Raw genomic sequence first — 57,474 nt, 5'->3', positions numbered from 1 at the left:
CCGCGCCGCTCTTGACCTCGGTGAGGAAGGAGACGAGGGCGCGGCGGTCGTACGACTCCGGAAAGCCCTTGCGGTGCATGATGCCGCGGCGCTCGAGCTCGGCGTTGGGGTAGAGGAACCCGTCGGTTGTGACCAGCTCCACCCGCGGGGTTCCGGGCCAGCGCGCCATGAGCTCCCGGAGCAGGCGGGCGATGGTGGACTTTCCGACGGCGACGGAGCCCGCCACCGCCACGACGAACGGCGTCGTCGTGTCGCTGTCCCCGAGGAACGCGCTCTCTTCTGCGCCGAGCCGCTTGGTGTTCTCGGCGTACAGCGACAGCAGGCGGCTGAGGGGCAGGTACACCTCGCGCACCTCGTCGAGGTCGAGCCGGTCGCCGATGCCGCGCAGCTGCACGACCTCGGTCTCGGTGAGCGGGTTCGCCATGCCGCGTGCCAACCGCGCCCAATCGGCGCGGTCGATCTCCCGGTAGAGCTCGCGGGCGAGGGGCTCGGGGTCGGTTGCGGCCGCGCCGGCGGCAGGGGTCTCGGCCATCGCGCCCCATCGTATCGGTGCGCCGCCCCGGGGTCGGTGCAGGCCGCGCGCGGGCACAACGTCGCCATGTCGCGCCGGAATGCGGTTCTGGGCGCCCCGGGGCCTGCCGGCGGCGCGGATCGCCGACGTTGCGCACACCCGCCCGCGGGAACAGCCCGGCGTGGCCGCCGCGGGCGTGTGCCGCCGCGGGCGTCTGCCGCCGTGGCATCCGCCCCGCTACGCTGACCCCGTGCGCCTGGGAGTCCTCGACATCGGTTCGAACACCGTCCACCTGCTGATCGCCGACGTGATCCCCGGCGGCAGGCCTCACGCGACGACCAGCCAGCGCACGGTGCTGCGGCTGATGCGCTATCTCGAGCCCGACGGCTCGATCAGCGACGAGGGCGTGGCCGCTCTGGTGGCGGCCGTGACCGAGGCCCGCGAGACGGTGGCGCGCGAGAACGTCGCGGAGCTGCTCGCGACGGCGACGAGCGCGGTGCGCGAGGCGAAGAACGGCAAGGCGGTCATCGCGCGTCTCGAAGAGGCGCTCGGGCAGGAGCTGCAGGTGCTCGGCGGCGAGACCGAGGCGCGGTTCACGTTCCTCGCGGTGCGGCGGTGGTTCGGCTGGTCGGCCGGCCAGATCCTGCTGTTCGACATCGGGGGCGGGTCACTCGAGCTGGCGGCGGGGGCAGACGAGCTTCCGGATGCCGCGGCATCCGTTCCGCTCGGGGCCGGGCGCATGACGGTGAAGTACCTGCCCAACGACCCGCCCGGCGACGACGAGGTCGAGCGGCTGCGCAAGCATGCGCGCAAGACGCTGGCGCCGGTCGCGGAGATGTTCTCGGGAATGCCGCGCCCCGATCACGTGGTCGGGTCGTCGAAGGCCATCCGGTCGCTGGCGAAGCTCGCGGGGTACCCGGTGCCGGGGTGGTCGGGGATCGAGCGCATGGTGCTGCCGCGCGCGGCGCTGAAGGCGTGGATCCCGCGCATGGCGCGGATGCCGGCCGAGGCGCGCGAGGCGCTGCCCGGGATCACGGCGGACCGGTCGTTCCAGATCGTCGCGGCGGCGGTGGTGATGCACCAGGCGATGAAGGCGCTCGACGTCGAGGAGCTCGAGGTGAGCCCCTGGGCCCTGCGCGAAGGCGTGCTGCTGCGCTACATCGAGTCGCTGTCCTGGAGCGCCCCCGGCTCCTGACGCTCGCGAGTACTCACTCGGCAGCCGGGGAGGGCGGAGAGGACCGCCCCCCAGTGGCGCGGCCCTCTCGCGGTCCCGGCCGCTCGTGCACGAGCGCGGACCAAGACGGCGGCGAAGAAGTGGCGACGTCGCGTGGGGGGATGCAACGTCAGCGCGGCTCCGCTGCCGTGCTCCCCCTGTTCTATCGCATCCGCGATGTCGCGCTCAAGCCGACGCGCGCCATATGACGCCGCCGCGCGTCAGACGGGAAGCGCGAGCCGGTCCCGCACGACATCGGCGAGGCCTTCGGCCACGGATGCGGCGCTGTCGGCCGTCTCGGCCTCCACCATCACCCGCACCAGCTGCTCGGTGCCCGAAGGCCGCAGCAGCACGCGGCCCGAGAGCCCCAGCGATGCCGCCGCCTTCGCGACTGCCGTCTGCACACCCTCGTCGTCGTTCACCCGTGTGCGGTCGACGCCGGTGACGTTGATGAGCACCTGCGGGTACACCGTCATCACCGATGCCAGCTCGGCCAGGGTGCGCCCGGTGCGTGCCACCTCGGCGGCCAGGTGCAGCCCCGTCAGCAGGCCATCGCCGGTCGTGGCGAACTCGCTCATGATGACGTGGCCGGACTGCTCGCCGCCGAGCGAGAACCCGCCCGCCGCCATGCGCTCCAGCACGTACCGGTCACCGACGCCGGTCTGCTCGACGCGGATGCCGTGGTCGGTCATCGCCCGGTGCAGGCCGAGGTTGCTCATCACGGTCGCGACGAGCGTGTCGTCCTTCAGACGCCCGCGGCGCTGCATCGACAGCGCGAGGATCGCCATGATCTGGTCACCGTCGACGATGTTGCCTGCGGCGTCGACGGCGAGGCAGCGATCGGCGTCGCCATCGTGCGCGATGCCGAGGTCGGCCCCCACGCGCACCACTTCACCGGCGAGCACGTCCAGGTGCGTCGAGCCGACACCCTCGTTGATGTTGATGCCGTCGGGGTCCGCACCGATCACGGTGACGCGCGCACCGGCATCGCGGAAGGTCTCGGGCGACACACCGGATGCCGCGCCGTGGGCGCAGTCCAGCACGACGTGCAGGCCATCGAGGCGATACGGAAGCGAGCCGAGCAGGTGCACGACGTAGCGATCCTCGGCGTCGGCGAAGCGGCTGATGCGCCCGACGGCGCCGCCGGTGGGCTGCAGCTTCGGGCCGCCCATGGCCCCCTCGATGCGCGCTTCCACCTCGTCGGGCAGCTTCGAGCCGCCCCGGGCGAAGATCTTGATGCCGTTGTCGGGCGCGGGGTTGTGCGACGCCGAGACCATGACGCCGAAGTCGGCGTCGCGGTCGGCGACGAGGAATGCCGCCGCCGGGGTCGGCAGCACGCCGGCGTCGAGCACGTCGACACCGGACGAGGCCAGGCCCGCCGAGACGGCGGCCGACAGGAATTCGCCCGAAATCCGGGGATCGCGGGCGACGACGGCGGTGAGCCGCTTGCCCGCCTTGCGCCGAGCTGCCGCGATACGCCCCTGGCCCAGGACGACAGCAGTCGCCTGGGCCAGGGAGAGCGCGAGGTCGGCGGTGAGGGAGCCGTTGGCCAGCCCCCGCACACCATCCGTACCGAACAGCGCCATGTGCGTTCGGATCAGCGCTTCGAGTACTGAGGCGCCTTGCGGGCCTTCTTGAGACCGGCCTTCTTGCGCTCCTTGACGCGAGCGTCGCGCGAGAGGAAGCCGGCCTTCTTCAGGGTCGGACGGTTGTTCTCTTCGTCGATCTGGTTCAGCGACCGAGCGATGCCGAGGCGCAGGGCGCCGGCCTGACCCGAAGGGCCACCGCCGGAGATGCGCGCGATGACGTCGTAGCCACCGGCGAGGTTCAGCACCGTGAACGGGTCGTTGATCAGCTGCTGGTGCAGCTTGTTGGGGAAGTAGTCCTCGAGCGTCCGGCCGTTGACCGTGATGGTGCCCGAGCCGGGGATCAGTCGCACGCGGGCAATGGCCTGCTTGCGACGGCCGACCGCTGCGCCGGGAACCGACAGCACGGGGCGCGGGGCGCTGGCCTGGGCCTCTTCGGCGGGCGTCTCAGTGGAGTAGTTCTGCGGGGTCTCTTCGATGTTCGCCATCAGTTTTTGTCCTTAAATCTGAGGGGGCGCTTACTGGGCGACCTGGTCGAGGGTGTACGTCTTGGGCTGCTGCGCCGAGTGCGGGTGCTCGGCACCGCGGTAGACCTTCAGCTTCGACAGCTGCTGGCGACCGATGCTGTTCTTGGGCAGCATGCCGCGCACTGCCTTCTCGACGGCGCGCTCGGGGTTCTTCTCGAGCAGCTCCTCGTAGGAGACCGACTTGAGGCCGCCCGGGTAGCCCGAGTGGCGGTAGGCCCGCTTCTTCTGCAGCTTCTGACCGGTCAGCGCCACCTTGTCGGCGTTGACGATGATCACGAAGTCGCCGGAGTCCAGGTGGTTGACGAACGTCGGCTTGTGCTTGCCACGCAGAAGCGCGGCGGCGTGCGAGGCGAGGCGGCCGAGGACGACGTCGGTTGCGTCGATGACCAGCCACTCGCGCTGGATCTCGCCAGCCTTGGGGGTGAAAGTGCGCGTCACGATAGTGCTGCTTTCTTGTGTCGAACGGAGGAGTTCGTGAATCCCACTCCGGGGTGGTTCGAGTCCGTCGAAGACGGTCGAACACGCCAGTGGAGGGCTCACGTTCGCGGTGCCGGCCAGCAGGCGGCCTGCACCAAAGAGACAGCTTAGCATGCCAGGCCACGCTCCCCTGTTGAGCAGGCACGGGACCACGGGGGCACCCCGTGCGACCGGGCGAGATTACGCGCGGCATCCGACCGTCGCAACCCCCTCGCCGTCCGGAGCCCTGCCGATTAGCTTCGAGGCCATGACTTCTTCAGACGCCCGGGAGCCGGGCACGCCGGTCTATGACGCCAGCTCCACCGGCGCCGCCGTGCCGGTGGATCGGACCCACACTCTGCAGCGCGACGTGCTCGCGCGTGAGAAGGACCGCTTCGGCGGGTTCAAGTTCGGATCCGCCTTCTTCGGCTGGCTGACCGCAATGGGCACCGCCGTGCTGCTGACCGCGCTTGCGACCGGCATCGGCCTCGCCGTCGGCGCGGGATCCGGCGCGACCACCGACGAGGTGGCCGATGCCGTCGCCGACGACGCCACCACTGCAGGTGTGATCGGTGCGATCATCCTCGGGCTGATCCTGCTCATCTCGTACTTCGCCGGCGGATACGTCGCCGGCCGCATGGCGCGGTTCAGCGGGGTCAAGCAGGGCCTCGCCGTATGGATCTGGGCCGTCGTCATCGCCATCATCGTCGCCATCGTCACCGCCGTCGCCGGCAGCCAGTGGGAGATGTTCGGCAGCCTGCAGGGCATCCCGGCGATTCCGGTGGATGCCGAGTCGGCGACCCTCACCGGCATCCTCACCGCCATCGGCTCCGCGATCGTCGCGCTCATCGGCGCACTGCTCGGAGGCGCGGCGGGCATGCGCTACCACCGCAAGGTCGACCGCGTCGGCCTCGGCCGACAGGAGATGTGACAGTGATCAGTTCTCATGACATCGCAAGCCTCATCGGACGCCACGTCGTCGACACAGAGGGCCACAAGGTCGGCACCGTCGGGCAGGCGTTCGTCGATCCGGCCACCGGCAACCCCAACTGGGTGACGGTGAAGACGGGGCTGTTCGGCTCGTCGGAGTCGTTCGTGCCGCTGGAGCAGGCCGAAGAGGTCGACGGCGAACTGCGCATTCCCTATGGGAAGGATGCCGTCAAGCACGCGCCCCGCTTCGACTCGGACGCGGAGCTCACCCACCGCCAGGAGGAGGAGCTGTACGCCTATTACGCCCTCCGCGACGCGCCGGACACCGCGGGCGACGGCGACGGTCGCAAGCACGAGCACGAGCACCAGCACGACGGCGACCACAAGCATTCGCACGAGCACGAGCACCAGGACGGGCGCGAGCAGGACCACGACCACGACCACGACGATTCCAGCGCCGAGTCGACCGACCGCGTCGGCACGACCGCATCGGCGCCGGCGGGCGATGCGACGGGCGGCACCGTCGCGCCGGTGGCCGACGGCGGCTTGCGGCTGCGGCGGTACGTCGTGACCGAGCAGGTGACGGTGACCGTTCCCGTCGCCCGCGAAGAGGTGCGGCTCGAACCAGAGTCGCCCACCGGAGCGGCACCCGAGGACGGTGCCGACACCACAACCCCCACTGACCGCTGACGCGGTCGTGGCCCCCAAGAGAAGGAGACCCCCATGGGCATCGGAGACGACATGAAGCACAAGGCCGAAGAGCTTAAGGGCAAGGCCAAGGAGGGCATCGGCAAGGCGACCGACGACAAGTCGATGGAGACCGAAGGCCACGTCGACCAGGCCAAGGGCAAGGGCAAGCAGGCCGCGGATGAGGTCAAGGACGCCTTCACCGACAAGTAGGCCTATACAAGAAAGCGGCCGTCCCCTTTACCGGGGGCGGCCGCTTTCTTCGTGCGCGCGCATGTGTGCGCAGCTCGCGCTCACGCCGGGACGAAGTCGAACCGCCTGCGCGCTCCGCGCCTCGGCGTTCGAGCCGGATCGACCCACGGCGGTGGGATGGACCACACCTCTGCCAGGGCCCCCACCCCGTGGACGCGCACCTCGTAGCCGTTGTCGTGCACCCGATGGTGGCAGGAGTCGCAGAGTAGAACGCCATTCGACAGGTCGGTAGGGCCACCGTCTCGCAGCCACCATCGCAGGTGGTGCACCCGGGTCAGTCCTGGCGGGGCGCCGCAACCGGCGCATCCTCCGTCGCGCTCGATGAGCGCCAGCTTCTGCGCCTTGGTGAAGAGCCGCTTCTTGCGCCCCCAATCGAGAATCTCGCTCTTGCCGCCCAGCACGCAGGGGATCACCGCTCCGCCAGCGGCCATGCGCCGCACCGTGCCGATCGAGACGGGCTGGGTCATGCCGTCGATGACACCAGTGCCCGTGCCGCTCTCGAGGTCGTCGAGCGACACCCGCACCACCACGGTCGCTCCCTCGAGCGGCAGATCGGTGCGGTCGCACCCCAGGGCGTGGGCGCACAGCCGCGCGAGCGCGTCGGCCTGCAACTGCGGGATCGAGCGGCGGGCCGGGTCTGCGTCGGGTGAGTCGGCGCTTCGCGGTGCGCGGAGGTCCGCCGTGACGAGCGCCTCGATCGCCGCCCGAACGGGGGCCGCATGCTCGGGGTCGAGCAACGCCGACAGCGACGTCATGCCGTTGCGCTCCTCCCGGATGTGCAGGTAGCGCTGCGAACGCAGCTCTTCTTCGCGCGGCTCGACGCCGTCAGGGTCGAGCCAGGCTTCGGCCCGCGCGATGACCTTCGCCAGCTGATCGCTGGTGAGCCCGGGGGCCTGCTCGACCAGCATCCGCTCTGCGGCATCCGTCGCCTCGCGCCCCGCGCGCATGACCACCTTGTCGAGCATGCTGATGATCGCGGAGGCGGCCGAGGAGCCGATGCTCCCCGCCTCGACCCCGGAGGCCACGTGCGGATGCCGCGCGGGCGCCCGCTCACCCGTGAGCAGCAGCCGGGGTGCGGTCGCTTCACCCACCTGCACCAACCGAGCCGCCTCACCGTTGGTCGACCCCGTCGTGGCCGCGATGAGAGCCGTGGGATTGCGGTAGCCCTGCGACTTGGCCAATCCATCGGGCCCGAGCTCGGGGCGCGACTGCCGGGCGATCTCGGCCGCCACCTGCGAGTGGAGCCCATCGGTGAGCCTGCGCACCTTGCCGAGCTCATCGTTCAGGGCAACGAGGGATGAGCCTGTCGTCCCCTCGATCGCGCCCGCCGGCCACGCTTCCGCCACAGCGGCGACCGCTGCGATGAGGCTCTGGAGTGGCTCGTTCATACGAATCATGATACGCCGGAAGCGCCCATGAGTATAGAACAAATCTTCTTCTGTGGATAACTCTCCCAATGAATCACGCCACCTCGAACGAACACGCGACCAGCTGACCATAGAACGCTTCTTCGAGCGCCCGCCTTCGTCATCGCCGACCCGCGAAGCATCCCCCAGGGACGCGCCGGTACCCGCACTGGCACCACTGACCGCAGCCCGGCGTATTCGGCGGCTCGATCGCCCTGGCCACCGAGACGACCGCGGCCCACGCTTCTACCGTCGTGAACGCCACCGCCCCTCGGCGGTCACGGCAGGCGGGCGCCGCGGGGGTAGGCCCGCTAGCACCGGGCGGGGTGCTACTTTTGCGCCGTCGGCGCGGGAGGTCGGGGGTGGCCGGGGTTTCGGCTGCTCGTCTCTGGCGCGAGCTCGACCTCACGGGCGCCGGCCGGGGGGCCACCGCCGCCGACCTCATGGGACGCCCGTAGCGAGGCTCGCCTTTCGGCATTCAGTCCACGGTGTTCTGCAGAACCGCCCGCGAGCGCAGCTTGCCCGCGGCGAGAAGCTCCAACGCCCGTTCCGCCTGCGACATGGGGAACAGGTCAACCACCGTCCGGATCTTGCCCTCCGCCGCCAGCCTTAGAACCTCGTTCATGTCGCGACGCGAGCCGAGAATCGACGCCTTGATGACCTGCTCGCGGTTGAAGGGAAAGTCCTGCACCGTCACCGGCACGCCCGAAACCATCGTGCCGCCCCATTTCAGCGCACGCAGGGCCTGAGCGGTGACGTCGTCCGACGGCGCGAAGGTGAGAGCGGCGTCGAGCGAGTCCTCCAGCACCTCCCCGGGGTCCACCTGCGATGCGTCGATCACCTCGGCCGCCCCGAGCTCCAGAGCGACGGCACGGTGCTCCGCACTGCGTGCGACCGCGATGACCTGAGCACCGGAGAGCACGGCGAACTGCATAGCGAGATGACCGACGCCGCCGAGCCCGAAGACACCGACGCGCCTACCGGGCTGCAGGTCGAGCTTCTTCACGGCGCCGTAGCCGGTGATGCCCGGGCAGAACAGCGGTGCCGCCGCCGCAAGGTCGAGCTGCTCGGGCACGTGGTACGTGTGCGCCGCGTTCGAGAGCATGAACTCGGCGAACCCTCCGTTCACGTGCTCACCGGTGATGAGGCGACGGTGGCAGAGATTCTCGCGGTCGCTCAGGCAGAACTCGCATTCCTCGCACGTCCACCACAGCGGCTGCACACCCACCGGGTCGCCCACGCTGAAACCGCTGACCCCCTCCCCCAGCACCGCGACCCGGCCGGTGACCTCGTGACCGGGGATGATGGGGCTGATCGCAGGCACGCCGCCGCCCTCAACCCAGTCACCCTCGATCAGGTGCAGGTTCGAGCGACACACCCCGCACCCCGCCACTTCGATGAGCAGCTGCCCTGCGGCGGGCTGCGGCGTCGGGGTCTCTCGCCACTGCATCGGATGCTCGGTCAGCGGCCGGGGGGTGTCCACTTCGTTTGCCAGCATGTCGTTCTCCTTCAGGGTTGGTTCTGTCTGCGAGCTACGGCCGCATCTGCCAGCGGAGGCTGCACCACACCGTCGCGGATCAGCGGGACCCCGTCGACGCTAAGCGAACCACCGCCCGCGGCACGCAGGTCCTTGACGACGTCCCAGTGCAACGCCGACTCATTCACCCCGCCGCACTGCGGGTAGGCCCGCCCCAGCGCGATGTGCACCGTGCCGAGGATCTTCTCGTCGATGAGCAAGTCACCCGTCATCGTCGTGAGCGCTGCGTTGGTTCCGATTCCCAGCTCGCCCACGCGCCGGGCGCCGGCGTCGGTGTCGAGCAGGCTCCGCACGAACTCCAGTCCCTCGGTCGCGTGCTCGCGGACCACCAAGCCGGCTGCGAACTCCAGCTCGAGCTCGCACACGCGTACGCCCGCGAACCAGAACTCGCCGGGAAAGCGGATGACACCGCTCACGTCCTGCTCCAGCGGTGCGGTCGCGATCTCGCCATCGGGCCAGTTCGCGCTCCCCGAGAACGCGACCCAGCGTCGCCCGGTGACAGGCAGCTCGAGCCTGCCCCACGAGTCTTCGATCACCACCGTGCGCGCTCGCTCGAGCCGCGCACACAATGCCGACATCCGGGCCTCGGCCTCGGGCCAGTCCGCGTCGAAAGAGGCCGCCCACTCGGCCAGCAACTCGTCGGTATCCTGCCCGGTCGCCCGAGCCCACTCAGGAGTGGGAATGCGCACCAGCGCCCACCGCGTCTGCTGCCACCGCATGGTCGACACGATGCCGCGGCCATGGCGCAGCGCCGCGATGCGCGTGGGTTCGGCATCGACCACGGGCGACGCCATGGCACGGAACGACACATGCACGTCGCACCACTGCATCGCCGCCACCTCGAGCGGCGGCGCCTGCTCGAGCAGAGTGGTGTCGGCCCAGCGCAGCGCGCTCTCGTCGAACCGCTCATCGGTGGCGAGCACCTGGGGCACAGCGCCACGCCGCCAGCACTCGTCGACGAAGGCCGCCACGGCGGGGAGCGCCGCCGCATCGGTGAAGAACACCGACACCTTGTCACCCGCCGCCACCCGCACACCGTCGGCGACCAGTTCGGTTATGCGGCCCCACTCGGTCGCCTCGCTCACCGCGCCCGCTCCTGGTGCAGGGGTGCCACCGCGCGGTACAGGGCCGCGAACTGCGCGTGGTCTGCGACGAGCACATCGCGCGCGTCGTCGTCGGGACGCACCCGCTGACGTTCTCTCACCCATCCCCGCACCTCGGCTGGGCGCTGTACGGCCCCGACCCCGAGCGCGGCGAGGAAGGCATTGCCGTAGGCGGCGCCGGGCGAATCGGTGACCTGCTGCTCGAGCCCCGTGATCGTAGAGACGGTTGTCATGATGATCGGGTTCTGGGTCGCGCCACCGATCGCGACCACACGCCAGACGGGTGCATCGGCGGAGCACAACGCGAGGATCGCTGCGGCGATCGAGTGCCCCACGCCCTCGAGCACGGCACGCGCGACGTCGGCGCGGGTGTGCTCGAGACCCAGCCCGATCAGCGCACCGCGACTGGTCGGGTCTTGGAAGGGAGTGCGCTCGCCGGCGAAATGCGGCAGCGCGAGCACCCCTCGCGCCCCCGCCTCTGATTCGCCGGCCAAATCGATGAGCCGCGAGAAGGTCAGTTCGTCCTGGTCGCTTGCCAAGCCCAGCAGATCGGCCAGCCACCGGGTGGCAGTCCCTGCGGTCGACGTGCCCGACGCCAGCACGTACGTGCCCTCGAAAACGAAAGGCGCCGACCAGAGGCCTTCTCTGACGCGCGCCCGGTCGCCCACGCGAATGAAATAGCCGCTCGACCCGTACATCGCCATCAGTTCCCCGTCAGCGACGACCCCCGACCCGACCGCCTCTGCGGGCGAATCGGTCGTCCCGGCAATCACCGGTGTGCCCTCCGGAATGCCGGTGATCCTCGCAGCCGCGGCGGTGACCGCACCGGCTCTCTCGGTGGTCCAGGCGATCCGCGGCAGCCGAGCCAGGTCGACGAAGTCTTCGCAGCCCGACACGTCCCACGCCCCCGCGCTCAAGTCGTAAAGGGGGTGGAAGTAGCCCGCGGTGGCGTGATCGATGACCACTTCTCCGGTGAGCTTCGCCACCAGCCACGACTGACTCGTCATGAACCAGCGCGCCTGTCGCCACACGTCGGGCTCTTCGTCCTTCAGCCAGGCGATCTTCGGCCCGGCCGACTGGCTGGTCAGGGTGTTTCCCGACCGCCGCACGATCTCCTCTGCGCCGAGCCCCGCGGTGAGGCGTTCGATCTGCTTCGTCGCTCGCGTGTCGATGCCGTACAGGATTGCCGGGCGCAGCGGTCGAAGGTCGGCGTCGGTCGCGACGACGCACGGACCGATCGCGCTCACGGCCACCGCCTCGACCTTCTCCGCCCCGGGATGACGGAGCAGATCGCGCGCGATGGCGCACACGTCCGCCCACCAGGCATCCTCCGGATCCTGCTCGACCCACCCCGGCGCCGGCGTGTCGATGCCGTGACGGCGACGTGCGGCGGCGACGACCATGCCGTCGCGGTCGACCAGGACCCCCTTGCTCTCGAAGGTGCCGACATCGATCCCGAGGAACATGATCAGCGAACGGCGATCGCGACGCTCATGAGATCCTTCACGCGCGCCACGTCGACGTCGTTCTCGAACTTGCCGTCCTTCTTGAAGAAGGTGCCGACGATGCCCGCGTCGGCGAACTGGATGCTCTCCTCCAGCGTGTCGGGCCGCACGCCGGTGTTGACGAACACCGGCACCGACCCGGCGTGCTCCTTCACCGTCTTCAACGTCGATGTGTCGGTAGGAGCGCCTGCCGTCAGTCCCGAAACGCACAACCCGTCGGGCACGCAGTTGAACACCGTGGACCGGGTGAGCTGGGCGAGATCGCGCGCGGCGACGTACGAGGCCGCTTCGGGCACGATGTTGAACAGCAGTCGCACCTTCTCGGCGTCGACCGTCTTGCGGTGCCGTGCGGTGCGCCCGACATTCGTATCCCACATGCCGAAGTCACTCGCGTAGACGCCGGTGAACACCTCACGCACGAACGCGGCCCCGGTGGCGACAGCGAGGTCGATCGACGCAACGGCATCCCAGAGCACGTTGACGCCGAAGGGCACCGCGAGCTGGTCGCGAACCTCCCCGATCACGCGCGCCATGCTGATCGCCGTGATCGGGTCGGTGTGGGTCAGGTAGGGCAGGCTGAACTCGTTGGAGATGAGGATGCCGTCCACTCCGCCTTCTTGCAATGCGCCGATCTCTTTGCGCGCATGCGCAATGATCCCCTCCATGCCCACCGACTTGTCGAACCCGGGATCGCCCGGCAGCGCCGGAAGGTGGCACATGCCGATGATCGGCTTGTGAACAGGAAAGACCTCATCGAGCCAAGCACTCATGGGTGGAACCGCCTTCGGTTGCGAAATGGACAAAGCGTGTCGGATGCCGCCGATTCAGTCGGTGCCCGCAGCCGCCGGGGACGTCGCACGCCACGACTCGACGAACCGCAGCAGCGCGGTCGCCCCCGGGTCGGCCTTGCCGATGCTGCGTTCCTGAAGCCACGAGGCGCGGCCGCGACGGGACTGCAGATCCTTCGTCCGCTCGACGGCGTCCCCGGCAGCGCTGACCGCAGCGTTCGCCGCAGCTCCCGCATCGACCTGCCCGACAAGCGCATCGGCGACCGCGGCGAGTCCGTCATAGATCGTCTTGTCGCCGAGTTGTGTCTTGCCGCGCTGCGCGATGCTGGTGCCCGCGGCGTCGGCGAAGCGCTGCGCGTCGTCGATCGTGATGTCGGAGACGTCGGCCCAGACCCGCGATCCGGCCAGCAGCGCCCCCGCGACGAGCGCAGCCATCGTCGAGGGGTTCGCGTTGGCGAAAGCCTTCGCCGAGGCTCGGGCGATGTCGGTCGGCGTCGCCTCTGCGGGCAGTGCCTCGAGGGCATCGATCACTGCGGTGGAACCGGCGGAGATCGTGATGCCGAGGTCGCCGTCGCCCAGGGCTTGATCCAGTTCACGCAGCTCGTCCGCCGAGTCGATCAGCACGGCGAGGCTCTCCCGAATGCGGATGTTCAGCTCGGTGGCATCCATGTCAGCTCTCTTCGAAGAAGGGGGACTTCGCGGGCGCTTCGAGCAGGGCGAGGCGCTCATCGTCCAGGTCGAGTAGCGAGATCGATGCGCCCGCCATCTCGAGGCTGGTGGCGTACTCCCCCACATAGTTCTTGGCGATCTCGATGCCCAGTTCGGCCAGCATGAGGTGGGTTTTGCGGTACAGCACGTACAGCTCTTCGAGGGGGGTCGCGCCCATGCCGTTGACGAGCACCGCAACGTGCGCGCCGGCGCTGAGGCCGAGATCATCGACGAGCGCCTGCACGAGATGCTCGGCGATCTCATCCGCGGTTTCGAGCGGGCCCCGCCGGATGCCCGGCTCACCGTGGATGCCGATGCCGATCTCCATCTCGCCGTCGGGCAGATCGAAGCTCGGCTGCCCGGTCGTCGGCATGATCGTGGGAGCGAGACCGATGCCCATCGTCGCCGTGTGAGCGACCACGTCCTCGGCGATCTGCGCGACCTGCTCGAGCGAGTCGCCGCGCTCGGCTGAGGCGCCGGCCGCCTTGTAGGCGAAGAGAATGCCGGCGACGCCGCGTCTGTCGCTTGCCCGATCCTTCGGCTGGCTCGCGACGTCGTCGCGGCCCAACACCGTGCGAGTGGGGATGCCCTCGAGGTCGGCCAGATCCGCGGCGAGGTCGAAGTTGAGGACGTCGCCGCCGTAGTTGCCATAGAGGTATAGCACGCCGGCGCCACCGTCCACGGCCTTGGTCGCTTCGAAGATCTGCTCCGGGCTCGGGGAGCTGAAGACGTTGCCGATCGCGACGCCCGAGCACAGCCCCTCGCCGACATAGCCTTTGAAGAGCGGCAGGTGCCCCGATCCACCGCCGGTGACGATGCCGACCTTTCCCTGCTGGGGGGCGTCCGCGCGCACCAGCACGCGCAGGTCGTCGCCCGGCGTCTTCAGCAGGTCGGGGTGCGCGAGCAAGATGCCCTGCACGAACTCGTCCACGAACGCCTCCGGGGCGTTGATGATCTTCTTCACTTCGTTCGTTCCTTTCCGCGACGCGCGGCCGCCGGGGCGTCGGTCTCACTCGGTGCCGACGGCGCTGCCTTGCGTCGTCGCCGGAACTTCAGCTGGTCGAACACCATGACCGCGATCAGCAGCACACCCTGAGCGATGGCGTACTCGTAGGCCGACAGTCGCATCGCGGTGAACCCGCTCGAGACCACCTGCAGCGTCAGGGTGGCCAGGATCACGCCGAGCACCGTGGCGAAGCCGCCGCTGGGGTTCGTGCCACCCAGCACGGCGATCACGATCGCAAGGAGCACATAGCTGGACCCGTAGTCCGCGCTCGCCGACGGGTTGCGGGCGAGGAAGACCAGGCCGGCAAGGCCGCCCAGCACGCCGCTGACGATGTAGGTGAGCATGAGGGTTGAGCGGCTGCTGATGCCGGAATAGCGCGCAGCGACCGGATTGGCTCCCTGCAGCTGGATCTTGCGGCCGATAGCGGTGCGGTTGATCACCACGGCGAGCACGACCGCCGCAAGAATCAGCACCAGAAAAAGCACCGGCACCCCGACCAGCGTGGCCTTGCCGATCGCCGTCACGGCGGGCGGCGCACCCGAGATCGTCACTCCGCCGGTCCACACCAACGCGAGACCGTTGAACAGCTGCATGGTCCCGAGCGTGGTGAGAATCGGCGTGACCCCCACGACGCTGATCAACACACCGTTGACCGCACCCAGCAGCGCCCCCATCCCGATGCCGGCGAGCACGAAAACCAGCGTGAGTGAACTCGCCATCTCCGGGCCCGCGCCTGCGGCGGCGGCGGTGTAGAGCGAGGACACCGTGATCGCCGAGACGTTCGCGATGGCCACGATCGACAGGTCGATGCCGCCGGTGAGCATGGCGATCATCATCGCCAGCGAGATCAGCCCGATCTCAGGCGCGCCGACGCCGATGTTCTGCAGGTTGATCGGGTTGAGGAACACACGCGGGTTGAGAAGTGCGAACAGGGCGAACACCGCGATGAGCAACAGGATCATGCGCCCAGCGCCTCGCTGCACCTGCACCTGCGACACGAGCTTCGCGATCGGCCCGTCGGCCGCGTTCACCGCGGCGGACTGGCTCTGTGGACCCTGATCGCTCATGCGCGGGCCACCTCCTCCTCGAGCAGCACAGGGGTTTTCCGGGCCCGCATCGCGGTGAGTGCCTGGATGCTCACGCCGATGATCAGCAGAACGCCGACGGCCGCACGCTGCCACGTACTCGGGATGCCGATGAGCACCAGGTTGTTGTTGATGAGCTGCACCAGCACCACCCCGAGCACTGTTCCCAGCACCGAGCCGCGGCCGCCGAAGATCGAGGCGCCGCCCAGGACCACGGCCGCGATGATGTCGAGCTCGGTGCCGACGAGTGACTGTGGGTTGGCGTTCTTGCCCAGGATCACGGCCACCACCCCGCCGAAGGCGGCGAGCGCGCCGACCAGCACGTACAGCAGCACCTGAGTGCGAACGACCTTGATGCCCACGCGGCGGGCCGCCTCGATGTCGCCCCCGATGGCGAAGATGCTGCGGCCGAACGCGGAATACTTCAGCATCCACCACACGAGCACGGTCATCATGACCACCGGGACGAGCATGCCGTGCAGGTACCCCGCGCCCGGGACATCGAGCAGGTGGGCATCACCGGCGACAGAGACGCTGTCGGGGAGTTTGGCCGCCGAGATGTACGCCGAGCCGATGTACGTGAGCAGTATCCCCCTCACAATCCCCTGCGTGCCGAGCGTGACGATCAGCGTAGGCAGTCGGAATCGTGCGATGACGACGCCGTTGAGCAGCCCCCACAGGGCGCCGATCGCGATCGCGATGGCGAAGACGCCTACCAGCGTGGGGTCGAAACTCGCCTGGCTCGACCAGCTGACCGTGGTGTAGGCCGCGAAGATCGCGATCGCCGGGAACGACACGTCGATGCCCCCGGAGATCATCACCAGCAGAACACCGAGCGCGAAGATGAGGGGGACCAGCGAGCTGCGCGCCAGGCCGAAGAAGGTGCCGGGGCTGAAGAACACCGGGCTGGCGATCGACATCGCGATGACTACCACGATGATCACCGCCGCGAGCACACCCTCGTTGTTCGGCCCCCTGAGGCGACGGAGCATGCCCATCAGGCCGTCATCCTTTCCTGAATGGCGTCCTGGGTGAGGTCCGCGCCGGCCATCTCCGAGACGATGCGACCCGATCGCACGATCAGCACGCGGTGGCAGCTCGAGACCATTTCGGGGATGTCGTCCGAGATGACGATGATCCCCATCCCCTCGGCGGCCTGCGCACGGAGGATCGAGAAGATCTCCTCCTTCGAGCCGATGTCCACACCGACCGTGGGGCCGTTGAGCATGAGGATGGCCGGCTTGCGGTCGAGCCACTTGGCGATGACGACCCGCTGGGCGTTACCTCCCGAGAGGCTGCGCACGGGTGCCTGCACGTTGGGCGCCTTGATCCGCAGCCGCGCGAAGAGGTCCTTAATCGAGCGGGCGATGCGCTTGCGGTCCAGCAGCAGCGCCTTCCCCCGGTAGGAATTCAGCGACGCGGCGACCATGTTGTCGGCGATGGACTTGTCGAGAAAGAGGCCCTGGGTAAGGCGGTCTTCGGGCACGTAGCCGATGCCCGCGCGCACCGCGTGGGCTATCGACCGAATCCGACGGGTCTCGCCGCCCACCGTGACAGTGCCCGTGTCTGCGGGTTGAACGCCGAAGATCGCCTCTGCGATCTCGCCTCGCCCCGAGCCCAGCAGCCCGGTGATACCGAGGATCTCGCCGCGCTGCACAGCAAAGCTGACATCTTCGAAGGCCCCGTCGCGACCAAGACCGTCCACCGCCATGAGAGGCGGTTGATCGAGAACCAGGTCGTCGACGAGGCGCTCCTCACCGACGTCGCGGCCGGTCATCGCCTTCGCGATGCTCCGCCCGGTGTACTCGGACGCGAGACCGGATGCGACGACCTGGCCATTGCGGAGCACTGTGACACGCTGCGCGATCTGCAGCACCTCGTCCAGCTTGTGACTGACGAACATGATCGCCACTCCCCGCTCCTGCAGTCGCCTGACGATGGCGAAAAGGCGCTGCACTTCGGAGTGCGTCAGTGCCGTGGTCGGCTCGTCCATGATGAGAACACGAGCTTCCCCCACGAGCGCGCGACAGATCGCGATCAGCTGCCGGTCTGCGATCGAGAGGTGCTCGACGTCCGCGTCCAGGTCGATGTGCAGTCCGAGGTCAGCGACGATGCCCTCGGCTGCGGCACGGATGCGACGGCGGGACGACAATTTGCGGCGGTCGGAGAGCTCGCTGAGCATGGCGATGTTCTCGGCGGCCGTGAGATTCGGGAACAGCGAGAAGTCCTGGTAGATCACCTGGATGCCGGCGCGGATCGCGCCGCTCGGCGTGGTGTGACCCAGAGACTGACCATCGAGGATCATCACACCGGAGTCCGGTCGCTCCACACCGCTGATGATCTTGATGAGCGTGGACTTGCCGCTGCCGTTCTCCCCCGCCAGGCAGTGCACTTCGCCAGGCTCGAGCGTCAGGGAGACGCCGTCGAGCGCACGCACACCGCCGTAGACCTTGACGATGTCGCGCACCTCGAGCGCCAGTTCGACGAAACTCATGCGTGTCGGTACCCTTCAGTCGCGACGCGGGAGGGCGCCCAGCGGCACTCTCCCGCGTCGACCGATGTCGGATCGATCAGAAGTCGTACTCGGCGACGTTGTCGGCATCCACCTCGACACCCGCATCACCCGCGAAGACGTTGTCGTAGCCGTCGAGCTTGACCAGCGACTCGTACCCGGGGATGCCGAGGTCCGTTCCCACTTCGATCGTGTCGCCGTCGAGGAGGATCTGCGCGATCCGCAACTGAGCCTTACCCGCCAGCGCCGGGTCCCAGAAGAAGATCTTGTCGATGGCCCCGCTGGCGAGGTAGCTCTCCGCCACCGACGGGATGGAAGTACCCATCACGCAGACGGTGTCGCTCTTGCCCGCTTCTTCGACCGCTCGCGCGATGCCCACGACGTCGGTGCCGGCGGAACCCTGGAACCCCTTGATGTCGGGGTACTTGGCCAGAAGTTCCTTGGCCTTGTTGTAGGCAACCTCTTCGTCTTCTTCGGACTCGATCGGATCTTCCAGACGGGTCATCCCGGAGAAGTTGGCGGTCTGGTTCTCTTCGGCGCCCTGCACCCACTCGCTGTGCGATCCGTTGGTGAGGCGCCCGACGAACTGCACGTAGCCGCCCTCCTCCTCCATGCACTGGGCGAGGTTGTCCATGATCTGCGATCCGTACGCCTTGTTCTCGAACGCCTCGATGTCGATGTCGACGTTGTCGATTCCGGCGGCCTCATGCGAGACGACGATGATGCCCTTGTCGCGGGCCTCGCCCAGCACCGTGGCAAGCCCCGCCACGTCGTTAGGCACGACCGTGATCGCCAGCGGCGACTGGGCGATGAGGTTCTGGATGATGTCGACCTGACCCTCGTTCGTCGCCTCCGCGGGTCCTTCCTGACGGGCATCGATCCCTGTTTCAGAGGCCCACTCGTCGACTCCGACCTCCATGCGGTCGAACCAGCCGATCCCCGTCGCCTTGACGACGGTGACATACGCCCCTTCGGCGGCGGCATCCCCCCCGCCCGTTGCGTCGCCGCCACCCTCGCCCGCGGTGGTTCCGCAGCCGGCGAGTGCGAAGACAGCCGTCCCCGCGAGCAGGGCCATGGCAAACCTGTTGCGCTTCATGCTCACTCCTTTGTGATCGGGTCTTCGCGTTCGCTGCGTGGAACCGACGGTGTTTTCGCCGAACGTAGTCACGATGCTGCGTGGTTGTCAATGGGTTCGCGCGTCAGAGCGCGCGATAACCGTCGTCATCATGCGTGAAACCGCGCATCTGCCCCGATAGAGTGAGCCGGTCCCTATCTACGAGGAGCGCAGAGCGATGTCGCGACAGGCTCAGATTCTTGAGCTGCTGGCGGAGCAGGGCTTTCAGTCGGTTGCGGCCCTCGCCGATGTCTTCGGCGTGACCGCCTCGACGATCCGCCGCGATCTGGACCAGCTCGAGGCGCGAGAGCTCGTTCAGCGCACTCATGGCGGGGCTCTGCCGAGCCCTCAATTCGGCGCGCCCTTCGACCTGAAGTCCACCCTGCATCGAAAAGAGAAGGTCGCCATCGGCAAGGCCATGGCTGACCGGATCCTCGACGGCCAGACGGTGCTGATGGACAGCGGCACGACAACACTCGAAGTCGCGCGGCACCTGGCGAGCTCACGGGTGACTATCGTGACGAACGACCTGCAGATCGGCCTGGTGGTGGCTGAGCGCCAGCGCGCGAACCTGGTGTTCATCGGCGGAGAGCTGCTTCCGAACGACGTGTCGATGTGGGGGCCCACGTCCGTCCAGCAGCTGCAGAACCTGCGTGTCAACGTGGCGATCCTCGGATGCGACACCGTGCTCGACGACGGCTTGTACAGCACGTCCAGCTACGAGATCGAACTCAAGCGAACCATGCTCTCGATTGCGGGTGAGGCGTTCTTCGTCGCAGACAGCACCAAGTTCGGTCGCGAGGCCCTCTTCAAGTGCTTCGACCTCTCGTCATTCACGGCAGGGATCACCGACTCGCACCTCGATCCATTGCGCGCCGCAACCTTTCCCGTGCCACTCATCCGGGCAGTGGTCGACGAAACCCTCTGATCGCCACCCCGCGAAACACGCGGAAACGACCGCGAAATCTGGCACTGAAAGAGTCCTGACCATCCCCCAGGGACGCGCCGGCGCGACATGCGCCGGGTGCGTGCGTCGGCATCCCTCCACCGAGGAAGGACCTGCTTTCGCATGCTTGAAACCACCCTCCGCGCACGACCACGTCGTGCCCGCACCCGAGCGCTGGCGCTGCTGACGGCAGCCGTCGCGGTCTTCGGCGGCTCGCTCGCGCTGGCTCCCGCAGCCCACGCGGCCAGCGGCGTCACCGTCACCGCTCCCGCCACCGTCACCGCGGGCGACTCCGTCACCGTGACGGTGGCCGCCGACGCCGGCGCGGACCTCTTCGCCTACGACCTCACCGTCGGCTACGACCCCGCCCTGCTGGCTCTCACCGACGGCAGCGAGACCTACCCGGCCGGCGGCTACGGCACGGTCACCGAATCGGCCGGCACGGTCACGTTCACGAGCACCCGACTCGGCACGTCGCCCGGCCTCGCCGGACCACACGACCTCGTGACCTTCTCGTTCACCGCCCTCGCCGCGGGCCCGGCGACGATCAGCCTGGATGCCGCCACCTTCATCGACTCGGCGAGCGCGTCGCAGGCGCTGCCTCAGCCCGTCACTGCCACGGTCGAGATCGCCGCGGCGCCGGGCAGCGCGCCGGCTCCCACCCCCGCGCCCAGCACTCCGGCCACGGGCGCTCCGGCCACGGGTACACCGGCCGGCGACGCGACGGACGGTGACGTGGATGCCGCCGACCGCGCCGGCGCTCCCGCGGGGTCGCTGGCATCGACCGGTGGTGACGTCGTGATGTGGATCGTCGCGGGTGCCGCGGGTGTGGGCTTGCTCGCGCTCGGTGTGGTGTTCGCGTTGCGCCGTCGCCGTGGGGAGGTCGGGGCGTGAGCGCGGGTGCGGCGTTTCGTCTCGGGCGCACAGCGCCCTCGCTCAACGACCGGGAGCACAACGACCGGGGAATCAACGACCGGGGAATCAACGACCGGGGAATCAACCGACGGAAGGGAAACATGAACACCACGCGAACCCGGGGAGCGATCGCCGCGGCCGCCGTGCTCGGCACCATCGCCGCCACCGCCGTCAGCGTGCCGGCAGCTGCCGCGCCCGCGGCGAGCGCCGCTCCCCTGCTGGCGCCGTACTACACCGAGCTCGACCTCACCGGCGACGACCAGGTGACCACCGCCGACCTCGACGTCGCGGCATCCGCCCTCGGTCTCGCGAGCGACCAGCCGGGCTGGGCCGATGTCGCGATCATCGACACCGACGCGAACGGCGCGATCACCGTGGCCGACCTCGCCGCCCTGTCGCAGCGGATGGTCTACGACGACGGCCCGTTCGAGCTGGTCGAGGCCTCGGTGCTCGACATGCAGGCCGCTATGAACGCCGGAGTCACCACCTCGGTCGAGATCACGCAGGGATACATCGACCGCATCGCCGCCTATGACGACGCACTGGTCGATCTCTCCGGCGGCGGGCGTCCGCTCAACTCGATCGTCACCGTCGGGCCCGCAGCCCTCGAAGCGGCCGCGGCCGCCGACGCCGAACGCGCCCGCAACGGCATGACGAGCATGCTGCTGGGCGTGCCGATCGCGCTGAAAGACAACTACAACACCGCCGACATGGTCACCACCGCCGGCTGCGGATGCTGGAACGACAACCAGACCGCGACTGACGCGTTCATGGTGCAGGGTCTGCGCGACGCGGGTGCCGTGGTGCTCGCCAAGGCCAGCCTCGACGAGTTCGCCTACGGGTTCGCCTCGGAGTTCACGTCGTTCCAGCAGCCCGGGGCCACCACGCTCGTCGCGAGCCCCTACTTCACCAGCCGCACCGCCGGCGGGTCGAGCGGTGGCACGGGCGCGGCGATCGCCGCGAACCTGGCCGGCATCGGCTTCGGCACCGACACGGGCGGGTCGATCCGTGTGCCCGCGTCGTACAACCAGCTCGTGGGCGTGCGCCCGACGGTGGGCCTGGCCAGCCGGGACGGCATCATTCCGCTGGCGCTCAGCCAAGACACCGGCGGCCCCATGACGCGCTCGGTGATGGACGCGGCGGTGGCGATGGATGCCGTCGTCGGCATCGACCCCGCCGACGACGTCACCTCTCGGCAGGCCGGCGTGGTGCCCGAGTCGTACACCTCTTATCTCGACGCGAACGCGCTCGCCGGCGCCCGCATCGGGTACGTCGCCTCGATGATCGGTCGCAACGCCACCACTGTGCGGCTGTGGAACGAGACCAAGGCCACCCTCGAGTCGCTCGGCGCCACGGTCGTCGAGGTGCCCGGTTCCCCGGAACTCGACACCGTGCTCAACGAGGGCAGCGGCAGCACCATCGAGTTCAAGCGCGACCTGAACGAGTACATCGAGACGCACCTGGCGCCGAACGTGGCGGCACGCAGCATCGACACCATTCTCGAAGGCGGCAACTTCGTGACCTCGCGGCGCAATGTCTACGTGCAGCGCAACAACGTGACCGAGGAGCAGTACCAGGCGTGGGCCGGTCCAGAGGGCTCGCACACCACGGTGCTCGCACAGGGCAAGACGCTCGTCACCGGCATGCTCGACGACCTGGGTCTCGACGCGCTCATCTACCCGTCGGGCAACCCCTACGGCACGCAGAGCACCAACCTGCGGCTCAGCCCCAACACCGGCATGCCGTCGGTGACGGTGCCCATGGGACAGGCCGTCGAGGGTGAGCAACTCCCGGGCGCGAACGTCAACATCGAGCTGCTCGGTCGCGACTTCGCCGAGGGCACGCTGCTGGGGCTCGCCTACGCCTTCGAGCAGGCGACGCACCACCGCACCGCCCCTGCGCTGTACCCCGCGCTGGGCTGACACCGCGGCGCCTGCGTCATCCGTCGACCATGGCGGATGCCGCAGGCGCGCAGGCACCGGATGCCACGCGGCCACACCGCGTGGCGATGCTGGTGCCGCCGCCGATGCCCCCAGCACGCCGCCACCACGGCCGAATGCACCCCTAATATGCCTCTGGGGGATGCGGCGTCAGGGGGTGGCGCGGCACGATTTCACCACGACGGGGGTACGTGTGGATTTCGAGACGGCTGTGGGGGCCGAAGGGGTGGCGTCAGGCCAGCGTGCCGAGCAGGCCCAGCGCGATGAAGCTCGCGTTGTAGACGACGTGCACGAGCACGGCGCCCCAGATGCGCCCGGTCAGCAGCACGAGCAGGGCACAGGTCAGGCCCACCGCACTCAGCGACAGCGCGGCATCCAGCGTCAGGGCTCCCCCGACGGAGTGCACGATGACGAACAGAGCCGTCGAGACGAGCACCGCCGCTATCCCCGCGGCGACACCGCCGTAAGCGCGGCGCAGGGCCGCGTAGACGGCGATGAGCAGCACGGCGCGAAAGAAGAACTCTTCGACGACTGGCGCGACCATCACGCCGGGCAGGGCTTCGGTCAGCCACCACGCGGCGGGCAGCCGGCCGTCGATGGTCAGAAAGACGGGGAAGGACGCTCCGGTGCCGAACGCCGCCGCTGCCCAGCCCTGCAGCAGGCGCAAGAGCACCCCGAGCATGAGGCCGTAGAGCAGGTCGAGCGGGCGCAGGCGCAGCAGGCCGACCGGGCGCGACCGGCGAAAGGCCACGACGACGGGGACGAGCATCGCCACCCACAGCGCAGCGGTGCTGGCGGGACCGACCCACGCCTGGTCGGGCCAGAGCACCACGAGGCCCGTGCCGATGAGCACGCCGGCGCCGAGGCTGAGCACGGCCCACCCGGCGAGCATGCCGCGCCATGGGCGCACGGTGCGGCCGCCGAGGCGCCAATCGGTGCGGCGGCGGCGCTCGGTCCGGGTGCGCGGTGGTTCCGCCGGCTGCGGCGTCAGGGGCGCGACGGCGACGTCGGTAGGCTGATCGGGCACGGCCCCACGTTACCGGGGCCATCCGCCCGCGCCGACTCGCTCGCAGAGTCGGCCGTCCCCGGAGGTCGCGCTGTGTTCGAGATCGTCACCATCTGCACGGGGAACATCTGCCGCTCTCCCCTGGCGGAGCTGCTGCTGCGCCAGCGCCTTGCCGATCTGGGCGTGACGGTGCACAGCGCCGGCACCCGCGGTCTCGTCGGCACGCAGATGACCGAAGAGGCGCGTGAGCTGGCGGTCGCACGCGGCATCCCGATCGATCAGGCCGAAGCCCACCGAGCGCGGTGGCTCGAAGAGCGTCATCTCGCCACCCCCGACCTGGTGCTGGCGATGGCACGTGAGCATCGCCGCGCGGTGGTGGAGCTTGCTCCCTCGCGGCTGCGGTCCACATTCACGGTGCGCGAGTTCGCCCGGCTGGCCCGCACGCTCGATGACCGCGAGCTCACGGCGACGGCCGACGCGGCCGGAGCGGATGCCACTTCGCGCCTGCGCGCCCTCGTCGCCCTGATCGCTGCGCAACGCGGCATGTCGCAGCCGCTGGCCGACCCGCTCGATGACGATGTGGTCGACCCGTACCGGCGATCGTGGAAGACGTATGAGCTGTCGGCGGCACAGCTGGAGCCCGCGATCGACGAGGTGGTGCGGGTGGTGCGGCTGGCGATGGCGCGACACGCGCCTGTGGCAGACTGACGGGGACCGTCCTTCCGATGCGCCGTCTCGGCGCGATGCCCCGAGAGGCACCATGGAGCTCAGCGACTACATCCGCATCCTGCGCAAGAACTGGGTGATCATTCTGGTCGCGACGCTGCTGGGGCTCAGCGCTGCCGCCGCGTACTCGCTGACCCGCACCCCGGTCTACGAATCCTCGAGCACGGTCTTCGTCTCGACGCAGACCAGCGGAAGCGTCGCCGAGCTGCAGCAGGGGTCGAACTTCACCCAGGCGCGCATCAACACGTATGTCGGTCTCGTCAAGACGCCCGTCGTGATGAACCCGGTCATCGCCGAGCTCGAGCTCGGCACCACCGCCGAGGCCCTCGCCGGCTCGGTCAGCGCAAGCGCCGCCCTCAACTCCACGCTCATCACGGTCACCGTCGAGAACACCGACCCCGTGCTCGCCGCCGAGATCGCCAACGCCCTGGCCGCCAGCCTGTCATCGGCTGTGCCCGCCCTCGAGCCGTCAGGTGAGTCGGGTGTCAGCGCCGTGCAGCTGTCGCGCGTGCGCGACGCGCAGCCGGCCCTGAGCCCGTCGAGCCCCAACGTGCCGCTCAACCTCGCGCTGGGTACCCTCGTGGGCCTGGCCCTCGGCCTCGGCCTCGCGGTGCTGCGCACCGTGCTCGACACCCGCGTGCGCAACACCCGCGACGTCGAACAGGTCACCAAGGCCCCCATGCTGGGCGCCATCGCCTTCGACCCGAAGGCGAAAGAGCGCCCACTCATCGTGCACGCCGATCCGCTCAGCCCTCGCGCCGAGTCGTTCCGGGCTCTGCGCACCAACCTGCAGTTCCTCGACATGGGCGGGCGGGCAAGCTTCGTCATCACCAGCTCGGTGCCCAGCGAGGGCAAGTCGACCACGACGATCAACCTGGCCATCGCGCTGGCCGACGCGGGCAAGCGCGTGGCGCTGATCGACGCCGATCTGCGCAAGCCCAAGGTGGCCGAGTACCTCGGCATCGAGGGCGGCGCCGGCCTCACCGACGTGCTCATCGGGCGTGCCCGTGTCGGCGACGTCATGCTGCCGTGGGGCGGCCGCAGCCTGTACGTGCTGCCGGCCGGCAAGATTCCGCCGAACCCCAGCGAGCTGCTGGGATCGACGCAGATGCAGCAGCTGCTCGAGGTGCTCGAGCGCGACTTCGACGTCGTGCTGTGCGACGCCCCGCCGCTTCTTCCCGTGACCGATGCCGCCATTCTCGCGCGCGCCACCAGCGGTGCGATTCTGGCGATCGCCGCCGGCCGCACCAGCCGCCATCAGCTCTCGGGCGCGGTGGAAGCACTGCAGACGGTGGGCGCCAAGGTCGCCGGCGTCGTGCTGTCGATGGTGCCGACCCGCGGGCCCGATTCGTACTACGGCGGCTACGGCTACGGCTACGGCGGTTACGGGTACATCCAGAAAGAGACGGCGCAGAAAGCCGCACGCGGCCGCAAGCGCAAGGCGCCGGTCGCCCCGGCGCCGAGTGTTCCCACCTTGCAGCAGGCGGGCCGGGCGACCGGCCAGACTCAGGTGCCGGCTACCCGACGCGCCGCCGCAGAGTAGCTCACCGTGCCCGCCCGAAAACCCGACGTTTCGCGCGCCAGCCGCGTGATCGCGGTGGCGGCCATCGGCGCGCTGGCGGTCGGTGCGGTCGCGCTCAGCAGCGCGGCACTGCAGCACGGCACGCCTGCCCCGGCCACCGCTACGGCCGCGCCGGCACCGACCTTCACTCTCGGGCCGCAACCCGTTGCCTCCCCCACCACCGATGCCGCACCGCCCGCGCCGGACGCCCCAGTGTTCACGCACCCGGGCGCTGAGGAGCGGTTTCTGTCCATCGGACCCGAGGCCATGTGGCGCGCGTCCGCCGGCGAGTGCGGGGTGACCCCTCCCCTGGTGGAGCGTTCGGTCGACGGCGGAGAGACCTGGACCGACGTCACCCCCACCTATCGCGGCATCGGCCAGGTGCGCAGCCTCAACGCCTTCGCCGGCACCGAGGCCGAGATGATCGCCGACATGGGCGATGACTGCGAGACGCAGTACCTGCGCACCTTCACCCAGGGTCGGTTCTGGGAGCCGTACCCCGAGCTGCTGGAGCGCGCGACCTACATCTCGCCGATGGAGCCCGGCGTGATCATCACGGCAGACGGCCAGATCGACGCTCCCTGCGCCGACCCCTGGAGCTTCCGTTCGTCCGGTGGTGCCGTCGCCCTCATCTGCGACGCCACCGCCTTCCGCCTCGCCAACGAGGAGTGGGAGCCCGTGGTGGATGCCGCGGGCACCTTGGCACTCGATGGCGGTGACCTGCTGGTTGCGCACTCCGACACGAGTTGCGGCGGGCTGTCTGTCACGCGATTCGGGGATCAAGCGTCATCCGAGGGATGCCTGGAAACGTCGGAGCTCGGGGCTGTTGCGGCTGCCACGGCCGGCCCGCAGACCGTGACCTGGTCGGGCGCGAGCCTGCGTGGCGCCGGCGACTGAAGTCCCTGCGGGTCATTATTCGTTACACGCGCGTCATAGGCGCCTGATAGTTTTTTGATGGGAACAACATTGGGGTCAGAAGCGCGAGAGGAACGGTGTGACGAACGAACGGCTCGCGACCCCCGGGGCTGACCCGAGCCCCACCGACAGGCCCGCGGTCGACACCTCGAAACGCGATGGCGCGGCGCGGCCCACTCCCGCACGGCGGGATGACTGGCGTCGCCGCTACGCACGAAGGCTCGCCCTGACCGATCTGCTCGTGCTGGTGTGGGTCGTCTACGGCACGCAGATAGCCTGGTTCGGCTGGGGCAACGCCGCCGTCACGATGCGCGAGGACAGCCGCATCAGTGAGTTCTCCTACTGGTTATTCTCCGCGATGCTCATCGCTCTCTGGATGTGGGCGCTGACACTTTTCGATACGCGTGACCACCGCGTCATCGGCACCGGGCCCACCGAGTACGCGAGGCTTGCCCGCGCGAGCTTCGCGCTGTTCGGCGCCATCGCGATCATTGCATTCCTGTCCCGGATCGACGTCGCCCGCGGATTCCTCTTGCTCAGCCTTCCGGCGGGAATCCTCGTTCTTGTATTCGTGCGATGGCTGTGGCGTCAGTGGCTGCTCGCAAAGCGCTCTGCGGCGCAGTACAGCGCGCGCGTGCTGCTCGTCGGCTCCGAGCAATCCGTCGCCCAGACCGCCCGTGAATTACTCCGCGCGCCCGGAGCGGGCTACGTCGTCGTCGGCGTGTGCGTGCCTTCCGAACCGAACCCTTCGGTCGCGCAAGAAATCGGAGTACCAGCGGTGGGGACTGTCGACGCTGTCGAGGCGGCGATCGTCGCGTCCGGGGCAGACACCGTCATCGTCACGAGCACCGACGATCTGCCGCCGGACAAGGTGAAGCAGATCTCATGGGGCCTCGAGGCCGGCCGGCAGCACCTCGTGCTGGCACCCAGCATCACCGACATCGCCGGGCCGCGAATTCACACGCGCCCCGTAGCCGGCCTCCCTCTCATCCACGTCGAGACCCCTCGATTCACGCGCGGTCAGAGGCTGGCAAAGCGCCTCATGGATCTAGCTGTGGCGACGGTCGGCCTCATCGTGATCTCACCCCTCCTCGCCGTTCTGGCGCTGTGCGTCAAGTTCTCGTCACCCGGCCCAATCCTGTTCCGACAGGGGCGCGTTGGCTACCGTGGCGAGACGTTCACCATGCTCAAGTTCCGCACGATGGTTTCGCACGCTGAGCAACTCCTGCCTGAGCTGGGGCGTCAGTCCCGCGATACGGGTAACGACGTCCTCTTCAAGATGCGCAACGATCCGCGAGTCACACGTGTTGGCCGCGTGATGCGCAAATACAGCCTCGATGAATTACCGCAGTTGATCAACGTCATCGGTGGATCCATGTCACTGGTCGGCCCGCGCCCCTCGCTCCCGGCCGAAGTAGACCAGTATGCGGACCACGTCCACCGGCGGTTCCTCGCCAAGCCTGGCATCACGGGCTTGTGGCAGGTCAGTGGCCGGTCGTCCTTGTCTTGGGAAGACAGCGTGAGACTGGACCTCGCCTACGTTGAAAACTGGTCGTTGCTTACCGACTTGAGCATCCTCGCGCGAACTGCGCGGGCGGCAGCATTCCCAGGCGACAGCGCCCATTGACGCCCTCCTACCCTCAACCGACCGAGAAAAGCATGGCTGAACAAACCCACGAAGTGAACCCCCCGCCTTCCGACACGGCCCCCCCGTTCGACACAATCCGAGTCGGAGGGATACCCTTCTGCGTCGCCACCCTCGAAGGCGCAGTCCACTGGCTAATTCACGATGCCGCCCGCGCGCGTCTTGCCGTTAACGTGCGACTAGCAAATGCGTACAACGTCGCGCTTGCCGACAGAGAGCCCGCCTATGGAAACCTGCTAAGTGGCGACGGAGTGAATTTTCCAGACGGCTTGCCCGTGGTGTGGGCCATGCGCGCTCAGGCGCGCCAACTCGCGCCTGAGCGCGTGCGCGGGCCATCCTTGTTCGCGTCTGCGATGGAAGCCGGGGTGAGTCAAGGCACAAAGCACTTCCTCCTCGGTTCGACCCCGGAAACGCTCTCCCTCCTGCGACAGCGCCTTGAGAAGCTGCACCCAGGAATCCGCCTTGTGGGTTCTCACTCCCCACCGTTCGCGCCGGTGGATCCGGAGTATGTCCGTGGTTGCGTGGATGCAGTACGTGGCTCCGGCGCGGATATAGTCTGGGTTGGACTCGGGACTCCGAAACAAGACGCCCTTGGGACTGCGCTCGCGACGAGAATTGGAATGCCGACGGTGAACGTCGGCGCCGCGTTCGACTTTATGGCCGGCACAGTAAAAGAGGCACCCCGATGGGTTCAGAATTCTGGCTTAGAGTGGCTCTATCGCCTGGCGTCTGAGCCAAAACGCCTGTGGCGCCGCTATTTTTTCGGTAACGCGCGCTTCCTGCTGGTGGCGCTGAGAAACCGCTCACGAGCGATGGCCGACCTCACCACCCAATTCGATTGATCGGTATGCATACTTCGCACACATCTTTGGCCGATTCGAGCGGTGCGCCGGGAGTGGCGCTCCTGGGCGCCTTCGAGCGCGACAATTTCGGCGACGTACTGTTCCTCCAATTGACAAGGGAACTGCTAGCACATGACGACCCGAAGGTAACCGCGCCTTTCGACGCACAAAACGGTTTCAGGCCGTTGGGAATCGATGTGCAGCAATACCTCCGAGGGTGGGCCGCTGGACCTGACACGGTATGGATGGTCGGCGGAGAAGTCGGAGGCACTTCCATGGAAGATGCCTACCGGATGTCCGCCAGTGACGAGAGATACGGCGCGTACCTTGAGCGCGCCCGTCGTGGCCGCGCCAAGTGGATTGCGGCAACCACTAGCCGGTCCATATACAGCGCGGCTTACCTGCCCCGAATGTCGGCGAGCTCGCTGACGCGACATTCACACTTCGTGGTCAACTCAGCCGGGCTGAGCGCGCTCCGCGGGTTGCGCGGCCTTCGAAGGGATGAAGCATGGGGCGCCATAAAGGAGGCCTCATACGTGTCCGTGCGCGACGCCGCCTCGTCGTCCGCCCTTAGCCGTTACGGAGTAGACCACGATCTCACTCCCGACCTGGTCCACTCGCTTCGTGACACGCGCCCGGGCTGGCTCATTCCCGCCACCGAATCGCAGCCCTACGCGCTGGTGCAAGTAAAAGAGTCCGTCCTCGAGGACCATGGCCCTGAGCGTCTGGCAGATACGCTCATGTCATCACGAGAACTGCGCTCATACGAGATTCGGCTATTCGTCGCGGGGACCGCGAGGGGTCATGACTCAGTTCGGCTCTACGAAAGGGTCGTGGAGCGCGCCCGCCGATCTCATCCGGGCCGCGAGATCTCTATCCTCGAGGTAAACACCGCGATCGAGAAAGCGGAATCGATCGCGCGCGCATCGCTCTGGATCGGGACGTCCCTGCATGGCTGGATAATCTCGTCATCCTTTGAGGTTCCTCGCGTCGGGCTTTCGCTCGAGAAGGTCGCTCGGTACGCGCGAACCTGGAACGACCCAATGCCGACGGCCGTACCACTCGCGTCGCTACCAGATGCGGTCGAGATAGCGCGAAAGCGTTCCGAAGTGCCGGGCCGAGCGGAGGAGATGTCGGCCCTCGCTCTCGCCGGATTCCGTCGGGCCGAAACCGCTACCCAACGCGCTCTACCCCGCGAGCAAGGAGACTACCGCGCCGCTGCTGCGACCGGCATGGCCCGAAAGAGTCGCTCACTCGCGCATGTGGGCTGGACCAATACAGTGGACGAACTAAAAAAGTGGCGCCACAGGTGACTTCCCTTCTGGTCGTTACACCTGACCTCCGAGAAAACTCAACGGGACGCGCGTACGTCTGGTGGCTTTTGAGCCAGCATCTCGGATGGGATTGTCGAGTTGTATCTGCTCGGGGGGAGACCGTGTGGGCGCCCCTTCGGGACACCCCTTTCGCGTCCGCTTGCACGCGACTTCCTGGCCGTGATGCGCGGAGCGCATCACGTGAGCTCGCTCGCATTGCGGGTGACTACGATGCCACCGTGGCTGTGAAGCCCCTGCCAATCTCACTCGGGGTTTGTCTCGCCGCCAAAGCCCGGAGGGCCTTTCCACTCATCGTCGACATCGACGACCCAGATCTTGAGCACCGCCTGCATAGCGCCTCCCGCGCTCGGCGTATTGCCTGGCGCTTACGGCACCCGCTATTCACTTGGCGGGTACGGAACCTCAACGCATCGTCAGGTTGTTTCACGACGGCCGTGAGTAACCCGGTCTTGCAAGAGAAGTACGGCGGAACCCTCGTGCCCCATGCCCGCCCTGACAAGGGACCGGGCCAGCCTCATCGCTCTCCCAACCCGACGGTGGCCTTCGTGGGGACAGTGCGCTCACACAAGGGCATCAGTGTGCTACGTGAATCGGTGGCCAGATTGCAACCGGACGGCTTTAGGCTCGTCATCACCGCCGACCGACCGGAGGATGCGAACGCTTGGGAGAGCTGGGTGGGTGAAGGGAGCGTCGGCGAGGGTGAATCGCTGGTTGCAGCCGCCGACATCATTGCGCTGCCTAGCCTGGCATCGTCCTTCGCTGAGGGGCAGTTGCCGGCCAAGCTGATCGACGCAATGATGCTGGGGCGCGCCGTCGTGGTCTCGAAAATCGCCCCTCTACCGTGGGCGGTCGGCGACCTGGACCTCTCCGTCGAACCAGGTTCACCGACGGCGCTCGCGGCCGCGCTGCGAGACCTGGCAGCCCCGGAAAGACGCCAGGAGATTGCGGACCGACTCCGAGCTCGGGCGCTCTCCGAATTCAGCGTCACTGCCATCGCCCCTCGCCTAGTCGAACTGCTGGAGCAAGCACAGAATGTCGGCAGCGAGCACCCCGACCGGCCGCGCAGAGGCGTCCGAACAGCGCGGCTGCGGAGGCGGACACAATGAGTCAGTCCCACAAAACTCCAACGCGACGGGACGCCCTCGGCCCACTTGCATCCGCCTGCGCACCAGACAGCGGTAGCGAACCGCGCGCTGGCTGGGAGGCGCTACGCGCGGCCTCGCAGCTCTTCGACCGCGTCGTTCTCTTCACTCGCATCGGGGATCAGTCAGCCTTGCCTGCAGCGCTAGGCGCTCTGCCCGTACAAGAGGACATCATTACAGTCCCGACCGCCCTCGATAAACGCGGGGCAATACACATGCGATACGCGTTGCGGACAATCGCAACGGCGAGGGCGCTCAACCGCCTGCACGACTCCGTGGGGCGGATTGCGGCAGAGGGCGCAGCGATGGGCACGAAGGTGATCTGCCTCGGCTTGGGAGGCCTTTCGGCCTTGGCTGGTGAGTACGCGGCCACCGTGGCCACCGACCCGGCCGAGACTCTAACCGCCCGGCTTGCGTCTGTCCTGGACCGAGCGATTGCTGACGCTCAAGAGGGCCCGGCAATCTCGGCGCCGGACTGGAGCCACGAGGCGTATGCCTCGGCAATGCGCGAATGGTACGGGGTACCTTCTTGAGAGTCTTGATGGTCTACAACGATTACGCCCAGGTCGGTGGCGAGCGGTTCTCAGTGCGTGCGGAATTCGATAGCCTTCTTCGGCGCGGCGTGGACGCCCGCTTGCTGACCATCTCCAACGCGGATGTCCTGGAGGCTAAAGGCACCAGAGGACTTACCCTCGAAGCGATCCGCCCACGGCTATCAACTGCGCTCCTCCGTCAAGCACTCGACGACTTCCAACCGGACCTAGTCCACGCTCAGAACCTCTTCCCCCTCTTCGGCGGGCGCGCGATTGAGCTATTGCGCGAGCGGAAGGTCCCCTGGATCCGGTCGCTCCGAAACTACCGGCTCCGCTGCATCGCTGGCACCTGCTTTAGGGGCGGACACGATTGCGGTGAGTGTCGATCAGCAGATCGCGGCCTCAACGGAGTTAGGCATTCTTGCTACAGGCAGAGCGCGCCCGCTTCGGCCGCCGCTGTCGCCTATGCGATCACCGAGAGCCGGCAAACCGATCGCTACCCGCCGGACGCATATGTCCTCCTTAGCGAGGCGATGCTTGAGCCTCTCTCCACGGTGCTGGGCGCGGAGCGGATTTTCATCAAACCGAACGCCGTCCCGGGGGCCGCAGACGGAGCGATAGTGCCACGCTCGGCGCGCAATCTGGACGCGGTGTTTGTCGGGCGCCTCACACCCGAGAAGGGCGTCACCTCCCTGATTAACTCATTCGCGGGCTCCACGCGGGTTCGCCTAACGCTGATCGGCGAGGGGGCCCTCTCCGCATCAGACAGAAGGATCGTTGACGGCTCGGACCTGATAGAAGTGGTCGGCCCGCTCCCTTCTCAGGGCGTGGCCGAAAGAATGGGCCGCGCTCTCGCGGTGCTCGTGCCTTCGCAGTGGGCAGAGCCCTTTGGGCGCGTCGCGGCGGAAGGGCTCGGGGCCGGCACCCCCGTTCTATGTTCAGGGAACGGAGGGTTGCCAGAGATCGTCGCTCCGCTCAGCCTTGGGGGCGAACTCGTGCGGCGCAACCAGGATTGGTTGCAGGGCGCTGAGATGCTCGCCGATCTCCCGGCGGATGTGTACGACAGACTTGCCGCGGAGGGCCACCGCAGATGGCAAGACCATTACTCAGAAGGGCCGGTGGGGGACGCGCTCATCGACATCTACTCGACCGTGTTGCAAAATCCGCGCACGAGAGCGTAAAGATGAGCAAACGACGAACGGCTGACAGCCTTACGGATACCCAAGGTTATGGGCGATGGCTTACGCCTGCTGGCATCTGCATAAGCGGTCTTTTGGTCCCCATCGCGGGTGGACGGTGGGGCAGCTACCTTTCCATCCCGGGCACGCCACTGTACATCGCTGACCTACTCGCACTCGGGGGCGCCGCATTTTTCGTCCTGCAGCGTGTGACTTCACCGCAGAATTCCCGAACGGCCCAGCGCGCACCTCTACCGCTACGCCTTGGCGCCGCCTTGCTGGTGGGAGTTATTCTCATCGCTCTCCTCACTACCCCCTGGGTTGGGGGGATCCTCGTAATACGTGACCTGTTCCCGCTGCTTTACCTCGCCTTAACTCCGCTCTTTGTTCTTGCCGCGGGCGCACTCGGCGGAGCACAAATATTCCGCGGCCTTGTCGTTGCGTGCACCATTCACACCCTGTGGTTTGCGCCCGCCATCTTTCGCCTTCTCCCGCCAATACCCATTGGAGCGGTCTCCGAACTCCCACTCTTCACGACCCGGAGCGACATCGACCTCCTCATCAGCGCGCTTAGCATCGCCGTGCTCGTCATGGCTCGCGAAATGCCTGTGCTCGTCCGCTCCACCTTCATCCTCGCCTCGATCGCCTCATTATTCGGGGGGGGAAGCCGAGCAGGACTCGCATCTGGACTGGTATTGCTCCTAATAGCACTGCTTCTTGCACGCCCGCGTGGGTCCCGCCTATCTCCGACGGTTGTGGGCGTTGCCCTCCTGGGCACGGCCGGAGCGCTACCACTCGCCGCTACCGTCTTGATGGACCCGCCCGAGTGGATGCGGGCGCTTACCCGGATACTCGGCGACAACACCGCGGAACAATCCACCGCACGCAACACCTGGGACGCGCGCATTTACGCGTGGACGCGGATCGTCGAGTACACGGCTGCTGACCAAGGACGCTTCTTGTTCGGGTCTGGCGCTGGCTCCCACCCAATTCGCGACAGCGGTGCCCTTATCTATCTGTCAGGCGATCCGAGCGTCCGCGCCGCGCACAATTTCGTCATTACATGGTTCGCGATGTTTGGGCTCATTGGCGTGCTCTCAGTGGTGCTGGTGTTGGTGGTCTGGGCATTGGTGGCCACTGGCCAAGCAAGACAGCAGAGGGGCCTCAATGCGGTAGGTCTCGCGCTGTTTGTGAGCCTGCTCGTCGCTGGCCTTGCCGGGGTTATCGTTGAGTCTCCCTTTGGCTACATGCCGCTGATTCTGGGCATGTGCTGCGCGCTCCTGCCTACCCATTCCTCGGTGCATACCCCCTTCACCACGGGGGTGCGCGGCACCGCGTTCATCGGATCAGGGGGCCGCGATGGGAACCTCCCTTAACCTCTCTGCGTCTCTCGTTGACGCTATAGCCGCCGCTGCGGGCTCCTTTCTGATCGGCCTAATTGCACTTCGCGCACTGGAGTTGCCGGAACTCGCGCTTTATGCGTTGATGTATTCGGGTGGCTTCGCCGCAATGGTCATTCCCCAACAGATGGGCTATCTCCCCCGTCGGATCGCCGTGAACACGGCGGCGGAAGTGGTGAGGGGCCGTTACGCAACTGACCTACTCGGCGCAACCCCGTATGTCGCGCTTGCGATGCTTGCGGTCGTCGCGGCGGGATCTCCTTTGTACACGTCGACAGGGGGCAACACTGCGCTCATCTTGGCGAGCACGGCTGCACTCTGGGTAGCCGCTTCCTCATTCCAGGATCACATTCGCACATCGCTTCACATCACGGCTAACCACGCGGGAGCTGCGGCCACTTCCCTCGTTCAGTTAGGTGTGGCTGCGTCGGTATTCGGCCTCGTCTTGTTATTCCAAGACGATATCCCGTACGCGGTGCTTTGCGCTGTCCCCTTTGGGGCGTTGACGTTGTCGAACTCCGTTAGCGCGTGCATCGGGATCTTTATACATCGCACCACACCGCCGATCGGGCGTGGCCCGCGGCCTTCTTTCTCCGTCAGCTTTCGAACTGCCCTGAGTGGCTTTATCCTGCACGCGTCGTCGTACGTGACCAATCTCTCGGTGGCTCTGTCGCTGGGCGCCGCTGCCCTCGCGAGCTTAGAAAGCACCCGGGTCGCCGCGCAACCAGTCCTTGTCGCCGGGACCGCGCTGTCATCGTTCTTCCTGCCGAAGGCGATACGCTTTCAGTCAGCCGGTGCCGACGGCCTCGCGTACAGGCGAGTACGGAGGATGGTCGCATCTCAAGCCGTCCTCGGCGCAGGGTACTCCGCGATAGCACCAGTCTTCGCCCTTCTTCTCTCTTCCTGGACGGGGAATCCGATCGACCCGTTCCTGGCCGTAGCGTTAGCGATCGCCTTCGCGTTGCAGTCGATGGTGGGGCCGATCAATCAAATGAACATCGCGGCGCGAAAGTACGCCCTCGCGACTATCAGCACAATCGTCGCGGCCGCCGTTACGCTTGCGACCGTTCTACTCCTTCTAAGCACCGCGGGCCTGTTCGCTGTCCCGCTGGCCCTAACAGCGGGCGCCCTCACGCGGGGTGCCATGCTACTGCTGGCGAGGAGATTCCTCCCTGGTTGACCACTTCGAATGCGGTACGACGATAATTCGTGAGGGGCGGTGCTGCCGCACCCCTCTGACGAGAAGAACGAAGACCAAGACGCCCATGGGTCGGAAAAGAGACATCAGATGAAACGCGCACTTATCACCGGTATCACCGGCCAGGACGGCTCATACCTCGCAGAGCTATTGCTGTCAAAGGGCTACGAAGTCCACGGCCTGATCCGCCGTGCATCGACGTTCAACACCGCGCGGATCGACCACCTCTACGTCGATCCGCATGACCCCGAGGCGAAGCTCTTCCTGCATTACGGCGATCTCAGCGACGGCGCCCGCCTCGTTACCCTGATGGCCGAGATCAACCCCGATGAGGTCTACAACCTCGCGGCACAGTCGCACGTACGTGTGTCGTTCGACGAGCCGGAGCACACGGCCGACACCACCGGCACCGGCACGATCCGTCTGCTCGAGGCCGTGCGCCTCTCCGGGGTGCACACGCGCTTCTACCAGGCGTCGTCGTCCGAGTTGTATGGCGCAACTCCGCCGCCGCAGAACGAGGACACCCCGTTCTACCCCCGCTCCCCTTATGCCGCAGCGAAGCTCTACAGCTACTGGATCACGAAGAACTACCGTGAGGCCTACGACATGTTCGCGGTCAACGGCATCTTGTTCAACCATGAGTCCCCCCGTCGCGGTGAGACCTTCGTCACCCGCAAGATCACCCGCGCGGTCGCGCGCATCAAGGCAGGCAAGCAGAAGGACCTGTACCTGGGCAACCTCGAGTCGGTACGCGACTGGGGCTACGCCGCCGAGTACGTCGAGGGCATGTGGCGCATGCTCCAGGCCGACACTCCCGAGGACTTCGTTCTGGCAACGGGCGTCGGCTACACGATCAAGGACTTCCTCGAGACCTCGTTCGGCCACGTGGGACTCGATTGGCAGGAGTACGTCAAGTTCGACGAGCGCTACCTGCGCCCCACCGAGGTCGACGCCCTCGTCGGCGACCCGTCGAAGGCCGCCGACAAACTGGGCTGGACGCCCGCGATCGACGGCAAGGAACTCGCCAAGCTCATGGTCGACGCCGACATCACGGCGCTCGAAGAAGGCCACACATGGATTGACAAGGTGCAGCTCGCCTCGTGGGGAGTGCTGGTTTGACCGCCAGCGACGGACTGGACTACGCGCCGGGCGAACTCGAGCGCGACGCCACGTTTTACGTCGCCGGTCATCGCGGACTCGTCGGATCGGCCGTTGTCCGCAAACTGCAGGCCAGCGGATTCGAGAACGTCGTCGGCAAGTCCTCCGCCGAACTCGACCTGAAGAACCGGGACGCCGTGTTCGCCTACATGGCAGAGATCAAGCCGAAATACGTCGTGCTGGCGGCAGCGAAGGTCGGCGGCATCCTGGCGAACAGCACGTACCCCGTCGACTTTCTGAGCGACAACATCCGCATCCAGACGAACGTTCTCGATGCCGCAGTCGCCAACGACGTGGAGCGGGTCGCGTTTCTCGGCTCGTCCTGCATCTACCCCAAGTTCGCGGAGCAGCCAATCCGCGAGGACTCGCTGCTGACCGGCCACCTCGAACCCACGAACGATGCGTATGCGATCGCGAAGATCGCCGGCATCTTGCAGACCCAGGCGGTGCGACGCCAGTACGGTCTGCCGTGGATCTCGGCCATGCCGACCAACCTCTACGGACCGAACGACAACTTCTCCCCGAACGGGTCGCATGTGCTGCCGGCGTTGATCCGGCGCTATGACGAGGCGGCGAAGTCGGGAGCACCGACGGTGACCAACTGGGGCACGGGCACACCTCGACGTGAGTTCCTGCACTCCGACGACATGGCCGACGCGGTTCTGCACCTGATGGAGCACTACGACGGGCCCGAGCAGGTCAATGTCGGCACCGGTTCGGACGTGACCATCCGGGAGATCGCCGAGACCATCGGCGGGGTCGTCGGGTTCACCGGCGAAACCGAGTGGGACACGTCGAAGCCCGATGGCACGCCGCAGAAGCTGCTCGATGTCTCGAAGCTGGCCGACGCGGGGTGGACCGCGCAGATCTCGCTCGAAGAGGGGCTCGAGCGGACTGTCGCCTGGTATCGCGACCACGTGGACAACATCCGGCAGTAACCCATGGCCTACCGCCACGTGGTGTTGTTCCGCGTCTACGACGGCACCACGCCCGCACAGGTCAGCGAATCGATCCGCCTGCTTCGCGATCTTGGGCGGCTGCCCGGCGTGGTGTCGTGGCGCGTCGAGCGTTCCCTCGACGACCGCAAGGGCACGATCATCATTGAAGACGCCGCCTTCGCTGACCGCGTCGCGTACGAGGCGTTTCGCGCGCACCCGGCGCACGTTGCGGCCGCGAACGCACTGTCCGGGATCTCCGACTGGTGGGTCGGCGACTACGTCGGTTGAGAAGGCAGCAGTCGCTGCAACAGCCCATCTACGCCCGGCCACAGCGGCTGGGGCAGGCCAGCGAGCGGGAAGAACGCGAAGTCGAGCGCCTCGCCCCGCGGCGTGATGGCACCTGTAAGCGCGACGACAAAGGACAGACCGATCGCGTGCTTACGCGGATCGCTGCCGTGGGCGGGAGCGTCGCTCGGCACCATGTCGGGCGGAAACCACTGATACACGTAGTCGGGCTGCGGATCGCTCGGGAGGTCGACCTCAGCCCCGAGCGTCTCCGCCGCGTGACGACGGATCGCGCCGGCGATGGTCTCTCCTCGGAGCACGCGTCCGCCGAGATGGCACCAGACATCGCCGAAGGGTGAGTCCCGGAGAATCAGCCCCACCTCGACAGCTCCGTCGGCGTCGTGCCGCACGGGCACGAAATCGACGCAGGCGAGGGGAAGCGATCTTTCGATCTCTGCGTACAACTCCGGTGGCAGATAGGTCACGCATCCATGCTCGCAGGATGCCAGCGGGGCAGCCGCACGTCCTGCGGCCTCCTCCGGTAGCACCGCGAAAACACCGCCCGCCACTCTCGCCTTGCTCGGCAGTTCGGCGGCGCTCACCCCCGCCGCCGTCGCCGCGACGGGCGTCAGCGGCATCACCGTCACCCCCCCAAAAAAAGCGTGGGCGCGCAGCATCGACGCCATTCCCGAGAGCGGCGGCTTCGCCACCTCGCGGCGCAACGTCTACGTGCAGCGCAACAACGTCACCGAGGAGCAGTACGAGGCGTGGGTCGGTCCAGAAGGCTCGCGCACCAAGGCGCTCGCCGCGGCAAGACGCTGGTCACCGGAATGGTCGATGACCTCGACCTCGACGCACTCATCTACCCGGCGGGCAACCCGTACGGCACGCAGGGCACCGCACCCGTACGTGCTCCGCACGCCGCGCCGGTGGCGCCGGGTCACCGCCCGGTTCTGGTAGGAAAGGGGAGGGCAATGCGACCCTCTCGGCTGCCGAATCCGGCTCTCGTTTGCGCCCACCCCACACCCCTGAGGAGTCCCATGCGTCTGTCGGTCATCGGCTGCGGTTATCTCGGCGCCGTCCACGCGGCGGCGATGGCATCGATCGGCCACGACGTGGTCGGCATTGACGTCGACGAGCGCAAGATCACCGCGCTCAGCAAGGGCGAGGCGCCGTTCTTCGAGCCCGGTCTGCAGCAGATCCTCACCGAGGGCATCGCGTCGGGAAGGCTGCGGTTCACCACCGACATCGCCGAGGCGCGCGGCGCGGCCGTGCACTTCGTGGGTGTGGGGACCCCGCAGCAGAAAGACGGGTACGCCGCCGACCTCACCTACGTCAACGCCGCCGTCGACGCGCTGATCCCGCACCTGAGCGAAGGCGACATCGTCGCCGGCAAGTCCACCGTGCCCGTGGGTACGGCTGCCACCCTGGCAGAACGCGTCGACCCGACCGGCGCGACGCTGGTGTGGAACCCCGAGTTCCTGCGCGAGGGCTTCGCGGTGCAAGACACCATCGATCCTGACCGCCTGGTCGCGGGCGTGCCCGCCGGTGCGGCCGGGGAGCACGCGGCCGAGGTGCTGCGTGAGGTCTACCACCCGTCGGTCGCCAAGGGCACCCCGTTCATCGTCACCGACCTGGCAACAGCCGAGCTGGTCAAGGTCGCCGCGAACGCGTTCCTGGCCACGAAGATCAGCTTCATCAACGCTATGGCCGAGATCGCCGAGGTCACCGGCGCCGACGTCACCACCCTCGCCGACGCGATCGGCCACGACGCCCGCATCGGCCGCCGGTTCCTGGGCGCCGGCATCGGCTTCGGCGGCGGCTGCCTACCCAAGGACATCCGCGCGTTCGCCGCGCGCGCCGAGGAGCTCGGCCGCGGTGAGTCGGTGGCGTTCCTGCGTGAAGTCGACGCGATCAACCTGCGCCGTCGAGACCATGCCGTCGACCTCGTCGTGCAGGCGCTCGGCGGCTCGGTGTTCAAGAAGAACGTCACGGTGCTGGGCGCGGCGTTCAAGCCGCACTCCGACGACATCCGCGACTCCCCCGCCCTCGACGTCGCCGTGCGACTGCACGGCCTGGGCGCCTGGGTCACCATCACCGACCCCGAGGCGATCGACAACGCACGCGCCCGGCACCCGCAGCTGAACTACGTCGAAGACCGCGACGAGGCTCTGCGCGGCGCCGACGCCGTGATCGTCGTCACCGAGTGGGATGAGTACCGCCGGCAGCTCTCGCCCGAACACGCGGCATCCCTTGTCGCGGGACGAGTGATCATCGACGGGCGAAACTGCCTCGATCCGGTGGCCTGGCGCGCCGCCGGCTGGGACTACCACGGCATGGGACGGCCGTAGCAACCTACGCCTTCGAGCACGTCACCCACCCGCGCGCATCGCCCCCGCGGCGCCAACTCGTCCCGCACCCTACCTCTGTCGCCACCATCTGGCACAATCGGTCGTGGACGGGCGCCAACGGCTCCCGTCCTGCCGGTGAGGGGGACACATGGCGCACAACAACACATCACCGCGGGCGGTGGTCATGGACGATGACGACGACGTGCGGAACCTGCTGGTCGAGATCCTCACCAGCGCGGGATTCACGGTGAGCGCCGCTGACAACGGCACCGACGGCCTAGCCGCGGTGCTGGCCCACGACCCCGTGCTCACCACCATCGACATCTCCATGCCGGGGGTCGACGGCTTCGAGACCGTCCGCCGCATCCGGGCCCAGGGCTCTGACACCTACATCGTGCTCATCACCGGCCTCACCGACGAGGCCGATGTCGTGATGGGGTTCGGTGTGGGTGCCGACGACGTGGTGACGAAGCCCTTTCGCGCGCGCGAACTGCGGGCCCGGCTGCTGGCCATGCTGCGCCGGCCCCGCTCCGCCGGGCGCGAGGAACAGACGCCTGCCTCCCCCGGCGAGCGCGCGGCATCCGCCCCGAGGGGCCTGCCCGACACCGTGCGTTTGGACGGACTCCTGCTCGATCGCGACACGCGCACGGTCACGGTCGACGACCAAGACGTCACGCTCACCCGCACCGAGTTCGAGCTGCTGGCCACCATTCTCGAGTCGGGGCGCCGGGTGCGCAGCAAGGCCGACCTCGTGCTGACCCTGCACGACGAGACCTACCTCGATCCGGCCCGTGTCAGCGATGCCGACGTGCGCGCCATCGAGGCGCACATGACGAACCTGCGCCGCAAGCTGGGTGACAGCGTGCAGCAGCCGCGGTACATCGAGACGGTGCGCGGCGCCGGCTACCGCGCTGTGGCCGGTCACGCAGACGACACCGAGGGCGCCGGCGACCGGTAGTGGTCGAAGCGTCTGGATACACTGACCGAATGGCGGTCGCCCCCCAACGCTCAGCGCCGCCGCGCAACGACAGCGCGCCCAGCACATGGAACAACACCAGAACCCGCTCCATCTGGCAGTGGCAAATGGTGCTCGCCGTCGCCGTCGCGGCGATCTCGGTCGTGGTCGCGCTCTTCACCCCCCAGACCTTCGCGCAACCCGCGTTCGGCGTCGGCGTGGTGCTGCTCGTCGTGATCAGCGCCCTCACCCTCGTCGTGCCGTGGCACCGGGTCGGCCGGGCAGCGGTCGCGCTGGTGCCGGGCCTCGACATCGTCGCCATCGGGCTCATCGCGTCGACCGGCGACGGAGAGCTGTCGATTCTCTGGGTGTTCCCCGTCGCGTGGTTCGCCACCTACTACACCCTCCCCTGGATCGTCGCCGCACTGTGCGAAATCGCCGTGCTGCTGGCCGTCGACACCCTGTCGACCGCGATCACCCCCGTGCGCACACTCCACGTGGTGGTGGTCCTCTTGGCGCTGCTGTTCATCGGCGTCACCATCGCCACCGGTTCCCGCCGCACGCGTGCGTTCAGCCGGCTGCTCGAGCGCCAATTCAGCCAGCTCGCCCGCACCCTGCGGCGCGTCGAGGCGCAGGAGAAGCGCGCGATGGCGCTGTTCAACTCGATCGACACCGCCCTCGCCCGCGTCGATCGGCGCGGCGTGGTGCGCAACGCCAACCACGCCTACCAGCGGCTGTACTCCGTCGACAACGTCTCGCACGCGCACCCTTCGGCTGCCGTGGAGTACGACGGCCACCGCGGCGAACCGCTGCCGCCCGATCAGACCCTGATCGCCCGCGCCGCACGCGGCGAGCTGTTCGAGGCGTGCCGGGTCTGGCTGTTCGACGCCGCCGGGCACTGGCACACACTGGATGCCACGACATCGGCCGTCGACTCCACCCCGGGGGAGCCCGAGGTGACGCTTCTCAGCATTCACGATGTGACGGCCACGGTCGCCGCACAGCAGGAGAAGAAGACCCTCACCAGCGTCGTCTCGCACGAGCTGCGCAACCCGCTGACCGCCATCATCGGTCACGTCGACCTGCTGCTGGACCGTGAAGACCTGCCCGCCGATGTCAAAGAGAAGCTGACGGTGGTCGAGAACGCCGGTCAGCGCATGGAGCGTCTCATCGCCTCGGTGCTCGAAAGCTACAAGCCCGCTCCCCCCGCAGCTCAGACGGTCGATCTGCAACGGGTCACCACGGCCTCGATCGATGCCTTCCGGCCGGCGGCGCAGAACACCCAGCTCACCGTCGACGCCGCCCTCGACCCCGGGCTGCTCGTCACCGGCGATGCGTTCCGCCTGCGGCAGGTGATCGACAACATCGTGGGCAACGCCGTGAAGTACACCCCCCGCGGCGGGCACATCCGCGTAGACGCGCGGCGCGTCGGCGACGAGATACGCCTGGCGGTCACCGACACCGGCATCGGCATGGCTCCCGCCGACATCGACCGCGTGTACGAGCCGTATTTCCGCGCGCAGACCGCGCGCGACAGCGGCATGCCCGGCACGGGCCTGGGCATGGTGATCACCCGCGAGATCGTGCACGAGCACGGCGGTCGCCTGGAGCTCACCAGCGCCCTGGGCCGAGGAACGACGGTCGTGGTCAGCCTGAAGGCCCACGACGAAGAAGGGACCTTGCAATGATCGATCCGATGATCGGGGTGGTGTTCGTCGCCCTGGCCACGGTCAACGCCGCCGTGATGATCGGCCTGGGCTTTCTTCACCGCCCCAGTCAGGCCGGGGCTGTCTGGGTCTTCTCCTTCACCCTCGCGATGGTCACCGCCTACGGCTGGGTCGCCGCCGACGCCACCGGATCGCTGGCACTGCGTGCCGGGTGCGCCGGGGCCCTGCTGGGCTCGACGATGTTCGTCTGGACGGGGCTGCGCACCTGGCGGGGAGCCCCGCGCACATACACCTGGGTGGCCGCGGCGCTCACGGTGGTGCTCTGCGTCGTGCTCCCGCTCGCCGCGTCGGCCGGCGGCTTCGGCGTGGCCTTTCGCTTCGCGTTCGCCCTCGCGGCCCTCGTCGCCGCTCTGACCCTCGTCGAGCTCGGCCGGGCGGGGTCGCGCCAGCGGCACAAGATCATGCCGCTGGCGCTCGCCTCGGCCGGCTTCATCGTGCTGGCGGCCGTCTACATCGTCGAGGGGCTCATGCAGGGCGCGCCGGCACCCGGCACTGACGGACTGCAGCTCATGCGGGAGCTCAACTCCATGACGGCGATCCTCTACGGTCAGGCCGCCACGGTCACCCTGCTGCTGCTCACCCGCGAGGGCGCACCTGCTCCCCGGGTCACCGCGGCCGAGACGCCGTTCTGCGCCGTCGCCCGGGATCGGCTGCGCCGCGCCGAGGCCGTGGGGGATCGCTGGTGGTGCGTGCTGGACGTGCGTCTCGACGACCCGGGCGACCTGCGCGAAGCCTTCAGCGCCACCGAGTTCGCCCGCATCGCCGACCGCTTCGCCCGTGACGTCCGTGAGACGCTGCCACCCGACGCCGACGTCGACGTGCGGGACGAGACCCGCGTGGTCGTGCTGCTGCCGCGCCCCGAGGGGGCCGTGCGGCAGTTGCTGTCGCGCCTGCTCGACCAGGTCGCCACCCCCGACCCGGGCGAGCCCGTCGCGGTGCGGAGGTCGGCGAGCATCGGCTGGGCCAGCGTCGAGGCGGTCGGCTACGACCTCGACCACCTGTTGGATGCCGCGCAAGCTGCAGGCGCCGACGCACAACGGCACGGGGGAGATCGCTGGGAGCGGGTTGCCGCGCCCGTAGGGTAGTCGAGTGACCGCTGACGTGCTGCCCCGCCCCGCTCGCATCGCGGGACTCGTCTTCGCCGGCCTGCTGGGAGCGCTGCTGGTGGCATCCGTCGCCGCTGCCGCGTGGATCGGGCTGCGGGGCCTGGCGGCCTATCAGCATCTGCGTGCCGCCGAGGCGACCGTGCGCGAAGCGGTCGACAGCCTCGACGACCCCGCCCTGGCGAGCGGCCTCATCGCAGACCTGGCGCGTGAGACCGGCGCGGCGCGCGACCTCACCGGCGACCCGGTGTGGCGCGCGGCCGAGCACCTGCCGTGGGTGGGGCCGCAGCTGGCCGCCGTCTCGACCATCGCCGTCGCCGCCGACGACGTCGCCGGCGACGCGCTCGCCCCGCTCGCCGAGGTGGCCTCGACGTTCAGCCTCGACCAGCTGCGCCCTGTGGAGGGCCGCATCGACACGACGATGCTTCACACCATCGCCGATTCCGCCCGGGTCGGCGCCGACGGCGTGGCCGCCGCCGCGGCAGCGGTCGATGCCATCGACGAGACGCTGCTGCTCGCCCCGGTGCGCAGCGCCACCGCTGAGGTCTCGGACCTGCTGCGCACCGCCACCACCGCCACCGACGCCCTCGCCCGCGCCACCGTTCTGCTGCCGCCCATGCTCGGTACAGACGGCGAGCGCGATTACCTCATCGTGTTCCAGAACAACGCCGAATGGCGCTCGCTCGGCGGCATCGTGGGGGCCATGGCAGTGGTGAACGCCGCCGACGGGGCGCTGCAGCTGGTCGCGCAGGGATCGTCGAGCGACTTCTCCCGCTACGACGACCCCGTGCTGCCGCTCGCCGAAGATGTGCAGGCCATCTACGACACCCGCCCCGGCAGATGGGTGCAGAACGTCACGCAGGTGCCCGACTTCTCGGTGGCAGCGCCGCTCGCCCGCGAGATGTGGCTGCGCGAGACGGGGCAGGACGTCGACGGCGTCATCGCGATGGATCCCATCGCCCTGTCGTACCTGCTCGAAGCGACCGGCCCCGTCGCCCTGCCGACGGGCGACGTGCTCAGCGCCGACAACGCGGTGCAGCTGCTGCTGAACGACGTGTACCTGCGCTACGAGCGGCCGAGCGATCAAGACGACTTCTTCGCCGCAGCTGCGGCGACCGTATTCGACGCCATCGCCGCCGGGGGCGTGGACCCCGCTCAGATGGTGACCGCCCTCAGCCGCGCCGGCGACGAGCGTCGGCTGCTGCTGTGGAGCTCGGTCGAAGCCGAGCAGGCCGAGCTCTCGGGCACCACCCTCGCGGGCGGCCTGCCGAAGACCGACGACCAGACCGCGCGGTTCGGCGTGTACCTCAACGACGGCACCGGTTCGAAGATGGACTACTACGTGTCTGCACAGACCGACCTGTCGTGGGAATCGTGCAGTCTCGACGGCCGAGGGCTCGCCACCGGCGAGGCCACCCTCTCGCTCGTGCTCGCCAACACCGCGCCGGCGGATGCCGCCACCTCGCTCCCCTGGTACATCACCGGCGGCGGTAACTTCGGGGTACCAGCCGGTACCGCCCGCACGGTCGCCTACGTGTATCTGCCCGAGGGATACGAGCTGACCGATGCCGTGCTGTCGCTCGACAAGGGCTTCGGAGGCGGCACCCACGACGGGCGCCAGGTGCTGTCATTCGGCGCCGATCTCGCGCCCGGGGAATCGGTGACCGCGACCATCTCGGTGCGCTCCCCCGAGCCCGGCGCCCCCACCGTCGTCGCCGAGGTGACCCCGACCATAGACCGCAGCGTGCCGACGTCGGTTGTCTCCCACTGCCCCGCCCCATAGAGTCGATCCGAAGGCGTCGTGGCCGAGCAACACCGAGCCTCACGCCTTTCGGTCATGTGTGCACCCTTCGGTATGCGCGAGCTGCAACCCCCCAACGCATCGGAAGAGATACCACCCCGTGAAGCGCCCCCTCGTCCAGACCCTCACCGTCGCCGCGGTCGCCGCCACCTCGGCGCTGGCCCTGCCCGCCGCCGCACAGGCCGCAGCCATCTACCCGCCGTCGGATTCGTGCGCGGTCTCGCCCGCCACCGCCGGCGCCGGCGAGTCGCTCGACTTCAGCTGCAACGCCGCCACATTCAGCGCCAACGAGCCGGTCACCATCACGGTCACCGGTGAGAACGGCGCGGGAGTGACGTTCGGGGCGGCCTTCGTCAAGTTCGCCATCACCACCGGCAGCACCACCACGACCTCCACCGACACCGGGGCGCTCGAGCCGATCACCATCACCCTGCCCAGCGACGCCCGCGGGGTCTACAACATCGCCGCCATCTCGCCCACATCGGCGGGCGGTGCCGGCAGCACGACCGTCGGCACCGGTGGGGCGGGCTTGGCCACCACCGGCGGCGACGCGTCGCAGTTCGCGGGCCTGTGGCTCGGCGGGGGCGCACTCGTGCTCGCCGGTGCCGCCGTCGCCGCCGGCGCCGCCGTACGCCGCGCCCGCTCCCGCGCCTGACGCGGGGAACGGGGCGCCGCCCGGTGGACGGTAAGGTCCTCGTGTGCCCCTCGCTTCCGCCCCGCCACCGCGCGGCGCCCGGCGACGTCGTCGCCTCTCCCGCGGCCTCGCCATCGCGATCGTCGCGATCGTGGTCGTCGTCGTGCTCGGCGTGCTCGCCGCCGTCGGCCTGCTCGTGACCCGGGCGGTGCAGGCCATGAGCGCCCACCCCCCGGGCGTGGGCACCGCACTGATCGTGGCATCCGATTCGAAGGCTGCGGTGGCCGCCGACGACCCCCAAGCCACCGACGACGAGCGCGCCGCCGCCGCCTACCTCGCCCGGCAGCCCACCGCCTACTGGCTGACCCCTGAGCGCGATCCCATCGGCGAGGTCTGGGACCGCATCGGGCACCTTGCCGACCAGGCGCGCCAACAGGATGCCGCTCTCGCCGTGGTCGTGTACGGCCTGCCTGGGCGCGATTGCGGCAGCTTTTCGGCCGGTGGGCTCGACGAAGACGACTACGCCACCTGGACCGGCGAGATCGGGCAGGCGCTCGCCAACGCCGGCGACCTGCAGCGCATCGTCGTGCTCGAACCCGACAGCCTGGCCCTCGCGCCCGAGTGCCGCAATCTCGACGAGCGCACCCGCCAGCTGAGTACCGCCGTCGACCGGCTGCACGGGGACAACACCTGGATCTACCTCGACGCCGGCCACGCCACCTGGCACACGCCGGCGGACATGGCCGCGATCATCGCCGAGACCGGCCTGCTCGAGCGCGTGCGCGGCTTCGCCACCAACGTGTCGAACTACAACTCCGCCGACTCCGAGTTCGATTACGCCCACGCCCTCGCCGCCCGACTGGGCGGCGGCCACGCCCTGATCGACACCTCACGCAGTGGCGCCGGCGGGAACGGCTCGTGGTGCAACGCCTCTGGGCGTCTGATCGGCGAGCCGGGCGGAACCTACGGCGACGACGTCGTCGACACCAATCTGTGGATCAAGCCCCCGGGCGAGAGTGACGGGCCGTGCAACGGCGGTCCGCCCGCCGGGCAGTGGTGGCCAGAGGCCGCGGTGGACCTCACTCGTCAGGCGCGCTGACCGCCTGCGCCCCGGGTGCAGGGCCGACCCGGCGCATGTGTAGCATGAGGGACACCCCCCTGCCCCCCGAGGTCTGCTCATGAGTGATTCCGTCACGCCCGCCAAGACGGCGGTCATCGTCGAGGACGATCCCGACATCCGCCATCTGCTTGCCGAGGTCCTCGAAGCGATGGGCTTTTCCACCGTCTCGGTCGGCAACGGGCTCGACGGGGTGCGGGCGGTGCTGGCGTACCAGCCCCTCATCACGACACTCGACGTCACCATGCCCGGCATCGACGGGTTCGAGGCGGCCCGCCGCATCAGAGCCCAGAGCGACACGTACATCATCATGCTGACGGGCCTCGAAGACGAGGCTGACGTCGTGCTGGGCTTCGGCTCGGGCGCCGACGAGTACATCAACAAGCCCTTCCGCCCCCGCGAGCTGCGCGCCCGCATCGATGCGCTGCTGCGGCGCCCGCGCATCGGCGGCAACCCGCCCGCCGCCCCCCGGCAGGACCAGGTCGGCCCGTCTTTCCCCGGCGCCCGGCCGGCGACCTCGAACATCCCGGTCCAGCGGCCCGCCGCGGAGTACGCCGCCGCCGCGCCCGCTCGGGCGGCCACCATCCCGCCGCCCGCGCCGGACCAGCGCACCATCGTCATGCAGCCCAGCGCGAGCTCGTCCGGCGGCACCGACGTCGTGCGTCACGACGACACCGCCGCGCTGCGCCCGGAACCGGACGTGCTCGTGCACCGCGATCTCGAGGTCGACCCCGACACCCGCATCGTGGTGGTCGCCGGCGCGCAGCTCGAGCTCACGCGCACCGAGTTCGACCTGCTCTCCACGCTCATGGAGTCCAAGCGCCGAGTGCGCAGCAAGGCCGATCTCACCCTGGTGCTGCGCGGCGAGTCGTACGTCACCAGCTACTACGTCGGCGACGCCGACAAGCGCGCGATCGAGGCGCACATGACCAACCTGCGACGCAAACTGGGCGACAACGCCGCCAACCCCCGGTACATCGAGACCGTGCGCGGCGTCGGGTACCGCATGACCTCCGAGTCGCTGGCCTGAAGCCCACCCGTCCGGGCGATCAGACCTTGTAACCCTGGTGGCGGCGCAGCAGCTTGAACACCATGGTCAGGGTCTGCAGCACGGTCACCACGCCCACGATCGGCCAGCCGACCCACAGGATGGTCGACTGCACCACCGGGCCCAGCATCGACCAGATGACGCTCATGGCCACGATCACCGCGATGAGCAGCACCAGCGGCATCCAGTGCGCCGAGCCGCCCCCGCGCTCGGCCTTGGCCTGCATCGCCCAGTTGTCGACCTTCTTGCGCGAGAGGAAGCGCGTCCACGACCGCAGGAAGTGACTGATGCGGATCCACATGAAGACCTCGGCGGGAACCATCAGTCCGGCGAAGGCCACGTCGCGGCCGTTGCGGCTGGTCATCGTGTAGGCGATGCGCAGGTTCAGCAGCACCGCAACCACCGGGGGGATCAGCCACAGCGGCGAGAAGACGAACGCCCCGATCGACAGCGAGCCGGCCAGCAGGGTGAGAAACGCGACGCGCACGAACAGGTTCGTGAGCATGCCGAGGTTCTCCCACCACCGCAGCCGCAGGTTGGGGTGGAACGGCTGCCCCTTCGTGTCGCCGCGCTGCCCGGGCCACATCAGCTCGATCGAGCCGTAGGTCCACTTGACCTGCTGGGCGTCGTAGCCGCGCAGGGTGGTCATTCCGCCCACATCGGCGCGGGCATAGGGGCTGATCTTGGTGAGGTACCCGGCGCTCTTGATCTGCAGCGACAGCAGCGAGTCCTCGACCTCGCTGTCTTTCACCCATGGGCTGGTCTGGTGATTGGCCTTCATCACCTCGCGCAACGCCGTAGTGGAGAAGATCGAGAACTGTCCGCCGAGCACCGCCATGTTGCGCCCGCGCAGCAGGTTCTGCAGGTTGAACGCGGCGAACTGGGTGCGCTGCCCGGCGATGAGGAACTTGCCAACGAGCCCCTTGATCGGCCGGTCGTCGATCGAGTAGATCGCCGAGATGCCGCCGATGCGCGAGTCCGACACCGCCTCGGTCTCGAGGTACTCCACCGCGCGCGGGTCGGCCACCGTGTCGCCGTCGACACCCAGCAGATAGTCGTAGCCCTCGACCAGCGAGTAGCCGTAGTTGAGGGCGCCGACCTTCTTGTCGGGGTTCTTGCCGATATCGTGCACGAACACCTCGGTGAACTGCTCACCGAGGTCGGTGGTGATCTCGTGCGGGCCGGCGAACTCCGAGGCGATCTTGACGGTGGCATCGGTGGTGTTGTTGACCACCACATGAATGACGTCCGGCACCCGCGTCTGCCCGAGCAGCGACTGCAGCACCGCGCCGATCGATTCCTCTTCGTTGTACGCCGGGATGACGCAGCCGATCGTGGAGCGGTGACCGGTGACCGTATCGAGCACGGCTGAGAAGTCGTCGCTGAACCCTGGGACCACCGGCTCGATCTCGCGCGGTGTCGGCCGGGGGTGACCGGCGTAGGGCGCGGTCACGGCCGCGGGCCCTGCGTGGGCGTGCCCGATTCCGAACCGGTCTCTGACCCGGGCTCTGACCCGGTGGCGGTCTCGGGCTCGGCCTGCGGGAAGATGGCGATGGGCAGCTGGTGGTAGACCGTCTGCTGCAGGAACGACGTGTCGTCGTTGGCGGAGCCCTCGACCCAGATCGTCAGCTGGAACTGCAGAGTCACCCCGAACGTGTCCGGCGGCAGCTGATGGATCACCGTCGCAGGCACGTGCAGCCCGCCTTGAAAGCTGTTCAGCAGCAGGCCGCGTTCAGAGCGCAGCGTGTCGGTGGGGACGAGCGTGCGGGGGTCGGCGGCGAACTGGAACGGCGTCGAGATCTGGCCACCGGTCTGCGAGGTCTGCGAGGTGATGGCGATCTGGGAGACGTACACTCGGCGTTTCTCGGTGAGCACGGCCTTGTCGTCGACCCGGTGGTCGTAGACGTTGACGGCGAAGCCGAAGGTCTTCTCGCCGAGCGGCATCCACTCCCCCGTGCGCTTGGGATCGGCCGCCCACACGTCCAGGCGCACCTCGAGGTCGTCGGCGACGTCGGACGACAGCGACACCGAGCCGTCGTAGGTGAACTGGGACTCGAACTCCATGCCCGGGGTGGTCGTCTGCGACGGCTCGGGTCGGATCACCGCGACTCCGGGCTGGCTGCCGTTGAACGTGTCGAACAGCTGCGTGCAGCCGGTGAGTGACAGCGCGACGGCCGCGGTGAGCGCGACGGCAGCAGGCACGCGGGCAGAGCGGGCCAAGGGGGGAACAGCCATGAGGGCACCGGTTTTCGGGGGGCGCGTGTGAGTGCGCAGTCGGATGCCGCCCGGGGGGTCCCCGGTTCGGGCCGGGGAGGGCGGTCTCAGAAGCCTAGGATGCGGCCACACGGCGGCAGAGCGAAGTCGCACCTCTCAGCGGAATCTTGGGGATTCCTTGCGCCGGCGAGCGCCCGCCCCGCCCTGCGGGGCGCCTGCTCAGCCCTCGGAAGCGGCGGCGATGGCGATCGTCAGCACATCGGTGGCGGTCTGCTTGGCGAACTCGTTGGACGTGGGGGTCGTCTGCACGAGGAAGTCGAAGGTGAACTGCACCGTCACCGACGTTGCCCCCGCCGGCACCGCCCCGACGTTGAAGGTCTGCGAGTAGCTGTACGGGCTCAGCACGAGGTAGCCCGGGCTCACGGTGGCGGCATCGGCCTGCGCCTCGAGCGCCTCGAAGGTCTCGGCGGGGCCGGTCGGGACGGCGATCATGCTCGCCTTCTGCAGGTATACCTTCTGACCGTCGTCGGGGGTGACCGTCGTGACCATCGATATGCTGATGGGTTTGATCGCTCCGGCCGTCCATCGGTCCATCGACAGATCCGACCAGTAGTCCACGGTCGCCGCCACTGCCCCCGCCTGCAGGTCGCGCTGCGTGCTGCCGCTGGAGAGGTCGTTGGGCACCGGTGCCGCCACGGCTCCCGTGGCGTTGGCTTCAGGCTCAGCCTGGGGACCGGTCCACGGCGCGGGGCCGCAGGCGGTGAGCGAAGCCAGCGCGAGAATGGCCGACACGCTCACGGTCGCCACGCGGAAGCCGACTCTTGGCATGTCATCTCCTGTCACCGGATCCGGGGGGACCCCGGCCACAGTTTAGGCGGCCGCCGCTTCGCTCTCGGACCGCTCGAAGCGGCCGCTTTTAACACAAACGAAACCAGCGAGAGTTGCGCCACACTGCCCAGTGCTCAATACTGGCTAAAGACGCCCCTATCAGATTGATATGAAACAGCTATCAAAATTGATGCGGGAGCACCTGCACGAGCAACCCCCCACCGAAAGCTAGGAAGCCATGAAGATCAAGTCGATCAAGGCGGCCACGGCGGCGACACTGCTCGCTGCAGCCCTCACCGTCGCCGTTCCCACCGTCGCCCACGCCGCGTACGTCATTCCGGAGGGCGACGTCAGCATCTCCTCCCCCACCGTCGCCCCTGGTGGCGTCGTGCAGGTCGCCGTCGAGGACGGCTACTTCGCCGGCGGCTCGACCGTCGACGTCTCGCTCACCGGCGAGAACGCCAATGGCGCCTCGCTCGCCTTCGTCAAGTTCGCCGTTCAGACCGCCGACCTCGGCTCGGTCACCGCGGCCGCCGACGGCTCCGTCAGCACCGGCGTGCGTCTGCCCAGCAACGCGGTCGGCACCTACACGATCGTGCTTTCGGGCGTGGACGCTGACGGCAACCCGGTCACCGCCAGCGTGTCGGTGTCCGTCCCCGCCGCAGGCGGCACGGGCGGCGAGACCCTCCCGACCACCGGTGGCGACACCTCCGCTCTTCTCGGCCTCTGGATCGGCGGCGGCGCCCTGCTGCTCGCCGGTGGCGGCCTGGCGGTCGCCAGCACGGTGCGTCGTCACCGCCAGCAGGCTGCTGTCTGACATACCCGTTCAGCGAGAAGCGCCCCCGGACTTCGGTCCGGGGGCGCTTCTTCTTTGCGGGTATCTTAAGGGTGCGCTGAGGCATCCCCAGTTCTAGCGCAAGGTTATCTAAAGACGCTCAAGGGCCCGTTGTGGACCGCTTCAATAGCCACGTGGCGATGTGGGGATTGCCTCGCCATGAGGATAGCTGTCAGCCGGCCGCGAAGTGGGGGTCTCCGGTCGGCTGCAGCTACCACGTGGGCGAGCGTGGCGTCGGGGGGCGCCACGCTGCCCACGTCAAACTCCGCACCCCGCGCCGCACGAAAACGGCGTCGTGCGCTCAGGCAGCGCCCTCGCTGGCGCGCATGACCGCCGATGGAGTGGCCGTCACGAGGATCGGCAGGTGGTCGCTGCGCCCCTGCGGCAGGGTCGTGACCCGCTCGATGTCGAAGCCGACCGACGTGGCGAAGTCGTAGTGGCCGCGGAAGAACTTGTACCGCGTGTACGTGCGCACGTCGCTGAGCGTCAGCTCGTAGCCCGCCTCGCGCACCCGCTGGCCCAGGTTCTCTTTGAACACGGGGTAGTTGTAGTCGCCGACCATGAGGATCGGCAGCGATTCGCCGAGGCTCGCCAGCTCGGTCAGCGCCGCCTTGATCTGATGGCGTCGCAGCGAGTTCAGCGCCGTCAGCGGCGCGGCGTGGAACGACGCGACGATGAACTCGCGGTTGTTGTCGATGTCGCGCAGGCGCACGCCCAGCATGCGCTCCTCGGCAGGCTTGAGCACGCGGTCGTGCAGCGACTTCTTCAGCGACATCGACCGCGCCTCGAGGGCGCGGAAGGTGTTGTCGCGGTAGTACACCGCCAGGCCCAGCCGGTTGCGGTGCGTGGAGCCCGCCAGCTTCAAGCCGCCGATCTGCGGGGGCAAATCGGCGGTCACCGCCTCTTGCAGGCAGAGCACGTTGGCACTGTGGCGTTCGACCAGATCCGTCAGCTCGCCGGCGGCACGATGTTTACGCAGGTTGTACGAGATCACTCTCATGGTGATTCCAGCGTAGGCCCGCCGGCTGGCCGCCCGGTGACGGTTGCGCGTGCGTCGACTGGGAGGTATTCGACGCCGTCTGTGGCGCCGGGCGCGCAGCCGCGCTACTCCGCGTCGCGGCGGTTGCGGGTCTGCGCGGCGCGGGCGGCCAGCAGGTCATCGGCCGGATAGCCCACCTCGGTGAGCGTGAGCCCGCGCGCGGCGAGCACCTTGAACTCGCTGGTGCGCACACCCTCGTCGCGCAGCTCGACGACGTCGGCAGGGCTCAGTCGTCCCTCGCCCACCGCCACGCACGCCCCGACGAGAGCGCGCACCATGCTGTGGCAGAACGCGTCGGCCTTCACGTGGGCGATGAGCACGCCGGCCGCGTCGCGGTGCCACTCGAACTCCAGCAGCGTGCGGATCGTCGTCGCCTCGTCGCGGGGCTTGCAGTACGCCGCGAAGTCGTGAAGGCCCACGAGCGAGCGGGCGGCGGCATCCATCGCGGCCACGTCGAGGCTCGTGCGCACCGTCGTCGTGCGATGCCGCTCGAGCGGGTCGTACCCGGTGACCGCGTCGGCGATGCGGTACTCGTAGCGACGGCTCGTCGCCGAGAACCGGGCGTCGAACCCGTCCGGGGCGATGCTCGTGCGGCGTACCACCACGTCGGGATACTGGCCCAGCACCCCCGCGATGCGGCCGGCGAGAGCCGCGATCCGTGCGGCCTCGTCGGCCTCGGCCTCTGCGCTGTCGCCGCGCCCGCGACGGGCCTGCAGGCGGGCGGCCTGCGCCTCGGTCAGGTCGAGATGCGCGACCTGACCGGTCGCGTGCACACCGGCATCCGTGCGTCCGGCCACGACGAGCCGGGGCTCCCCGCCCAGGATGCGCGCGATGGCGTCTTCGATCGTCCCCTGCACGGTGCGCAGCTGCGGCTGCCGGGCCCACCCGCGAAAATGCGTGCCGTCGTAGGCGATGTCGAGGCGAATGCGCACCACGACAGCCTACTCAACCCTCTCGCTCTCCCCGGTCAGCGGGTGACGACGGTGACGGTCGCGAGGCGCTGCAGCACCTCGTGGCTGACCGACCCGAGCAGGAACCGCGTGAGAGCGTTGCGTCCATGCGTGCCGATCACCGCGAGCTTGGCGGTGGCGGCCAGCTCGTTGATGACCTCCGAGGGGTATCCCTGCACGGCCTTCTCTTCGATCACCAGGTCGGGGTACTGCGACCGCAGCCCCGCGAGCGAGAGCGCCAGGCGCTCTTCGGCGGCGCGCTGCATGTTCGCGAGGTACAGGTCGGGGTAGACCATGGGGGCGGTGCGCGGAGTGACCACGGGCGTCCAGACGCAGACGGCGGTGAGCGGCTCGCCCAGTCGGTCCGCTTCGGCCGCGGCGAACTTGATCGCCCCTTCCGACACCGGCGAGCCATCGACGCCGACCACCACACCGCGGCGGTCGTGGATCTCGATGTCGGGCACGACGACGACCGGGCAGTGGGATGCCGCCACGATGCGGATGCCGTGCGCTCCGCGCGCGGGGCCGGAATCCGGTCCGCGGTAGTCGCTGCCGATCACCAGCAGCTCCGCCTTCTCGGATGCCTGCGCGAGCGTGGTGACGGGATTGCCGGCATCCACCCTCGTCGTCACCGGCACACCCGAGCCCGATACCCGATCCGCCTCGTCTTGGAGCATGCGGTTGGTCGCGTCGAGCACCACGTCCATCACGGCGCCTTCACCGACTGTGCCGATGGCCCCGCCCACGACGCTCACCAGCTCGACGCGGTGGTTGCGGTGATGTGCCGCGCGGTCCACGGCCCAGTCGACGGCTCTGCGGGCCGCGGGGGCACCCGTGACGCCCACGACGATCGTTTCGCTCATGTCATCCTCCATCGGATCAGTGCGCCTGCGGTCAGCCTACGGGGCGACGCCCCTGCGCGTCCCGGGGTCGGGCCGTTGATATTCGCGGGGGCGTTGCGGGAGGCCGCGGGCGGGGCGTCGCCGTCGCGGCATCCCCGCTGCGGCATCCGACCTCAGAACTCGCGCACGAGCACGCGCTCGCGTTCGGTCGCCGCGAATCCGAGGCGCTCGTAGAGCGAATGGGCGCCGGTCGGGCTCTCGGTGTCGACATCGAGCACGGCCTTCTCGAGGCCGGCTGCGGCCGCTGCCCGCAGCGCTTCGGCGATGACGAGCGGAGCCAGCCCCCGCCCGCGGTGCGAGCGCACGACGCCGACGAGGTCGATGTACACGTGCGAGGCGCCGAGAGCTGCCCAGTCCTCTTCATTGACCGAGCCGAGGCAGAACGCCACGATGCGGTCGCCGTCGAGGGCCAGTGTCGACAGGTCGGGACGCAGCAGTGGGCCGCCCACGAACTTCTGCCAGGTGTCGTGCGTGCTGGGGAGGCTCCCCCAGTGGTCGCGGAAGGCGTCGTTGCGGGCCTCCAGGGCCTGCAGAGCGCGCTCGGAGCTGTACGGCACGAGGACGATGCCATCGGGGACCTCGAGCGCCGGAACGGGCTGGGAGAGGTCGCGCTCCATGGTCGTGAACCAGCGCTGCACCTGCAGCCCGTGTCGCTCGAACAGTGTCGCGGCGTCATCGTTGGCGCCCTCGGCGTACGCGCGCACGGCGCCGGGCAGAGTCGATCCCGACTCGACGAGCCGGCGCAGTGCCTGCGAGTACTGCCACTGCACCACCTGCGCGCCGATGCCCCGCCGTCGCCACGCGGGGTGCACTTCGCCCGAGATGTCGACCTGCACGCGGAGCTCGCGCGACGGATGCACGATCGCGCTGCCGTACGCTACCGGGGCGCCGTCCGCGGCGAACCCGATGACGGTGTCGCGGCTGTGGTCGATGTGCGACATCTCGAAGGTGTCGGCGATCTCGTCGCGGGGCACCGTCCACGTGGGGTGGTCGACGCGGCCGGCGGCCGAGGCGATCCCGTGGATCGCGTCGATGTCGTCGGGGGTCGCCATCCGCCAGGTCGGCACCTCGGGATGCTGCGGCATCGCCGGGGCCGGTGCGTGGCCGATTCGGTCTGCAAGGGTCTGATCAGTCACTACATCACGCTATCGCCCCCGCCGAGTGAGCATTCGCGTGCGCGAGCCTATAGCGGCACATTCGCGACGACCGAAGCGGCGGGCGGATGCCGCATCTCACGGGCTCGCGTCGGCGGGCACACGCCGCAAAAGCGTCGCGTTAACGAGAGAAAGCCACCCAACATTGGGTGGCTTTCTCACGGAAGAAGTCCGGCGGTGTCCTACTCTCCCACAGGGTCCCCCCTGCAGTACCATCGGCGCTGAGAG

At 68.4% G+C, this 57,474-nt stretch carries 54 protein-coding genes (1 of these 54 only partly in view); 30 read left to right on the top strand and 24 right to left on the bottom strand.

Annotation, left to right across the window (positions count from 1 at the left end; all coding sequences use genetic code 11):
- A protein-coding gene (coaA, locus tag NQ160_RS01855; protein ID WP_257513535.1) for a type I pantothenate kinase crosses the window boundary here: on the bottom strand, positions 1–532 show its 5' portion. The gene continues 440 nt to the left of window position 1, outside the view; the window shows 532 of its 972 coding nt (coding positions 1–532); the start codon lies at positions 530–532; its stop codon lies off the left edge, out of view.
- Between the two features lie 229 nt (positions 533–761).
- Here coaA and NQ160_RS01850 point away from each other — a divergent pair, with 229 nt between their 5' ends.
- Complete coding sequence (locus tag NQ160_RS01850; RefSeq protein ID WP_257513534.1) at positions 762–1,706, top strand: Ppx/GppA phosphatase family protein; 945 nt, start codon at positions 762–764, stop codon at positions 1,704–1,706.
- Between the two features lie 239 nt (positions 1,707–1,945).
- Here NQ160_RS01850 and glmM read toward each other — a convergent pair whose 3' ends face one another.
- From glmM to rplM, 3 genes are read right to left on the bottom strand one after another with little or no spacing between them, the layout of a single operon-like run.
- Positions 1,946–3,310 carry a phosphoglucosamine mutase gene (glmM, locus tag NQ160_RS01845; protein WP_257513533.1) on the bottom strand — a complete coding sequence of 455 codons (1,365 nt, stop codon included), beginning with the start codon at positions 3,308–3,310 and terminating at the stop codon, positions 1,946–1,948.
- Between the two features lie 11 nt (positions 3,311–3,321).
- Positions 3,322–3,798, bottom strand: a complete 477-nt coding sequence (gene rpsI, locus NQ160_RS01840) for a 30S ribosomal protein S9 (RefSeq protein WP_257513532.1) — start codon at positions 3,796–3,798, stop codon at positions 3,322–3,324.
- Between the two features lie 30 nt (positions 3,799–3,828).
- Positions 3,829–4,275: a 50S ribosomal protein L13 gene (gene rplM / locus NQ160_RS01835; protein WP_257513531.1), complete on the bottom strand. Its 447-nt coding sequence runs from the start codon at positions 4,273–4,275 to the stop codon at positions 3,829–3,831.
- A 286-nt stretch (positions 4,276–4,561) separates the two neighbouring features.
- Between rplM and NQ160_RS01830 the strand changes: the two genes are divergently transcribed.
- The 3 genes from NQ160_RS01830 to NQ160_RS01820 are packed head-to-tail and all read left to right on the top strand — an operon-like array spanning position 4,562 to position 6,123.
- Entirely contained in the window at positions 4,562–5,224 is a 663-nt protein-coding gene (locus NQ160_RS01830) for a hypothetical protein (RefSeq protein ID WP_257513530.1), read from the top strand.
- Positions 5,225–5,226: 2 nt separating this feature from the next.
- Complete coding sequence (locus NQ160_RS01825) at positions 5,227–5,913, top strand: PRC-barrel domain-containing protein (protein WP_257513529.1); 687 nt, start codon at positions 5,227–5,229, stop codon at positions 5,911–5,913.
- 33 nt (positions 5,914–5,946) lie between these two features.
- Positions 5,947–6,123, top strand: a complete 177-nt coding sequence (locus NQ160_RS01820; RefSeq protein ID WP_257513528.1) for a CsbD family protein — start codon at positions 5,947–5,949, stop codon at positions 6,121–6,123.
- Between the two features lie 80 nt (positions 6,124–6,203).
- Here NQ160_RS01820 and NQ160_RS01815 read toward each other — a convergent pair whose 3' ends face one another.
- The 11 genes from NQ160_RS01815 to NQ160_RS01765 form a co-directional block, all read right to left on the bottom strand.
- Entirely contained in the window at positions 6,204–7,550 is a 1,347-nt protein-coding gene (locus NQ160_RS01815) for an HNH endonuclease (RefSeq protein WP_257513527.1), read from the bottom strand.
- Positions 7,551–8,046: 496 nt separating this feature from the next.
- A complete protein-coding gene (locus NQ160_RS01810; protein WP_257513526.1) occupies positions 8,047–9,066 on the bottom strand; it encodes an alcohol dehydrogenase catalytic domain-containing protein in 1,020 nt (339 codons plus the stop codon).
- Between the two features lie 11 nt (positions 9,067–9,077).
- On the bottom strand, positions 9,078–10,190 hold the full coding sequence (locus NQ160_RS01805) for an aminopeptidase (RefSeq protein WP_257513525.1): 1,113 nt from the start codon (positions 10,188–10,190) through the stop codon (positions 9,078–9,080).
- Entirely contained in the window at positions 10,187–11,674 is a 1,488-nt protein-coding gene (locus tag NQ160_RS01800; protein ID WP_257513524.1) for an FGGY-family carbohydrate kinase, read from the bottom strand. The genes NQ160_RS01805 and NQ160_RS01800 overlap by 4 nt, the downstream gene beginning before the upstream one ends.
- A gap of 2 nt (positions 11,675–11,676) precedes the next feature.
- Complete coding sequence (locus NQ160_RS01795) at positions 11,677–12,483, bottom strand: BtpA/SgcQ family protein (RefSeq protein WP_257513523.1); 807 nt, start codon at positions 12,481–12,483, stop codon at positions 11,677–11,679.
- A gap of 54 nt (positions 12,484–12,537) precedes the next feature.
- Positions 12,538–13,170, bottom strand: coding sequence for a DAK2 domain-containing protein (locus NQ160_RS01790; RefSeq protein WP_257513522.1), 633 nt, complete (start codon positions 13,168–13,170; stop codon positions 12,538–12,540).
- Between the two features lies 1 nt (position 13,171).
- Complete coding sequence (locus NQ160_RS01785) at positions 13,172–14,173, bottom strand: dihydroxyacetone kinase subunit DhaK (protein ID WP_257513521.1); 1,002 nt, start codon at positions 14,171–14,173, stop codon at positions 13,172–13,174.
- Positions 14,170–15,282 carry an ABC transporter permease gene (locus tag NQ160_RS01780; RefSeq protein ID WP_257513520.1) on the bottom strand — a complete coding sequence of 371 codons (1,113 nt, stop codon included), beginning with the start codon at positions 15,280–15,282 and terminating at the stop codon, positions 14,170–14,172. The genes NQ160_RS01785 and NQ160_RS01780 overlap by 4 nt, the downstream gene beginning before the upstream one ends.
- Positions 15,279–16,298: an ABC transporter permease gene (locus tag NQ160_RS01775; RefSeq protein ID WP_257513519.1), complete on the bottom strand. Its 1,020-nt coding sequence runs from the start codon at positions 16,296–16,298 to the stop codon at positions 15,279–15,281. The genes NQ160_RS01780 and NQ160_RS01775 overlap by 4 nt, the downstream gene beginning before the upstream one ends.
- A complete protein-coding gene (locus NQ160_RS01770; protein ID WP_257513518.1) occupies positions 16,298–17,794 on the bottom strand; it encodes a sugar ABC transporter ATP-binding protein in 1,497 nt (498 codons plus the stop codon). Before NQ160_RS01770 ends, NQ160_RS01775 begins: the two co-directional genes overlap by 1 nt.
- A 76-nt stretch (positions 17,795–17,870) precedes the next feature.
- The gene (locus NQ160_RS01765; RefSeq protein WP_257513517.1) at positions 17,871–18,908 is read right to left on the bottom strand and encodes a substrate-binding domain-containing protein; all 1,038 of its coding nucleotides are present in this window, start codon (positions 18,906–18,908) and stop codon (positions 17,871–17,873) included.
- A 196-nt stretch (positions 18,909–19,104) separates the two neighbouring features.
- Between NQ160_RS01765 and NQ160_RS01760 the strand changes: the two genes are divergently transcribed.
- From NQ160_RS01760 to NQ160_RS01750, 3 genes are all read left to right on the top strand, one after another.
- Positions 19,105–19,854, top strand: a complete 750-nt coding sequence (locus tag NQ160_RS01760) for a DeoR/GlpR family DNA-binding transcription regulator (protein ID WP_257513516.1) — start codon at positions 19,105–19,107, stop codon at positions 19,852–19,854.
- Between the two features lie 141 nt (positions 19,855–19,995).
- The gene (locus NQ160_RS01755) at positions 19,996–20,766 is read left to right on the top strand and encodes a cohesin domain-containing protein (RefSeq protein ID WP_257513515.1); all 771 of its coding nucleotides are present in this window, start codon (positions 19,996–19,998) and stop codon (positions 20,764–20,766) included.
- A gap of 122 nt (positions 20,767–20,888) precedes the next feature.
- Positions 20,889–22,709 carry an amidase family protein gene (locus NQ160_RS01750; protein WP_257513514.1) on the top strand — a complete coding sequence of 607 codons (1,821 nt, stop codon included), beginning with the start codon at positions 20,889–20,891 and terminating at the stop codon, positions 22,707–22,709.
- A gap of 250 nt (positions 22,710–22,959) precedes the next feature.
- Here the strand turns inward: NQ160_RS01750 and NQ160_RS01745 are convergent, their stop codons facing one another.
- Complete coding sequence (locus tag NQ160_RS01745) at positions 22,960–23,754, bottom strand: CPBP family intramembrane glutamic endopeptidase (RefSeq protein ID WP_257513513.1); 795 nt, start codon at positions 23,752–23,754, stop codon at positions 22,960–22,962.
- Between the two features lie 72 nt (positions 23,755–23,826).
- Here NQ160_RS01745 and NQ160_RS01740 point away from each other — a divergent pair, with 72 nt between their 5' ends.
- The 13 genes from NQ160_RS01740 to NQ160_RS01685 all read left to right on the top strand — a co-directional run bounded on the left by NQ160_RS01740 (position 23,827) and on the right by NQ160_RS01685 (position 38,591).
- Positions 23,827–24,441 (top strand): arsenate reductase/protein-tyrosine-phosphatase family protein, encoded by a 615-nt coding sequence (locus tag NQ160_RS01740; RefSeq protein WP_257513512.1) that lies wholly within the window; start codon positions 23,827–23,829, stop codon positions 24,439–24,441.
- 52 nt (positions 24,442–24,493) lie between these two features.
- Positions 24,494–26,002, top strand: coding sequence for a polysaccharide biosynthesis tyrosine autokinase (locus NQ160_RS01735; protein WP_257513511.1), 1,509 nt, complete (start codon positions 24,494–24,496; stop codon positions 26,000–26,002).
- 6 nt (positions 26,003–26,008) lie between these two features.
- Entirely contained in the window at positions 26,009–26,917 is a 909-nt protein-coding gene (locus NQ160_RS01730) for a hypothetical protein (RefSeq protein ID WP_257513510.1), read from the top strand.
- Between the two features lie 97 nt (positions 26,918–27,014).
- The gene (locus NQ160_RS01725) at positions 27,015–28,562 is read left to right on the top strand and encodes a sugar transferase (RefSeq protein ID WP_257513509.1); all 1,548 of its coding nucleotides are present in this window, start codon (positions 27,015–27,017) and stop codon (positions 28,560–28,562) included.
- 32 nt (positions 28,563–28,594) lie between these two features.
- Positions 28,595–29,422, top strand: a complete 828-nt coding sequence (locus tag NQ160_RS01720; protein ID WP_257513508.1) for a WecB/TagA/CpsF family glycosyltransferase — start codon at positions 28,595–28,597, stop codon at positions 29,420–29,422.
- Between the two features lie 5 nt (positions 29,423–29,427).
- Positions 29,428–30,735 carry a polysaccharide pyruvyl transferase family protein gene (locus NQ160_RS24940; RefSeq protein WP_374113618.1) on the top strand — a complete coding sequence of 436 codons (1,308 nt, stop codon included), beginning with the start codon at positions 29,428–29,430 and terminating at the stop codon, positions 30,733–30,735.
- Between the two features lie 239 nt (positions 30,736–30,974).
- Entirely contained in the window at positions 30,975–31,862 is an 888-nt protein-coding gene (locus NQ160_RS01715) for a glycosyltransferase (RefSeq protein WP_257513507.1), read from the top strand.
- A 577-nt stretch (positions 31,863–32,439) separates the two neighbouring features.
- Positions 32,440–33,612, top strand: coding sequence for a glycosyltransferase (locus NQ160_RS01710; RefSeq protein ID WP_257513506.1), 1,173 nt, complete (start codon positions 32,440–32,442; stop codon positions 33,610–33,612).
- Positions 33,522–34,985, top strand: coding sequence for an O-antigen ligase family protein (locus NQ160_RS24595; RefSeq protein ID WP_306852143.1), 1,464 nt, complete (start codon positions 33,522–33,524; stop codon positions 34,983–34,985). Before NQ160_RS01710 ends, NQ160_RS24595 begins: the two co-directional genes overlap by 91 nt.
- Positions 34,969–36,189: a hypothetical protein gene (locus tag NQ160_RS01700; protein WP_257513505.1), complete on the top strand. Its 1,221-nt coding sequence runs from the start codon at positions 34,969–34,971 to the stop codon at positions 36,187–36,189. The genes NQ160_RS24595 and NQ160_RS01700 overlap by 17 nt, the downstream gene beginning before the upstream one ends.
- 108 nt (positions 36,190–36,297) lie before the next feature.
- A complete protein-coding gene (gene gmd / locus NQ160_RS01695) occupies positions 36,298–37,326 on the top strand; it encodes a GDP-mannose 4,6-dehydratase (protein ID WP_257513504.1) in 1,029 nt (342 codons plus the stop codon).
- Positions 37,323–38,303: a GDP-L-fucose synthase family protein gene (locus tag NQ160_RS01690; RefSeq protein ID WP_257513503.1), complete on the top strand. Its 981-nt coding sequence runs from the start codon at positions 37,323–37,325 to the stop codon at positions 38,301–38,303. The genes gmd and NQ160_RS01690 overlap by 4 nt, the downstream gene beginning before the upstream one ends.
- Positions 38,304–38,306: 3 nt before the next feature.
- Positions 38,307–38,591 carry a Dabb family protein gene (locus tag NQ160_RS01685; RefSeq protein ID WP_257513502.1) on the top strand — a complete coding sequence of 95 codons (285 nt, stop codon included), beginning with the start codon at positions 38,307–38,309 and terminating at the stop codon, positions 38,589–38,591.
- Here NQ160_RS01685 and NQ160_RS01680 read toward each other — a convergent pair.
- On the bottom strand, positions 38,579–39,190 hold the full coding sequence (locus tag NQ160_RS01680; protein WP_257513501.1) for a DUF4916 domain-containing protein: 612 nt from the start codon (positions 39,188–39,190) through the stop codon (positions 38,579–38,581). The genes NQ160_RS01685 and NQ160_RS01680 overlap by 13 nt on opposite strands.
- Between NQ160_RS01680 and NQ160_RS01675 the strand changes: the two genes are divergently transcribed.
- The 9 genes from NQ160_RS01675 to NQ160_RS01635 all read left to right on the top strand — a co-directional run bounded on the left by NQ160_RS01675 (position 39,165) and on the right by NQ160_RS01635 (position 49,306).
- On the top strand, positions 39,165–39,548 hold the full coding sequence (locus NQ160_RS01675; RefSeq protein WP_257513500.1) for a hypothetical protein: 384 nt from the start codon (positions 39,165–39,167) through the stop codon (positions 39,546–39,548). The two genes, NQ160_RS01680 and NQ160_RS01675, sit on opposite strands and share 26 nt — an antisense overlap.
- Positions 39,549–39,628: 80 nt before the next feature.
- Positions 39,629–40,939 carry a UDP-glucose dehydrogenase family protein gene (locus tag NQ160_RS01670; RefSeq protein WP_257513499.1) on the top strand — a complete coding sequence of 437 codons (1,311 nt, stop codon included), beginning with the start codon at positions 39,629–39,631 and terminating at the stop codon, positions 40,937–40,939.
- Positions 40,940–41,087: 148 nt separating this feature from the next.
- Complete coding sequence (locus NQ160_RS01665) at positions 41,088–41,897, top strand: response regulator transcription factor (RefSeq protein ID WP_257513498.1); 810 nt, start codon at positions 41,088–41,090, stop codon at positions 41,895–41,897.
- Between the two features lie 29 nt (positions 41,898–41,926).
- Positions 41,927–43,582: a sensor histidine kinase gene (locus NQ160_RS01660; RefSeq protein WP_257513497.1), complete on the top strand. Its 1,656-nt coding sequence runs from the start codon at positions 41,927–41,929 to the stop codon at positions 43,580–43,582.
- Positions 43,579–44,706: a hypothetical protein gene (locus tag NQ160_RS01655; protein ID WP_257513496.1), complete on the top strand. Its 1,128-nt coding sequence runs from the start codon at positions 43,579–43,581 to the stop codon at positions 44,704–44,706. Before NQ160_RS01660 ends, NQ160_RS01655 begins: the two co-directional genes overlap by 4 nt.
- A 4-nt stretch (positions 44,707–44,710) precedes the next feature.
- A complete protein-coding gene (locus NQ160_RS01650) occupies positions 44,711–46,507 on the top strand; it encodes a DUF4012 domain-containing protein (protein ID WP_257513495.1) in 1,797 nt (598 codons plus the stop codon).
- Positions 46,508–46,625: 118 nt separating this feature from the next.
- Positions 46,626–47,180 (top strand): cell wall protein, encoded by a 555-nt coding sequence (locus NQ160_RS24590; RefSeq protein ID WP_285178409.1) that lies wholly within the window; start codon positions 46,626–46,628, stop codon positions 47,178–47,180.
- A 43-nt stretch (positions 47,181–47,223) separates the two neighbouring features.
- Complete coding sequence (locus NQ160_RS01640; RefSeq protein ID WP_257513494.1) at positions 47,224–48,258, top strand: glycoside hydrolase family 6 protein; 1,035 nt, start codon at positions 47,224–47,226, stop codon at positions 48,256–48,258.
- A 79-nt stretch (positions 48,259–48,337) separates the two neighbouring features.
- On the top strand, positions 48,338–49,306 hold the full coding sequence (locus tag NQ160_RS01635; RefSeq protein WP_257513493.1) for a response regulator transcription factor: 969 nt from the start codon (positions 48,338–48,340) through the stop codon (positions 49,304–49,306).
- Between the two features lie 19 nt (positions 49,307–49,325).
- On the opposite strand, the gene NQ160_RS01630 is transcribed toward NQ160_RS01635, so the two are convergent.
- The 3 genes from NQ160_RS01630 to NQ160_RS01620 form a co-directional block, all read right to left on the bottom strand.
- Positions 49,326–50,777, bottom strand: coding sequence for a glycosyltransferase family 2 protein (locus tag NQ160_RS01630; RefSeq protein WP_257513492.1), 1,452 nt, complete (start codon positions 50,775–50,777; stop codon positions 49,326–49,328).
- A complete protein-coding gene (locus NQ160_RS01625) occupies positions 50,774–51,559 on the bottom strand; it encodes a fructose 1,6-bisphosphatase (protein ID WP_257513491.1) in 786 nt (261 codons plus the stop codon). The genes NQ160_RS01630 and NQ160_RS01625 overlap by 4 nt, the downstream gene beginning before the upstream one ends.
- A gap of 198 nt (positions 51,560–51,757) precedes the next feature.
- Positions 51,758–52,366 (bottom strand): hypothetical protein, encoded by a 609-nt coding sequence (locus NQ160_RS01620; protein ID WP_257513490.1) that lies wholly within the window; start codon positions 52,364–52,366, stop codon positions 51,758–51,760.
- A 238-nt stretch (positions 52,367–52,604) separates the two neighbouring features.
- Between NQ160_RS01620 and NQ160_RS01615 the strand changes: the two genes are divergently transcribed.
- The gene (locus NQ160_RS01615; protein WP_257513489.1) at positions 52,605–53,183 is read left to right on the top strand and encodes a hypothetical protein; all 579 of its coding nucleotides are present in this window, start codon (positions 52,605–52,607) and stop codon (positions 53,181–53,183) included.
- Between the two features lie 319 nt (positions 53,184–53,502).
- Here NQ160_RS01615 and NQ160_RS01610 read toward each other — a convergent pair whose 3' ends face one another.
- The 4 genes from NQ160_RS01610 to NQ160_RS24815 all read right to left on the bottom strand — a co-directional run bounded on the left by NQ160_RS01610 (position 53,503) and on the right by NQ160_RS24815 (position 57,228).
- Positions 53,503–54,201 carry an endonuclease/exonuclease/phosphatase family protein gene (locus NQ160_RS01610; RefSeq protein WP_257513488.1) on the bottom strand — a complete coding sequence of 233 codons (699 nt, stop codon included), beginning with the start codon at positions 54,199–54,201 and terminating at the stop codon, positions 53,503–53,505.
- 104 nt (positions 54,202–54,305) lie between these two features.
- On the bottom strand, positions 54,306–55,172 hold the full coding sequence (truA, locus tag NQ160_RS01605; protein ID WP_257513487.1) for a tRNA pseudouridine(38-40) synthase TruA: 867 nt from the start codon (positions 55,170–55,172) through the stop codon (positions 54,306–54,308).
- Positions 55,173–55,207: 35 nt separating this feature from the next.
- Positions 55,208–56,053, bottom strand: coding sequence for a universal stress protein (locus tag NQ160_RS01600; protein WP_257513486.1), 846 nt, complete (start codon positions 56,051–56,053; stop codon positions 55,208–55,210).
- Positions 56,054–56,205: 152 nt separating this feature from the next.
- Complete coding sequence (locus NQ160_RS24815) at positions 56,206–57,228, bottom strand: GNAT family N-acetyltransferase (protein ID WP_257513485.1); 1,023 nt, start codon at positions 57,226–57,228, stop codon at positions 56,206–56,208.
- Between the last annotated feature and the right edge of the window lie 246 nt (positions 57,229–57,474).

The sequence above is a fragment of the Microbacterium sp. zg.Y909 genome (genome assembly GCF_024626565.1).
The sequence above is the reverse complement of the archived record's forward strand: the minus strand, read 5'-3'. Positions and strand labels throughout refer to the sequence as shown.

What these genes read in the sequence shown, in the direction of transcription:
- NQ160_RS01710 (WP_257513506.1), top strand. Translation starts at nt 32,440, where the DNA reads ATGGTCTACAACGATTACGCCCAGGTCGGTGGCGAGCGGTTCTCAGTG.
- glmM (WP_257513533.1), bottom strand. Translation starts at nt 3,310, where the DNA reads ATGGCGCTGTTCGGTACGGATGGTGTGCGGGGGCTGGCCAACGGCTCC.
- NQ160_RS01790 (WP_257513522.1), bottom strand. Translation starts at nt 13,170, where the DNA reads ATGGATGCCACCGAGCTGAACATCCGCATTCGGGAGAGCCTCGCCGTG.
- NQ160_RS01750 (WP_257513514.1), top strand. Translation starts at nt 20,889, where the DNA reads ATGAACACCACGCGAACCCGGGGAGCGATCGCCGCGGCCGCCGTGCTC.
- NQ160_RS01780 (WP_257513520.1), bottom strand. Translation starts at nt 15,282, where the DNA reads ATGAGCGATCAGGGTCCACAGAGCCAGTCCGCCGCGGTGAACGCGGCC.
- NQ160_RS01700 (WP_257513505.1), top strand. Translation starts at nt 34,969, where the DNA reads ATGGGAACCTCCCTTAACCTCTCTGCGTCTCTCGTTGACGCTATAGCC.
- NQ160_RS01615 (WP_257513489.1), top strand. Translation starts at nt 52,605, where the DNA reads ATGAAGATCAAGTCGATCAAGGCGGCCACGGCGGCGACACTGCTCGCT.
- NQ160_RS01625 (WP_257513491.1), bottom strand. Translation starts at nt 51,559, where the DNA reads ATGGCTGTTCCCCCCTTGGCCCGCTCTGCCCGCGTGCCTGCTGCCGTC.
- NQ160_RS01765 (WP_257513517.1), bottom strand. Translation starts at nt 18,908, where the DNA reads ATGAAGCGCAACAGGTTTGCCATGGCCCTGCTCGCGGGGACGGCTGTC.
- NQ160_RS01810 (WP_257513526.1), bottom strand. Translation starts at nt 9,066, where the DNA reads ATGCTGGCAAACGAAGTGGACACCCCCCGGCCGCTGACCGAGCATCCG.
- NQ160_RS01610 (WP_257513488.1), bottom strand. Translation starts at nt 54,201, where the DNA reads ATGAGAGTGATCTCGTACAACCTGCGTAAACATCGTGCCGCCGGCGAG.
- NQ160_RS01815 (WP_257513527.1), bottom strand. Translation starts at nt 7,550, where the DNA reads ATGAACGAGCCACTCCAGAGCCTCATCGCAGCGGTCGCCGCTGTGGCG.
- NQ160_RS01735 (WP_257513511.1), top strand. Translation starts at nt 24,494, where the DNA reads ATGGAGCTCAGCGACTACATCCGCATCCTGCGCAAGAACTGGGTGATC.
- NQ160_RS01620 (WP_257513490.1), bottom strand. Translation starts at nt 52,366, where the DNA reads ATGCCAAGAGTCGGCTTCCGCGTGGCGACCGTGAGCGTGTCGGCCATT.
- NQ160_RS01720 (WP_257513508.1), top strand. Translation starts at nt 28,595, where the DNA reads ATGGCTGAACAAACCCACGAAGTGAACCCCCCGCCTTCCGACACGGCC.
- NQ160_RS01660 (WP_257513497.1), top strand. Translation starts at nt 41,927, where the DNA reads ATGGCGGTCGCCCCCCAACGCTCAGCGCCGCCGCGCAACGACAGCGCG.
- NQ160_RS01820 (WP_257513528.1), top strand. Translation starts at nt 5,947, where the DNA reads ATGGGCATCGGAGACGACATGAAGCACAAGGCCGAAGAGCTTAAGGGC.
- NQ160_RS01770 (WP_257513518.1), bottom strand. Translation starts at nt 17,794, where the DNA reads ATGAGTTTCGTCGAACTGGCGCTCGAGGTGCGCGACATCGTCAAGGTC.
- NQ160_RS01685 (WP_257513502.1), top strand. Translation starts at nt 38,307, where the DNA reads ATGGCCTACCGCCACGTGGTGTTGTTCCGCGTCTACGACGGCACCACG.
- rpsI (WP_257513532.1), bottom strand. Translation starts at nt 3,798, where the DNA reads ATGGCGAACATCGAAGAGACCCCGCAGAACTACTCCACTGAGACGCCC.
- NQ160_RS01830 (WP_257513530.1), top strand. Translation starts at nt 4,562, where the DNA reads ATGACTTCTTCAGACGCCCGGGAGCCGGGCACGCCGGTCTATGACGCC.
- NQ160_RS01635 (WP_257513493.1), top strand. Translation starts at nt 48,338, where the DNA reads ATGAGTGATTCCGTCACGCCCGCCAAGACGGCGGTCATCGTCGAGGAC.
- NQ160_RS24940 (WP_374113618.1), top strand. Translation starts at nt 29,428, where the DNA reads ATGCATACTTCGCACACATCTTTGGCCGATTCGAGCGGTGCGCCGGGA.
- NQ160_RS01755 (WP_257513515.1), top strand. Translation starts at nt 19,996, where the DNA reads ATGCTTGAAACCACCCTCCGCGCACGACCACGTCGTGCCCGCACCCGA.
- gmd (WP_257513504.1), top strand. Translation starts at nt 36,298, where the DNA reads ATGAAACGCGCACTTATCACCGGTATCACCGGCCAGGACGGCTCATAC.
- NQ160_RS01670 (WP_257513499.1), top strand. Translation starts at nt 39,629, where the DNA reads ATGCGTCTGTCGGTCATCGGCTGCGGTTATCTCGGCGCCGTCCACGCG.
- NQ160_RS01775 (WP_257513519.1), bottom strand. Translation starts at nt 16,298, where the DNA reads ATGGGCATGCTCCGTCGCCTCAGGGGGCCGAACAACGAGGGTGTGCTC.
- NQ160_RS01655 (WP_257513496.1), top strand. Translation starts at nt 43,579, where the DNA reads ATGATCGATCCGATGATCGGGGTGGTGTTCGTCGCCCTGGCCACGGTC.
- NQ160_RS01760 (WP_257513516.1), top strand. Translation starts at nt 19,105, where the DNA reads ATGTCGCGACAGGCTCAGATTCTTGAGCTGCTGGCGGAGCAGGGCTTT.
- NQ160_RS24595 (WP_306852143.1), top strand. Translation starts at nt 33,522, where the DNA reads ATGGCAAGACCATTACTCAGAAGGGCCGGTGGGGGACGCGCTCATCGA.
- NQ160_RS01665 (WP_257513498.1), top strand. Translation starts at nt 41,088, where the DNA reads ATGGCGCACAACAACACATCACCGCGGGCGGTGGTCATGGACGATGAC.
- NQ160_RS01795 (WP_257513523.1), bottom strand. Translation starts at nt 12,483, where the DNA reads ATGAGTGCTTGGCTCGATGAGGTCTTTCCTGTTCACAAGCCGATCATC.
- NQ160_RS01600 (WP_257513486.1), bottom strand. Translation starts at nt 56,053, where the DNA reads ATGAGCGAAACGATCGTCGTGGGCGTCACGGGTGCCCCCGCGGCCCGC.
- NQ160_RS01800 (WP_257513524.1), bottom strand. Translation starts at nt 11,674, where the DNA reads ATGTTCCTCGGGATCGATGTCGGCACCTTCGAGAGCAAGGGGGTCCTG.